The organism is Streptomyces sp. NPDC017993 (assembly GCF_044328065.1).
Taxonomy (GTDB): domain Bacteria; phylum Actinomycetota; class Actinomycetes; order Streptomycetales; family Streptomycetaceae; genus Streptomyces.
The window spans coordinates 54,483-109,721 of the sequence record NZ_JBIRGO010000025.1; the positions used below are offsets into that span (position 1 = coordinate 54,483).

The following is a 55,239-nucleotide window of genomic DNA, read 5'->3' on the forward strand; positions in this document are numbered from 1 at the left end:
TCCCGGGCCGCGGGAATCGCACCGCAAGGCCCGCCGCCCCATCGCCCTGATCGCGGCGGTGGCGCTCGCCTCCGGCCTCATCGGTGGTGGCAGCGCGGCGCTGCTCGCGGGCGCCGGCGGGAGTACGGGGAGCAGCGCCGGCACCCCGGTCGTCAACGCCGGGCAGAGCAGCGGCAGCGGCGTCTCCGCGGTGGCCAAGGCGGTCAGCCCCGCCATCGTGGAGATCAACGCGCGGACGTCCGGCGGTCAGTCGACCGGCTCGGGCGTGGTGATCACCGGCGACGGCGAGATCATCACCAACAACCATGTGGTGTCCGGGGCGGACACGGTGTCCGTCACCTTCAGCGACGGCAGCAAGAAGACCGCCGAGGTCGTGGGGACCGACCCCGACAAGGACCTGGCGCTGATCAAGGTGCGGGGTGCCAAGGGCCTGACCAAGGCCACGCTCGGCGACTCCGGGAAGGTCCAGGTCGGCGACCCGGTCGTCGCGATCGGCTCGCCCGAGGGCCTTACCGGCTCGGTGACCAGCGGCATCGTCTCCGCGCTCAACCGGGACGTCACGGTGGCGAAGGACGAGGATCAGGGCCAGGGCCAGGGGCAGGGCGGTCAGGGCGGTGGCGGCGGCTGGCCGTTCGAGTTCGGCGGGAACCAGTACAACGGCGACACCGGCTCGTCGAAGACCTCGTACAAGGCGATCCAGACCGACGCCTCGCTCAACCCGGGCAACTCCGGCGGCGCCCTCATAAACATGCAGGGCCAGATCGTCGGCATCAACTCGGCCATGTATTCGCCCAGTTCGGCGACGAGCAGCACGGCGGGCAGCGTCGGCCTCGGCTTCGCCATCCCGATCAACACCGTCAAGGCCGACCTCGACGCCCTGCGCGGCGGCGACGGCGGCAGCAGCGGCATCTGACCGCGCGACCCTTCACCGAGTACGTCCCTAGGAGGCCGACATGGCCCACAAGATCACTGTTCCGGTCCACCGTGCCCGCCGGGCGCTGGCCTCGGCCATCGCCTGGGGCGCGGGCGGCGAACACCGCAGCGCGCAGCTGCACTCCGTGCGGCACCGGTCCGGCCGCACCGGCCCGGCGGACCTGGACCTCGCACTCGCCTCGGTGCTCGCCTCGGCCGTCGCGGGCGCCGCGCGCGTGGCGGCGGTGCCCGCGGCGGACAGCCGCCCCGACGAGGTCGCCGCCAAGCCGCGCACCCGCGGACGGGCCGCGGCAACCCGGCGCCGGGCAGCCGCCCGACGGTGACCGCCCGGCGGGGCCCCGCACCGGCCGACCGGGCCCCCGCGCCGACGACGGGCCCCGCGTCGACCGCCGCGCCCCGCCCGGCACCGTGCAAGGCTGAAGGGCGTTCCGACAGTCGTCAGCCGTCCGTCATCCCACTCCCGAGGTAGTCACGCACATGAGTTCCGCCGAGCACGGTGATCAGCCCGCCCGCATCCTCATCGTCGACGACGAGCCCGCGGTCCGCGAGGCCCTGCAGCGTTCGCTCGCCTTCGAGGGCTACGGGACGGAACAGGCCGTCGACGGTCTGGACGCGGTCGAGAAGGTCGCCGTCTACGACCCCGAGCTGATCGTGCTGGACGTTCTGATGCCCCGGATGGACGGGCTGACGGCGGCCCGCCGGCTGCGGGCGAGCGGCGTGACCGTACCGATCCTGATGCTGACCGCCCGCGACACCGTCGGGGACCGAGTCACCGGCCTGGACGCCGGCGCCGACGACTACCTCGTCAAGCCCTTCGAACTCGACGAACTGCTCGCCAGGATCCGGGCGTTGCTGCGGCGCAGCTCCTATGCGACGGCGGCCGGCGCTCGCCCCGAGGAGGGCGAGGTGCTGGCCTTCGCCGATCTGCGGATGGACCTGGCGACCCGCGAGGTGACCCGGGGCGCGCGGCCGGTGGAGCTGACCCGTACCGAGTTCACGCTGCTGGAGATGTTCCTCGCCCATCCGCGGCAGGTCCTCACCCGTGAGCAGATCCTCAAGGCCGTGTGGGGATTCGACTTCGAACCCACCTCCAACTCCCTGGACGTGTACGTGATGTATCTGCGCCGCAAGACCGAGGCGGGCGGCGAGGCACGGCTGGTGCACACCGTGCGCGGCGTCGGCTACGTCCTGCGGGTGGACGGCGGTGCCGAATGATCGGCCTGGACCGCTACCGCAGACTGCCGCTGCGCTCGCGCCTGGCGATGCTCACCGCCGTCGCGGTGGCCATCGCCGTCGCCGCCTCGGCCGCCGCCTGCTGGCTGATCACCCGCGACCGGCTCACCGAACAGCTCGACACCACGCTGCGGACCGTGGACGTGAACTCCGGCTATGTGCAGGCGCTGACCGCCGCGTGCTCCGGCACCGCGCCCGACGGCATGCGTTTCCAGCCCACCCCGTACACCGTCCAGCTGGTCTCGGTCGAGGGCGAGATCTGCACCTCGCCCGAGAAGTCGCCCATTCCCGCGCAGCGGTCGGACGTGGCGGTCGCCGAGCGGCAGCTGCCCAGCTCGGTGCACACCACCAAGGCCAGGAACGGCGCGGAGATGCGGGTGTCCACCGTGCCCCACCGCGGCCCGGTCACCGACGCCAGGGGCAACCGCCTCGCGGTGTCCGTCGCCGCCCCCATGGATCAGGTGACCGACCCGCTCAACCAGCTCGCGCTGGTGCTGCTGATCGTGACGGGCGTCGGTGTGCTGGGCGCGGCGACGGCCGGCCTGTGGGTCGCCCGCGCCGGCCTGAAACCCGTCGACCGGCTCACCGAAGCGGTGGAACACGTCGCCAGGACCGAGGACTTGGCCATCCGCATCCCCGCGGAGGGTGACGACGAGATCGCCCGCCTCTCCCGCTCCTTCAACTCCATGACGGCCGCGCTGGCCGCCTCCCGCGACCTCCAGCAGCAGCTGATCGCGGACGCCGGGCACGAACTGCGGACCCCGCTGACGTCGCTGCGCACCAACATCGACCTGCTGGTCCGCAGCGAGCGCTCCGGCCGGCAGATCCCGGCCGCGGACAAGGAGGCACTGCTGTCCTCGGTGAAGGCGCAGATGGGGGAGCTGGCGGCACTGATCGGCGACCTCCAGGAACTGTCCAGGACACCGGAGGCGGGCCCCGGCAGCGCAGGAGCGATCCGGGTCGTCGCCCTGCACGAGATCGTCGGCACGGCCCTGGAGCGGGCCCGGCTGCGCGGCCCCACGCTCACCGTCACCGCGGACCTCGACCCCTGGTTCGTACGGGCCGAGCCCGCCGCCCTGGAGCGCGCGGTGGTCAACCTCCTCGACAACGCGGTGAAGTTCAGCCCGGCCGGCGAAACGGTCGTGGTCCGCCTCGCGTCCGGCGAACTGACGGTCCGCGACCACGGCCCCGGCATCCCCCAGGACGAACTGCCGCACGTCTTCGAACGCTTCTGGCGCTCACCGTCCGCCCGCAGCATGCCCGGCAGCGGCCTGGGCCTGTCGATCGTGGCCCGCACGGCAGAACAGGCGGGCGGCGGCGTCCGCCTGCGCCCCGCCGAGGGCGGCGGCACCGAGGCGGTACTGACCCTGCCGGGCGCCACGACACCCCCGCCGGAGCTGCCGACGGGGGAGGGATCCGAGTGAGACCGGCTTCGGAATCCACCGGTTCAGCGGAGCAGCGGTGACAGCGGCAAATCAAGCAGCACGTCACGCCGAATGGCGCAGCCGCCGTATCCGGTGAGGACGCAAAGGGAATCGCAGTCCGGCAAAGCATCACAAAGGATGCTTTCGTTTCCCGCTTCGGTACGGAGACCGTCGCGCGCTAAAGTGCCCGCAAGGTTTTTTTGTGGCCGGTGGCCGGTGGCCGGTGGCGGTGGCCGGTGGCCAGTCGGGTCATCAAAAAGGGCCGGCGCTCGTCGGCTTGGTGGGCACGGCCGATGAATGGCCTGATGCGCCTGAGCCCTCTTGAGCTGCCGTGCGGCATGGGTTTCTGACGGAGCAGGAGCGGCGCGCCACAGGCCCCGGCCCCTCGCCCGAAGGATCTGACGGCCTTGGGAAAGGGGCTTTCTGCCTGCCGTCGATCTCGCCGAGGAATACCGACGTGTGCCTGTCCGGCGTCGCATCCACAAAGCGCCTTCGAATGATCCGGGTGTGTTGCTGATGGGGAAGGAGACGCGATGTCGTCCAGTGCACAGAGCGTGCCGACGGCCGGTGCTGTGGAGGCCGGGGAGGTATTGAAGCGCAGTTACTCCGTCCTGCTGAAGGACGTTGCCGTACGGGCCGGCATCTTCGGCGGGCTGTTCCTGGCCGCGGCCGGGCTGCAGCAGGTGTGGGACTCCGCGCTTACCGCGGTGCTGCTCGTCCCCCCGGCGGCCGTGGGTCTCGTCCTGCTGGTCTTCAGGCTCCCTTCCACCCTCTTCGCGATGGCGCGGTGCCGGCGGGTGTTGCGCCACTATCCCCTTGAGTTCCGGCCGGGCGCCGACATGAAGAGCCGGGTACGAGGGAAATTCGGGACCGTTTTCACGCTGAGGGTCAAGGAACATCAGCCGGGGCGGTCTCCGCTGATGCGCGCTGTCGGTGCGCGACTGAGGAACAACTGGCCCGATGGCGCGGAGGACGGTGTGTGGGTCGCGGGCGATCTGCCCTTCGGCGGCGTCGTCTTCGCGCCGGGCGGCGACGCGCTCCTGCTGATCCAGCCGGCCAAGTGGGAGAAGCTGGCGCCGGAACGGGAGCAGGCCGGTGCCGACCGCAATGCGAGAGCCGCACAGGCCCGCATAGCGAAGCAGTTCTGAGGTCCGACGAAGGGTGCGCGTCCCGGCGGGGACCGCACCGCGCACCTGGCCTGTCGGGGCCAGGTGCGCGGGCTTCGGTCGGTCGTCAGCGGGGGAAGCCCGAGCCCAGTGCCGCGCCCGACTCCGGGCCGCCGAGGGCGCCGGGGCCGTAGGAGACCGCGCCGGTGGTGGTCAGGCCGGTGGGGGAGCCCAGGAGGGACCAGGCTGCGCCGGTGTCCTTGAGGGTGGTGCCGTCCTCGCCGGGGGCGCCGGTGGTCAGGTCGGCCTTGCCGTCGCCGTTCGTGTCCAGGAGGGCGAGCGCCTCGCCGTGCCGGTCGCCGGACTCGGCGACCCCCGGCACACCCGGGGTGTCCTGCGTGAACGCCTGCGAACCGGCGCCGGACAGGCCGCCCTTGCCGCCCTTGAGGAGCACGGTGCTGCCGGCGTCCTTCAACGCCCGGCCCGAGGAATCGGTGAGGTCCTCGAAGGGGACGCCGACCGCGATGTCCGCGTAGCCGTCGCCGTTGACGTCGCCGGCGCTGAGCGTGTAGCCGAACTGGTCGCCCTCCTCGCCGACGCCCGGCACACCGGCACTGTCCTGGGTGAGCGTCGTGGTGCGCGCGCCGGGGCCGCCGGCCGCGCCGTGGAGAACCTTGACGGTGCCCTTGTCGTAGGGCAGGTCCTCGACGACGCCGTTGGGCACGGGGCGGAAGACCAGGTCGCCGTAGCCGTCGTTGTCGACGTCGCCGACGGTGCCGGCCGCGGCGGCCGGCAGGGCGGAGGCCGCGCTGCTCAGGCCCTCCCCGGTGCCCCGCCACAGCTGGCTGCCCTCGGACATCTCCTCGAAGGCGTGGAAGCTGACCAGGTCGTCCTTGCCGTCGCCGGTCAGGTCGCCGGCCACCAGGTCGACGGAACCGAAGGTGCGTCCGGTGTTGATGGTCCCGGTGGAGGCCGGTTGCCCGGCGCGGGTGAACGGGCCGTAGGCGACGTGCAGTTGCGGCTCGTCGCCGTCTTCGGCGTCGGAGACCAGATCGGTGTGGCCGTCTCCGTTGAAGTCGCCGGCGGTGACGTTGCGGTCGATGCCGGGCAGCGTCGCCGCGCCTCCCTTGCCGTCGGTCGATCCCCAGAGCACGGTGACCTCGGAGTCGTAGCCGGTGTCTATGACGAGGTCGTCGCAGCCGTCGCCGTCCAGGTCGCGTGCGACCGTGCGGTACCCGAAGCCGCCGTCCTCGGTGGGTTCCCCGGGGACGCCCGCGGTGGCCTGGCTGATCACCTGGTGCTTCGCGGTGTCGGCGCCCTTCGCGGAGCCGTGGACGACGGTGACGTAGCCGGCGCCGGGCTTGCCGGCGACCGTGCCGTGCGGTGCGGTGGCAACGATGTCGGCGTAGCCGTCGTTGTTGAAGTCGGCGGTCACGGCGGTGGGGCCGGCCGCTTCGCCGTCTGCCGCGAGGGCGACGGGGCCGCTCACCGCGAGCGGGGTGGCCAGCAGAGCAGCCACCGCGATGCGGCGCGCGGCGGTGGAACGGGAGCGGTGACGCACAGGTCCTCCTGGGGCCGATGGTGACGTGTGCGCGCACGCCGCGTGCGCGCGGTCGCGCACCCACGGTCAAGCACCCGCACGCCGGTTAGGACGAAGCCTCCGTGCGCGCGGTTCTGTCGTTCACCGCCCCGTTACCTGTTCAAGTCCCCACCGAACCCCGCGCGTTCACCCCGGTGCCGCCACCAGGTGCCCGTCCCCCGATTCGTCGCCCCGCTACTTCTTCGCCGCGTCCCCGAAGGGCAGGTCCGTACCCGACAGGTCGGCGCGGATGCCGTCCCGCTCGACGCTGATGTTGCGCAGCCGCACGTCGCCGGGCGTCTTGGGCAGCTGGAAGGAGAGCGACAGCTGGTCCGCGAGCTGCGGCTTGGTCAGGGCGGTCAGCCCGCCGAGCACCTTCGGGTCGATGCCGACCTTCTCCAGCAGCCACGGGTGGTCGGCGACCACATCGACGAGGTTGACCTTCATCAGCTTGCCGATGAAGCGCGGCGACCCGGTCAGCTGGTGCAGCTTCTCCTCGCTCTGCAGCGCCTGCTGGATGTACGGACGGGGGATGCCGATCCGGTCCGCGATCGCCGGGACGGCGAGCATCGCCTTCACCTTGGCCGCTTGGCGGCTGACCTCGGCGGCGGCCTTGCGGGTCAGCCGCAGGCCCTCTTCCTTGCCGGTGCCGGGGCGGTAGACGGCGACGTCGCCGAGGTCCAGGCGCATCCGGCTGATGTCGGTGGAGATGCCGCGGTCGCCCGCGCGGTGAATGCGGGCCTCGGCCCGTACCCGCAATTCGTGCCCGGCGATCGGCAGCCGGCCGACGGCGCGCACCGCGTCGGGGCCCATTTCGCTGAATTTGACCTGGGAGGCGCCCAGCTCGCGATTCATGTCGTCGAAGGCGAGCAGCACGCTGCCGTTCATTCTGCCGATGGTGGCGCCCTTGATCGAGCTGGGCAGATCGCCGTTGATACGGACGTCGTTGGCGGTCGCCTCGAATTTCGCCAGTGAGACCCGGTCGGCCGCCAGGTCCGGAATGGCGACGCTTACCTGGTCAAGGCGCTTCCCGAAGACCTGGGTGAGGAAGGGGAAACCCTCGATATCGACTTCCGGGGTCGCTGTGAGGTGCAGCGAATCCTTCAGTTTTTCCTCGGCCTTGTTCTGCGCGTACAACAAGGCGAAACGGTCCGAAACCGTGAGGAAGGCCGTGCACGCCAGGACGGCGACCAGCAGCTTCGCGGCGAACGGGACGGCGGCGAAACGGCTGACGCCGCGCTTCCTGCGGCGGTGGTTGGGCGGCGTCCAGTTCTCGTCCTCCTCGTCCGAGCGGAGACCCAGGCCGAGCGGGTCGTCGCTGTCGTCGCGCTCGTTGAGGTAGCCGCGCGTCGGCTCGGGGTCGGCGAGGGCGGCCAGGTCCGCATAAGGATTGACGGTTTCGATCTCTCTGGTGTCGCCGCGCGGATCGTCCTGCGGGGCCGGTGCGGGCGATTCGGAATGCTGCCCGGCGGCCGGCGAGGACGACGATGAGGGTATGCGTGTGGGGGTTCGCATCCGCTTATCCCACCATGCGCGGGGCCCTTGAACGCAACTCTTACCGGAAGTAAGTGAGGTACGCGAAGGTTGTCCCGCCGACTCGGGGAAAGTTGCCCGATCGGCTTGGCGAAAATTCGCCTGGCGGCCGGGCCGCCTGAACTGCCGTCACCCTGCTCGGTGACATGAACAACGCGGTGACGCGAAAGAAGTCGCGGGATGAACAACGTGGCGGCTGAACATTCATTACGGAATGTGTCCGAGTTGTCGCCGACAGGAATGGCGTCATTGTTCCGGGGCACCCCATGATCGTCGTAACCGGAGCGACCGGCAAGAGCCGCCGGCGGCCCGAAAAAACCCGTTGATCTTTCCGAGCCGCCCGCCCTACGGTCCGCGCATGCTGCCTCGCGTGGACACGGACGACGAATGGGACGCGATCGTCCCCGACGAACAGGTGATGCGACCGGGCGTCGAGGCGCTCTGCGTGCGCCTCGGCCTGGCCGGCGCCCCGCTCGCCCGGTTTCCCGCCGGCTCCCAGCCCGTCTACGCGGTGGGCAACCGCTTCGTCCTCAAGCTCTTCCCGGCGGCCGGCGCGGACGACGGCATCGCCGAGGCCCGCGTCCTCTCCCATATCCAGGGCCGGCTGCCGGTCCCCACCCCGTACGTCCACGACGCGGGGGAGTACGACAGCGGCTGGCGCTATGTGCTGATGTCCCGGCTGCGCGGCACCGACCTGGCCGTGGCCTGGCCCCGGATTCCCGCCGCCGAGCAGGACCGCATCGCCACCGAGGCCGGTGAGACCCTCGCCGCGCTGCACTCCCTGGACCCGGCCCCGCTCACCGACGTCCTGGGCCCCGGCGACTGGGGCGCCTTCCTCGACGCGCAGCGCTCCTCGGCGGTCGCCCGGCAGGTCGACAACTCACTCGCCGAGCCCTGGCTGGAACAGATCCCCGGCTTCCTCAACTCCGTCCCGCTGCCCGCGGAACCGGCGGGCACCCTGCTGCACACCGAGTTCATGCGTCAGCATCTGACCGTCGACGAGTCCGACGACTGGCGGCTGACCGGGCTCCTCGACTTCGAGCCCGCCATGATCGGCCACCGCGGCTATGACTTCGTGGCCGTCGGCCTTTATGTCTCCCGTGGCGATCCCCGGCTGCTGGCCCGGGTCCTGCGCGCCTACGGCGAGACCTTCGACCCCCGCGAACTCCTCGCCTTCACCCTGCTGCACGTCTACAGCAACCTCCCCCGGTATCTCCGGGAGCTGCCCGCCCCGCCGGAGCCCACGCTGGAATCCCTGGCGCAGACGTGGTTCGGGACGGGCTGACGGCCGGGTTTGCCGTGGCGGCCCGCCGAGCTCAGAAGTCGACGCGGGCGCGGTCGTCCACGCGGGCCACCGACTCCTGCGCGAAGCGCTTGTTGTACGCGGCCCGGATCTGCTCGATCTTCGCGTCGTTCGGGCGGGCCCGGGACGTGGGATAGAAGAGGGTCAGCTCGTAGGAGCGCTCCCGCTCGATCGTGCCGTGCGCGTCGCGGTACTGGCCGTGGCCCTCCTGCACGGTCAGCCCTTCGGGGAATCTCGGGGTGACGAACTCGTCGACGAAGGCGCGGAACTGCCGTTCGGTGACCGCCGGACCGCCGTCCGGGCGGGCGGTGCCGAAGAACAGGCCGGTCTCCACATAGGGGTTGCCGTGCGCGAGCTGCGGCGGCTGGGCGGTGGGGGAGTGCGCGGGGGCGGCGGGGGCGGCGGCGCCGAGCAGTGCGGTGGACACCGCCAGGACGGCGAGGCGCAGGAGTGCCGGAGGCTTCGGGAGCAAGGGCTTTCCTCTCGTGGTGACTTCGGCTGGGTAACGACGAGAGGGCGGCGAGGGGATGCGGGCCGCCTGGCGGGCGCCGCTGTCCGGGTGACGCACGACGACGGCCGGTGGGCAGACCCCACCGGCCGTCGTGTGCTGTGCCGGGCCGACCGGCGGACCGGCCGAACTGTCGGCCTCGGCCGAACTGTCAGCCTCGGCCTACTGCTTCTACTTCAGGACCGTGATGCGGTCGGCCTTCGGCGGGGTGAGGGGCTTGTCCGCGGAGGAGTGGGCCGTCAGGTAGGCGGTGAAGGCGTCGAGGTCGGAGGAGCCGACGTACTTGTTCCCGCCGTCCTTGAAGGCGGTGAAGCCGTCGCCGCCCCCGGCCAGGAACTCGTTCATCGCGACCCGGTAGGTCTTGCCGGGGTCGAGGGCCGCGCCGTCCAGCTTCACCGAGTCCTTGACGACGCGGTCGGCGCCGGACTTGGTCATGTCCAGGGTGTACGTCAGGCCCTCGGAGACCTGGAGGATCTTCGGCGACGCCGCGTTCGGGCCGCTGACCTGCTGCTGGAGGCCGCTGAGCAGTTGCGCGCCGGTGAGGTCGACGACGTTCATCATGTTGGTGAACGGCTGGACGGTGAACGCCTCGCCGTAGGTGACCACGCCGTCGCCTTCCGCCCCGGACGCCTTGAAGGCGAGGTCGGAGCGGATGCCGCCCGGGTTCATCAGGGCGAGCTGGGCACCTCCCTTGTCGGCTGCCTCGGTGGCCTCCAGCTGGGCGTCGGAGATGAGGTCGCCGAGGGGCGACTCGGGGGCCCCGGCGCCGCGGCCCGCGATGTCGGCGGAGACATGGCCCACGGGGCGGCCCGCCACCGGGGCGGCGAGCTTGTTCCAGCGCGCGATCAGGGAGGTCATGTCCGCGGCCTTGGGCTGGGTGCGGTTGACGACGTGGTTGACCGCGCCGGGCGCCTTGACGCTGGTCCGCACGATGTCCTTGGTGCGGCGGTCGTAGGTCAGCGTGGTGTCCGTGAAGAGCTTGCCGTAGGAGGCGGCGGAGGTGACGGTGCGCGGCGCGCCGGACGGGTCCGGGACGGTGCAGGCGTACGCCTGGTGGGTGTGGCCGGTGACCAGCGCGTCGACCTTCGGGGTCACCTTCTCGGCGATCTCGGTGATCGGCCCGGAGATGCCGTCACCCGGGCCGGGGCTGTCGCAGCGGTAGTTGTACGAGGTGGAGGCGGGCAGGCCGCCCTCGTGGATGAGCGCGACGATCGACTTCACGCCCTGCCGGTTGAGGACCTTGGCGTACTTGTTGATCGTCTCGATCTCGTCGTGGAACTTCAGGCCCTTGATGCCGCCCGCGTTGACGATGTCCGGGGTGCCCTCCAGCGTCACACCGATGAACCCGATCTTGACGCCCTTGTGCTTCCAGACGGTGTACGGGGCGAGCAGCGGCTTGCCGGTCTTGTCGTCGGTGACATTGGCCGTCAGGTAGGGGAAGCCGGCACCCCGGAACTTCTTGCCGTCCTCGAAGCAGCCGTCCTTGGGGTGGCAGCCGCCCCGCTGAAGACGCGTCAACTCCGTGCGGCCCTCGTCGAATTCGTGGTTGCCGACGGAGGTGACGTCGAGGCCCAGCTTGTTCATGGCCTCGATGGTCGGCTCGTCGTGGAAGAGCCCGGAGAGCAGCGGGCTGGCCCCGACCATGTCGCCGGCCGCGGCCGTGACGGAGTACGGGTGGCCCTTGCGGGCCGTCCGCAGGGACTGCGCGAGGTATTCCACCCCGCCCGCCTCGACGGTCTTCTTGCTGCCGTCCGGCTGGAGCTCCTCGACGGTGCCGGAAGAGCCCTGCGGGGGTTCGAGGTTGCCGTGGAAGTCGTTGAAGGAGAGGAGCTGGACGTCGACGGTGCGGCCGGGGCGCGGCGGGCCGCCGTCCGCGCCGGCCGGCAGGGCCGTCGCGGTGACCCCGACGGCGGCGGCCAGTACGGCGGCCGCGGCCGTCAATCTGCGGACGGTACGGCGCCGTTGAGGTGTCGCTGGCATGAGATCCCCTTCGTGGACCGGACGGGCGGCCGCAGTGGCTGCCCGAGCGGTCGGCAGCATATTGTCAACGCGCGTAGCGCAACAGGGGGAAAAGGGTTACGAGCTGGTTGCCGAGAGGGCGGGCCCGCGGCCCCCGGGCGGGCACCAGGCGCCGCGGGCCCGTTCGCGGCCCGTGGGGCGGCGGGGTCGTACGCTTCACGCATGACTGACGCTGCACAGGAGACGGGCCGCAACGGCCGCAGGATTCAGGTGGCCGACGAGCTGGCGCCGGAAGAGGCCGCGGCCGTCCTCGAACTGATCGAGCAGGCCGCGCACAGGGACGGGCAGCCCGCCGTGTCCGAGCAGGGCCGGTTGCAGTTGCGCGGCGGGCCGCGGGAGGGCGTGCGGCATGTCCTGGTGTACGTGCCCGGAGACGACACGCCGGAGCTCGTCGCGTACGGACAGCTGGAGGACACCGACCCGGTGGAGGCGCCGGCCGCCGAGCTGGTCGTGCACCCCGGGCACCGCGGCCGCGGCCACGGCCGGGCGCTGGGCAGCGAGCTGCTCGGCCAGTCCGGGCGCCGGCTGCGGGTGTGGGCGCACGGCGGGCATCCGGCCGCCCGGCATCTCGCCCAGACGCTGGGCCTGACGAAGTTCCGCGAGCTGCGGCAGATGCGGCGCCCGCTGGCGGATCTGGAGCTGCCGGAGCCGGTGCTCCCGGAGGGCGTCTCGGTGCGGACCTTCCAGCCGGGCACCGACGACGCTGCCTGGCTGGAGGCGAACGCGGCGGCCTTCGCGCATCACCCCGAGCAGGGCGCGCTGACCCAGCGCGATCTGGACGACCGCAAGGGCGAGGCGTGGTTCGACCCGAAGGGATTCTTCCTCGCGGAGAAGGACGGCAGGCTGGCCGGCTTCCACTGGACCAAGGTGCACGCCGAGGAGGGCCTCGGCGAGGTCTATGTGGTCGGCGTACTGCCGGGTGCGCAGGGCGGCGGCCTGGGCAAGGCGCTGACCGCGATCGGGCTGCGGCACCTGGCCGGGCAGGGTCTGCCGACGGCGATGCTGTACGTCGACGCGGACAACGTCCCGGCCCTCACCGTCTACGAACGGCTCGGCTTCATCACGCACGAGACGGATCTGATGTACCGCTCGGAGACCTGAGCGCACGCCGGCGGTGAGGAGGGCGGGACAGGTCCTTCGCGGCCCGTCCTCCTACCCGGCCCCGCCCGCCCGTTCGGCCTCCTGCGCGCGCCATTCGCGTGCCAGGAGGGCGTAGACGACCTCGTCGGTCCATTCGCCGTCGAGGAACTCGTTCTCGCGCAGATGGCCTTCGCGGCGCATTCCCAGACGCTCCAGGAGCCGGGCCGACGCGCCGTTGCGGCCGTCCAACTCGGCCTGGACGCGGTGCAGTCCAAGGTCTTCGAAGCCGACCCGCAGCAGTGCGCGGGCGGCTTCGGTCGCATATCCGCGGCCGGCGAAGTCCGGGTTGAAGACGTAGCCGATGCCGCCCTGGCGGTGCTCGCGGTTGGTCAGGACGAAGGTGACGTCACCCACCAGCTGCCCCGTTTCGCGTACCACGACGGCGAGTTGGAGGATGTCGCCGCTGTCGCGCAGTGCCGTGCGGGCCGCCTTGGTGGTGACGGAGGCGCGCGATGCGGCCTCGTCGAAGGGGCCCCAGTAGAGATAGCGGCAGACCTCCGGGCGGCGCTGGTAGGCGTAGATCGCCTCGAAGTCGTCGGCCCGGACGGGGCGCAGATCAAGTCGCTCGGTGCGTATCGGGTAGTCGGGGCGGTACGGCAGCGGCGGCGTGAGGGGCGCGGAAGGTGTGGGCACGCGGTCAGCGTAGGCAGCCGGAGGGCCGGGTGCAGCCCGATTTTCACGTGAGCAAGTGTCGGCGCTTCCGGTACCCGGGCGCGCACGCCGGGGCGGCCGCCGGCGGGTCCGCGACGGCATCGGGGGCCGTCGGCAGGTCTGAGCCGCGCGGGCCGGGGTAGACACCCGGAGCGGGCCGCCCGGACCGCCGCACTCCGCTTCCCTCCGGGCCCGGCCTCCCCCGTGACGCCCCGGGGAGTAGCGCCCCGCTTGCCTGGCCGCCATATCCGCGTTACCGGCGATTCAATGTCGCTTGCGAGCATCACCGAATGCAGCCCGCTGTGCCGAATGTCCCGAACCCGGGGCTCCGTGTCGATCCGCCTCCGCCCGACGCGCCTGGATGGGCCGGAGCGCGGAAGAATGGGGTCATGAACCAGCAGCCCAGCGCTCAGGCCCAGGTCCAGCCCGAGGCGGCCTCCCGCAAGCCGCGGCAGGCCCCGCCGGAGGGCGGCGGCTCGTCGGCCCAGCCCTCTGTCGGCTCCATCGCCGCTCACCGGCCGCACGCCGTCGCCGCGGCGCTGCCCGAGCTGGAGCCGGACCTGGACGCGGAAATGGACGCGTACGAGGACGAGGGAGTGCCCGGCGCGGACGGCGAGGAGCTGCCCAGCGGCCGGTTCCTGGACCGGGAGCGCAGCTGGCTCGCCTTCAACGAGCGGGTGCTGGAGCTGGCGGAGGACCCGGCCACCCCCCTCCTCGAAAGGGCGAACTTCCTGGCGATCTTCGCCAGCAATCTGGACGAGTTCTTCATGGTCCGGGTGGCCGGCCTCAAGCGGCGGATAGCGACCGGCGTCGCCACCCGCTCCGCGTCCGGTCTGCAGCCCCGCGAGGTGCTGGACCTGATCTGGACGCGCTCGCGCGAACTCATGGCCCGGCACGCCGCCTGCTACCAGCAGGACATCGCCCCCGAACTGGCCGACCGGGGCATTCACCTCATCCGCTGGCCGGAGCTGACCGAGAAGGAGCAGGCCCGCCTGTTCACCCTCTTCCGTCAGCAGATCTTCCCCGTCCTCACGCCTCTCGCCGTGGACCCCGCGCACCCGTTCCCGTACATCTCCGGACTGTCGCTGAACCTCGCCGTCGTCGTCCGCAACCCGGTGAGCGGCCACGACCACTTCGCGCGGGTCAAGGTGCCGCCGCTGCTCGCCCGCTTCCTGGAGGCATCCCCGCAGCGCTACGTCCCCATCGAGGACGTCATCGCCGCGCACCTGGAAGAGCTCTTCCCCGGCATGGAAGTGCGTGCACACCACATGTTCCGGGTCACGCGCAACGAGGACCTCGAAGTCGAGGAGGACGACGCGGAGAACCTCCTCCAGGCGCTGGAGAAGGAGCTGATGCGGCGGCGTTTCGGCCCGCCGGTCCGCCTGGAGGTCGAGGAGTCCATCGACCCGGCCGTGCTGGACCTGCTCGTCCAGGAGCTGAAGGTCTCCGACGCCGAGGTGTACCCACTGCCGGGGCCGCTGGACCTCACCGGCCTGTTCGGCATAGGAGCACTGGACCGGCCCGAGCTGAAATACCCGAAGTTCGTCGCCGGGACCCACCGCGACCTCGCGGAGGTCGAATCGGCGTCCGCGCCCGACATCTTCGCCGCCCTGCGCGCCCGGGACGTCCTCCTGCACCACCCCTACGACTCGTTCTCCACCTCCGTGCAGGCGTTTCTGGAGCAGGCCGCCGCCGACCCGGACGTCCTCGCGATCAAGCAGACGCTGTACCGCACCTCCGGCGACTCGCCGATCGTGGACGCCCTGATAGACGCCGCCGAGTCCGGCAAGCAGGTCCTGGTCCTCGTCGAACTCAAGGCCCGCTTCGACGAGCAGGCCAACATCAAGTGGGCCCGCAAGCTGGAGGAGTCCGGCTGCCACGTCGTCTACGGCCTGGTCGGCCTCAAGACGCACTGCAAGCTCTCGCTGGTCGTCCGCCAGGAAGGCGAGATGCTGCGCCGCTACTCCCACGTCGGCACCGGCAACTACCACCCCAAGACGGCCCGGCTGTACGAGGACCTGGGGCTGCTGACCGCGGACCCGCAGGTCGGAGCCGACCTCTCCGACCTCTTCAACCGGCTCAGCGGCTACTCCCGGCGGGAGACCTACCGCCGGCTGCTGGTCGCCCCCAAGTCCCTGCGGGACGGCCTGATCCAGCGCATCAACGACGAGATCACGCACCACCGGGCGGGGCAGCCCGCCTTCGTGCGCGTCAAGGTCAACTCCATGGTCGACGAGGCCGTCATCGACGCGCTCTACCGCGCCTCGCAGGCCGGCGTGCCGGTCGATGTGTGGGTACGCGGCATCTGCGCGCTGCGCCCGGGCGTCACCGGCCTGAGCGAGAACATCCGCGTCCGCAGCGTGCTCGGCCGCTTCCTGGAGCACTCCCGGGTCTTCGCCTTCGGCAACGCCGGCGAGGCCGAGGTGTGGCTGGGCAGCGCCGACATGATGCACCGCAATCTGGACCGGCGGATCGAGGCGCTGGTGCGGGTGGCCGACCCGGCGCACCGTTCCTCCCTCACCAGGCTCCTGGAGACCGGGATGTCGGACGCGACGTCCTCCTGGCACCTGGGACCGGACGGCAATTGGACCCGGCACTCGGTGGACGCGGACGGCGCGCCGCTGCGGAACGTACAGGAAATGCTCATTGACGCGCGGAGGCGCCGGCGTGGCCCAGCGACATGACCAGCCGGCCGGGGGGCCGGCCGGTCTCACCGGTATCGGATACGAGCTCGGCGGGGCTCCGGGAGCCCGCGCCGCGGTGGTGGACGGGCCGGCGGGACACGGCGGCCCGTACGACCCGCACGGCCTCCACGACGGGCAGGACCCGGCGGACGAACGGCTCGGTGGCCACACGGCGGGGGAAGTGCTCGCCGGATACCTCCACCGGCAGTCCGGGGACCTGCTGCGCAGTCTGCGGCTGCACCGCGAGAGCGGCTCGGACGCGGAGGGCGCCGGCGAGGCCACCTGGCAGCTGCGCTGCGCCGCCCGCCGCATCAGCGCCACCCTGCACACCTTCCGCCCGCTGACCGAGGAGACCTGGGCCGATCAACTCCGCTCCGAACTCGGCTGGTTGTCCGGCACCCTCGCGCGCGAGGAGGCCTGCGCCGCCCGCCGCGAGCGGCTGATGACGGCCCTGGCACGGCTGACCGGGCGCGCCGAGCGGGCCGAGCGCGCCGGCCGGACGAACCGTGGGTCAGCGACGGGCCGCGGCGACCGCGGCGCCGCGTCGAAGGCCGCGGAGCCGGACCCGGAGGGCGCCCTGTCGGCCGGTGCCGCCCGCGCCGGTGCCCTGCTGGACCGCCAGCTCACCCTCGCCCGCACCCGCGCCCACTCCACCGCCCTTCAGGCGCTCGGCTCCTCCCGCTTCCACGCCCTCGCCGACTCCGTCGCGGTGCTCGCCTCCGAGGCGCCGCTGGCCCGTACGGCCGCGGACGGGCCGGCCGGCGAAGTTCTGCCGCCGCTCGCCGAGCAGGCGCACCGGCGGCTGGCGGAGGCGGTCGCGGCGCTGCCGCTGTCCCGCGCCGGCCATCCGTACAACGCCGACGCCCTGGCCGCCGACCACCGCCAGGACGCGCCCTGGCACCAAGCGCGGATGCTGGTGCGGCTGAGCCGCTACGCCCAGGAGGTGCTCGCGCCGGAGCACGCCGATCCGCGGCTGGCGGAGGCGAGCCGCGCGCTGGGGCGGCACCGGGACGCCGCGGAGGCCGCCGCCGCTGCCGCCGCCGCGGCCCGCACCCCCCGGATCACGCCGGCCACGGCGTACGCGCTCGGTGTGCTGCACGCCGACCAGCGGCACGAAGTGGAGGCCGCCCGCTTCGCCTTCGGCCGGGTGTGGCTGCCGGGCCCGGCGGGCGACCCGGGATGGGGGCGCTAGCTGCCCTCCGAAGAGCGGACCTGGCAGGCTGAAGGCCACGCGGCCACGCGGCCGCGCGTCGGCCGGCGGAGCGGAAGGGATGAGGACGTGACGGTAGCTCAGAATCCGGTACTGGCGGCGGGTTGCGTGCTCTGGCGCCGCGCGGCGTCCGAGGGCGGACTGGAGATCGGGCTGGTGCACCGTCCCAAGTACGACGACTGGTCACACCCCAAGGGCAAGCTGAAACGCGGCGAGGGCGCGCTGGCCGGGGCGGTGCGCGAGGTGGCGGAGGAGACCGGCATGGACTGCCGGCCCGGCGCCCCGCTGCCCACCGCCCACTACCTCGCGGGCGGCCGCCGCAAGCAGGTGCGTTACTGGGCGGCGGAGGCGTGCGCGGGCCGCTTCCGCCCGAACCGCGAGGTCGACCGCCTGGTGTGGCTCTCGCCGGACGAGGCCCGGGCCACTCTCACGCACGAGCGGGACCGACCGCTGGTCGACGCGCTGCTCGCCGCTCTGCACCTGGCGTGACGGCGGGCCGCGCGGGCGGCCCGCCGCGGATCAGCGCCGGCGCAGGGACGCGTCGCTGAGGGCCGGCGGCAGGTAGTAGCTGTCCGCCCGGTTGAGATCGGTGCCCGGCGGCACGATCGCGTCGATCCGGTCCAGGACGTCCGCGCTCAGCGTGATCTCGGCGCCCTCCAGCAGCCCGGTGAGCTGGTCGAGGGTGCGCGGGCCGATGATCACCGAGGTGACCGCCGGGTGGGCCCGGACGAACGCGGTCGCCAGGTGCGGCAGCGACAGGCCGGCCTCGGCGGCGACCTTCGCCAGTGCGCCGACCGCCTCCGCCTTCCGGGCGTTCTCCGGGACCGACAGATCGAACTTCTGGGTCTCAAGGCCGGCCCGCGAGCTGGCCGACAGATCCCGCCCGGACAACCAGCCCGCGCTGAGCGGGCCCCAGGTCAGCACGCCCATGCCGTAGCGCTGCGCGGTCGGCAGCACCGCGGCCTCGGCGCCGCGCGCCAGCATCGAGTACGGCGGCTGCTCGCTGCGGAAGCGGACGTGTCCGCGGCGCTCGGCCGTCCACTGTGCCTCGACGATCTGCTCGGCCGGGAAGGTCGAGGTGCCGACGGCCCGCACCTTGCCGGCCCGCACCAGGTCGGAGAGCGCGTCGAGCGTCTCGTCGATGTCGGTCGACGGGTCGGGGCGGTGCACCTGGTAGAGGTCGATGTGGTCGGTGCCCAGCCGGCGCAGGCTGTCCTCCACCGCCCGGGCGATCCACCGCCGGGAATTCCCGCCGTGGTTGGCGTCCGGCCCCATCGGGTTGAAGAACTTGGTGGCCAGCACGACGTCATCGCGCCGCCCCTTGAGCGCCTTGCCGACGATCTCCTCGGACTCACCCGCGGCGTACACATCCGCGGTGTCGACGAAGTTGATGCCGGCGTCCAGCGCGCGGTGCACGATCCGTACGCAATCGTCGTGGTCGGTGTTGCCCCAGGCGCCGAGCATCATCGTGCCCAGCGCGTACTCGCTGACCGAGATGCCGGTGCCGCCGAGGATCCTGCGCTTCATGAGCTGCTCCTTCTGCCGGACGCGTCGAGTGCGCCGGGCGCGTCGAGTGGGCCCGCGCGGGCCGAGTGGGCCGAGTGCTGAGGGGGCGGTGCGGGCGTGGCCGCGCGGCCGGTCCCTTGCCGTGGGACGGGACCTGCTTGTGCACCACCTTGCGGCCCGCCTCCGTGGCGGACCAGGCCCGTCGCAGCCTGGGTCCGGCGGAACCACCCGACCGGCGGTGCGCCGCATACTGGACGGATGCTGCATGCGGAAGTCGAGATCAGCTCATTTCTCAAGGCGCGCCGCGCGGCGCTCGACCCGGCCGAACTCGGTCTGCCGGGCGGACTCAACCGACGGCGGGTGCGGGGGCTGCGGCGCGAGGAGGTCGCCCAGATCGCCGGCATCAGCGTCGACTACTACACCCGGATCGAGCAGGGCCGGGCACACGCCATCTCCGACTCGGTGCTGGACGCGATCGCGCGGGCGCTGCGGCTGACCGACGGCGAGGTGACGTATCTGCGCAATGTCGCCGATCCGCGGCGCCGCGCGGCCGACTGCGCCGCCGCCGGCCCCCGGCAGACCGTGCGCCCGGAGATCCAGCAGCTCCTGGACACGATGGAGTCCACCGTCCCTGCCATGATCATCGGCCGCGGGATGGACATCCTGGCCTGGAACGCGCTCGGCGGCCGGGTCGCCTTCGACCTCGACGCGCTCGACCACAGCCGGCGGAACTCGGCGCTGCTGGTCTTCCTCGACCCGGCGGCGCGCACGCTGCACCCGGAGTGGGAGCGCATCGCCGAGGAGGTCGTCGGCAATCTGCGGGCCGAGAGCGGGCGCCACCCGGACGATCCGCGGCTCTGCGACGTGGTCAACGAGCTGCTCGACCGTAGCCCGGAATTCCGGCGGGCCTGGGAGGCGCAGGCCGTGCACGAGTGCCTGCGCGGCACCAAGAACATCGTTCACCCCCAGGTGGGCGAGCTGCGGGTGAACTTCGAGAGCTTCCGCCTGAGCACCGACGCCGACCAGGCCCTGGTGACCTACACCGCGCCGCGCGGCTCGGTGACGGCGGCGCGGCTGCGCCACCTGGCCGAACTGGCGACCGCCGGCCGTACCGCCACCGGCCGGACCCCCGACCGGTCAGCCCCCGACCGATCCGCTGCCGACCGAGCCACCGCGCCGGTGCCGGGTCCGGTGGCGAGGGCCGGGGCGGCGTAGGGACGTACGCGTCGGCGCCGTAGGGCAGGAAGGCAGGGGGCGGGCGTCCGCAGGCGGCGGGAGTCACAGGCAGGCGCGGCCCCGTGGCGCAGCGGCGGCCACTTGCCTCACCTCCGCGGCGCCAGGGCCTCCCACCGCACCGTGACCTCGCCCTGGCGACGGCGCCGCGGGTCGCCGGCGAGCGGCCAGTCCGCCGCCAGGCTGCGCACCGCGGCGAGCCACCGCTGGCGCGCGCCCAGCGCGCCCAGCGGGGCGGCCGCCGCCCAGGCACGGTCGAAGTCGCGCAGGAAGGCGTGCACGGGCTCGCCCGGCACATTGCGGTGGATCAGCGCCTTCGGAAGGCGTTCTGCCAGGTCGGAGGGGGTATGCAGGGAGCCGAGCCGGGTCGCGAAGGTGACCGTACGGGGCCCTTCGGGCCCCAGCGCCACCCAGACGTGCCGCCGCCCGATCTCGTCACAGGTGCCCTCGACCAGCAGCCCGCCCGGAGCCAGCCGCGCGCACAGCTGCTGCCATACGGCGGCCACCGCCTCCTCGTCGTACTGCCGCAGTACGTTCGCGGCTCGGATCAGGACCGGCGCCCGGCCGGGCTCGCCGGGCAGCGGCACCTCGAAGCCGCCGTGCACGAACTCCAGCCCCGGCCGTTCGTACTCCCGGGCGGCCTCGACCCGGGCCGGTTCGATCTCGATTCCGACGACCCGGGCCTCCGGGCGCACGGTGCGCAGCCGGCCCAGCAGTTCCACCGCGGTCCAGGGGGCGGCGCCGTACCCGAGGTCGACCGCGACGGGGTCGGCGGCGCGCCGCAGCTCGGCGCCGTGCTCCGCGGCGATCCAGCGGTCCATGCGGCGCAGCCGGTTGGGGTTGGTGGTGCCGCGGGTCACCGTCCCGACGGGGCGGGAGGGTGCGGATGCCGGGGCGGCGGAGGTGCGGCGGGCCATGCCGTTGAGCCTACGGGGGCGGTGGGCCGGGACCGGACGGCCGGAGTCGGTCACGCTTTGGCAAAGTATGAAGAGTGCGCGCCGGACGGAAATGCGGGGCTGTCTTCCCTTGTTGAGGGGGGTCGGAGGCGCGCAGCCCGCCCCGGCTAGGAGGTAGCTCGCAGTGAGCCCATACGTATCCCGGCTCCGCAGCCGTCCCCACGGCCAGTTCCCGGGCCAGTCGCGCCTGCGGCTGCCCGGCGGCGCGCGGCGGCCGCGGCGTGTCGCGATGCTCAGCGTGCACACCTCCCCGCTGCACCAGCCCGGCACCGGCGACGCCGGCGGCATGAACGTCTACATCGTCGAGCTGGCCAAGAAGCTCGCCTCGATCAACATCGAGGTGGAGATCTTCACCCGCGCCACCACCGGCACCCTCCCGCCCGCCGTCGAGCTGGCCCCCGGCGTCCTCGTCCGGCATGTCGACGCCGGACCGTACGAAGGTCTGGCGAAGGAAGAGCTGCCGGCCCAGCTGTGCGCGTTCACGCACGGCGTCATGCAGGCATGGGCGGGTCACCGCCCCGGCTACTACGACCTCGTGCACTCCCACTACTGGCTGTCCGGGCATGTCGGCTGGCTCGCCTCCGAACGCTGGGGCGTCCCCCTGGTGCACGCCATGCACACCATGGCCAAGGTCAAGAACGCCTCCCTCGCCGTCGGTGACACCCCGGAGCCCGCCGCCCGCGTCATCGGCGAGACGCAGGTGGTACGGGCCGCCGACCGCCTGATCGCGAACACCGCCGAGGAGGCCGACGAACTCGTCCGGCACTACGAAGCCGACCCGCAGAAGGTCGCCGTCGTCCACCCGGGCGTCAACCTCGACCGCTTCCGGCCCCTCGGCGGCGATGTCGCGCGGAGCAGGGCCGCGGCCCGCGACCGTCTCGGCCTGCCGCAGGACGCGGTCATCCCGCTGTTCGCCGGCCGCATCCAGCCGCTCAAGGCCCCCGACATCCTGCTGCGCGCCGCCGCCGCGCTGCTGGACGAGGACCCGTCGCTGCGGTCCCGGCTGGTAGTGCCGGTGGTCGGCGGGCCGAGCGGCAGCGGTCTGACGAAGCCCGAGGGCCTGCAGAAGCTGGCTGCCCGGCTCGGCATTGCCGACCTGGTGCAGTTCCGTCCGCCGGTCGGCCAGGAGCAGCTCGCCGACTGGTACCGCGCCGCGTCCGTACTGGTTATGCCGTCGTACAGCGAGTCGTTCGGGCTGGTCGCCATAGAGGCCCAGGCGTGCGGCACCCCGGTGATCGCGGCCGCTGTCGGCGGTCTTCCGGTGGCGGTCCGCGACGGTGTCAGCGGCTTCCTCGTCCCCGGACACGTCCCCGCCGACTACGCCCGCGCGCTCGGCCGCTTCGTCGCCGACCCGTCGCTGGCCACCCGCATGGGCACCGAGGCCGCCCGGCACGCCCAGTCCTTCGGCTGGGACACCGCGGCCGCCGCGACCGGCGAGGCGTACACCGCCGCCCTGCAGGAACACCGGCGTCACCTACGATCCCCCCATGGGTGACGTGGCTGATGTTTCTGACGGGTCCGGTGCGGCCGGTGCTTCCGACGGGCCCGGAGCGTCCGGTGCGGCCGGCGTGAATCCGGCGGGTGGGGTGGCTACCGCACACGAGGTGATCGAGCGGACCCTCGACGACGCAGATCTGGAGTGGGAGTCCCCCTCGGCGGGCAGTTACGTCGTCAAGCTGCCGGGCACCCGCAAGCTGTCGACGACCTGTTCGCTGATCGTCGGCAAGCACTCGCTGTCCGTCAACGCCTTCGTCGTCCGGCATCCGGACGAGAACCACGAGACCGTGCACCGCTGGCTGCTCGAACGCAACACCCGGCTGTACGGGGTCAGTTACGCCATCGACAAGCTCGGCGACATCTACCTCGTCGGCAAGCTGCCGCTCGCGGCCGTCACCGCCGACGAACTCGACCGCATTCTCGGCTCGGTCCTGGAGAACGCCGACGGCAGCTTCAACACCCTGCTGGAGATGGGCTTCGCGACAGCCATCCGCAAGGAATACGCCTGGCGGGTGGCGCGCGGCGAGTCCACCCGCAACCTCGACGCGTTCACGAACCTGACCGGCCGGTCGTCGGAGTAGCCGGCCGCTCGGCCGGGTGGACACGCCGGACTTCACCGGCGCCCGCTCCCGTCCGGCCCGCTGTTACGCGACGCTCTCGGCCGGCGCCGGGGCGGGCACCGGCTCCGCATCCCGCGGCGTCTTCGCCGTGGACGCGGCCACCGGTTCCGTCTGCCCCGGCACCTTCCGCAGCAGCACCCCGTAGCCGACCGCCGCCACCGTTCCCACCACCGCGCAGCCCGCCCACAGCGCGTCGGCCCCGTACCGGTCGATCACCGCGCCGCCGAGCAGCGGTGCCGCAAGCGAGGCGATCGACCAGGACAGCGCGTACATGCCCTGGTAACGGCCGCGGCCGTGCACCGGCGAGAGGCGGACCACAAGTCCCATCTGTGTCGGCGAGTTGATGATCTCGCCGAGGGTCCAGACGGCGACCGCCACCGCGTACATGGCGACGGAGCCGGCCAGAGCCGTCAGCCCGAAGCCGTAACCGGCGAGCAGCGCCGAGCCGATCAGGAGCATCGCCGGACTGCGGTGCTCGATGAAGCGGGTGACGGGGATCTGGAGGAGCACGATGAGGACGCCGTTGACCGCGATCACCAGGCCGAAGTCCGCGCTGGAGAAGCCGTCCTGACCCATCGACACCGGCATCGACACATAGGCCTGCTGGAAGAGCAGCGCCAGCAGGAGGTTCAGGCCGACTACGGTCATGAAGCGGCCGTCACGCAGCACGGTCAGCATCGAGACCCGCGCGGGCGCCGCACCGGCCGGGTCCTCGGCGCCGGCCTCCCCGCCCGCGTCCGGGCGCGATTCGGGGAGCTTCCTGAAGACCACCAGCGCGCAGGCCAGGACGAGGGTGGCCTCGCCCAGGAAGAGGGCGAGGTAGCCGTGCTGGGCGATGAGTCCGGCCGCGGCCGAGGAGATCGCGAAGCCGAGGTTGATCGCCCAGTAGTTGAGCGAGAAGGCCCGCACCCGGTCCTCGGGGGCGACGATGTCCGCCATCATCGCCTGTACCGCGGGCCGTGAGGCGTTGGACGCCATGCCGACCAGGCAGGCGACCGCCGCGATGGCCACCGGGTCCGTCATGAAGCCGAGCAGCGCCACGGACGCGGCCGTCGACAGCTGGGCGATCAGCATGGTGGGCCGCCGCCCGAGCCGGTCGGTCAGCACACCGGCCCCGATCGAGGAGACCACGCCGCCGAGCCCGTAGAGCGCGCCGACCAGGCCCGCGTACGAGGCGGAGTAGCCGCGCTCGACGGTCAGGTACAGCGCCAGAAACGTCGCGACGAAGCCGCCGAGACGGTTGATCAAGGTGCTGGTCCACAGCCACCAGAACTGCCGTGGCAGCCCGGAGACACTCTCCACGGCGGCCCGCCGCAACGCGGCCCCGCTGCCCTTACCGGCCCGGCCGGCCGAACCGCTCGCGTCGGCCGGTGGCCCTGATGTGGATGCGGACATGACATTTCCCCCGTGGAATCGTGCTCTGCGGCCGTGCGGTGATGTCGTACGGCCGCCGAAAGTGGCAGGCGGTGGTGCGGAACGCGGCGCGGGAACGCGGTGCGGCGAGCGGCGCGGGAAGCGGTGCGGGTGCGCGCGGAGCGGTTGAGCGTCGCGCGGACGCGGTGGTCTGGAGGGGTGGGAGCGCCGCGCCCGTGTGTAAGCGGTGCGAGCACGGTTCACAAGCTACTTTTGCCGGGTCTCCCGCCGCCACTCAATTGACGGCAAGCGTCAACTGTCGCCGGGTATTCCAGGTACTGGGCCCCGGCAAGGCCCTCTCCGGACTTCGATTACGCTCGACGCCATGGCCGACGCACCGTACAAGCTGATCCTCCTCCGCCACGGCGAGAGCGAGTGGAATGCGAAGAATCTGTTCACCGGCTGGGTGGACGTGAACCTCAACGAGAAGGGCGAGAAGGAGGCGGTCCGCGGCGGTGAGCTGCTCAAGGACGCCGGTCTGCTCCCCGACGTGCTGCACACCTCCCTCCAGAAGCGCGCCATCCGCACCGCGCAGCTGGCCCTGGAGTCCGCCGACCGCCACTGGATCCCCGTCCACCGCAGCTGGCGCCTGAACGAGCGCCACTACGGTGCGCTCCAGGGCAAGGACAAGGCGCAGACGCTCGCCGAGTTCGGCGAGGAGCAGTTCATGCTCTGGCGCCGCTCGTACGACACCCCGCCGCCCGAGCTGGCGGACGGCTCCGAGTTCTCCCAGAGCGACGACCCGCGCTACGCCACGATCCCCAGCGAGCTGCGCCCCCGCACGGAGTGCCTCAAGGACGTCGTCACGCGGATGCTGCCGTACTGGTACGACGACATCGTCCCGGACCTCGTCGCCGGCCGCACCGTCCTCGTCGCCGCCCACGGCAACAGCCTCCGCGCGCTGGTCAAGCACCTCGACGGCATCTCCGACGCGGACATCGCCGGCCTGAACATCCCCACCGGCATCCCGCTCGCCTACGAGCTCGACGCCGACTTCCGCCCGGTCAAGACCGGCGGCACCTACCTCGACCCGGACGCCGCCAAGGCCGCCATCGAGGCAGTGAAGAACCAGGGCAAGAAGAAGTAAGCCCACAGCAATAAGCCCCCTATCTGCGGTTTTCCCGCGTAGGGGGCTTGTCGCTGCCCTGGGGCCGTCTCTGGGCCGTCAGCAGGTCGTTCGCACAGTGGCGCGCTCCGGTTCAAGTCTGTCGCGAGGGCGAGTAAAAGCCCTGGTGAGATCGGGTCACGCGGCGGACACTGGGCTGCATGACGTTGGCGATTTGGGTCGATGCCTGGCAGATCCAGTGCCGCGGGAAGAGCTTCACACCGGGGGATGTTGTCTCGTGGAAGCTGCTGGAGGCCGATCCGGAGGACTACGCCGACGTCGTCGGTAGTGAACGTGCGGCTGAGATCGAATTCCGCGAGGAGCATCACGGCCAGGAAGAGCACGCGCCGACATGGTTGCAGGTACTGACAATCGCCGAGGTGTACTGCCGTTACGTGGCACCCCAGGCAGCACCGCCAACGTGCAATACCCGGTGCGGGGCACCACCGAATTGGTTCCGGTCAAGGAAGCCGACGGGTGGGCAGAGGCTCGGCCTGATGTCTCCATTGCGGGGTACTTGGTTACCGCCCGGCGTGCCACAGACGTGCCAGGCTGAGCGGGAGCCACGGGGAATCGGGGATGTTCCGTCGTCGGCGTCGACCTTTCTCAGGCCACTCCCTCGCAGGTCAGACGTCTAACCCCCCTAGATCACCTGGTCCTCCGAGCTGAGAGTGTGCGCCGCTCTGTCCGCGGACCCGGTGGAATCAGAGAAGGTCCCGCCAGAAGGGAGCCGTTGCCCGCGGGTTCCAGCTCTCATCAACCTCACCCCGTGCCTCGTCGAACTCCTGGTGGATGTAGTCGACCAGGTCCGACCCGTAATAGATGATGTCGGTCTGCCACATCGAGAGCACCGGATGCCCGAAGCTTCCACGGCCGGCGGGCAGGTATCGGTGTGCATACAAGGGCACCAGCACCGGCACCTCCGCCAGATGGCGCCGCGCCTTGTCCAGTGCAACCGCTCCGTCGGCTGGACGCCGGCCCCAGCCCTCGTACCAGTACCCGTTGTGCTCGATGGCGAGCAGCACACCTTCGACCGGCCAGCCGAGCTGTCGAGGCAAACTGTCCGTGTCAACGCCGCGCCACTCCGGCCACGGTTTGGACCAGGTCTGCCCGTCTTCAGGAGGAACGTTGACCGGCAGGCCGGCGGCGAGGAATGCCCGGTGATCGTCCGCGAACTCGAAGCCGTACTCGCGCTCGATGCACGCGAGCTCAGCGTCCGTCAGCCCTGGCTCAAGCGCATAGAGACCTGTCTCGGCAAGACGACGTGCGGCCTCCGCGCCCAGGTGCGCTCCCTTATTGCTGATCACCGCCGCACGTTAGCGTCGTCCGGAGCTCGTCGTCATCCGAGTTGTGTGCCGGACGGTGTGGCATGCCCGACCGTGCCGCCTGCTAGTTCTTTTGCAGGCTACGGGTTACGCCCGCAATGACGGCCGTCGTCAACCGACTGGGACGCGAGGAGTTCGAGGCACGCTTCCCCGGGCTTCTCGGCCTGCTTCTCCGGGACGACGACGCGGACTAGCCGGGCGGTACGGGTGCCGGGCCCCGCCCGCGCTGGAGCACCGAATGGGGCCCTGCGCAAAGCCGGTAAATCGCTACGACAAAGCCCCCTGCCTGCGGGTTTCCCGCGAGTAGGGGGCTTGGTAGCGCCTGGGGCAGAGGCCGGGCCGGGCAGCCCCGGCGCCGTCAGCCCTCGGTGCCTGGCGTGACCGCGGTGACCGTGAAGGTGTCACCGCACACCCGCAGGCCCTCGGTGCGCGTGGTCATCGCGTCGGTGGAGCCGGGCGCGTAGACGTGGACGATCTTCGCCGTCGGCCGGCACGGGACGTCCTTGACGCCGTCGTTGAGGGTGTGGAGGACGGCGTGCGCGCTCTGGCCCGGTGCCAGCTTCACCACCTGGCCCGCCGCTCCCTCGTGCGTCGCGGGCGCTCCGATCTGCTCGCCGTCGCCCGCGCGCAGCGAGACGCCGGGGAAGCCGCGGAGCGCGCAGGTGCTCTTGCCGGTGTTGGTGAAGACCAGCGGGTAGCGGATGTTGCCCGCCCCCGGGTCGGCGTCTCCGAGGCGCAGGCTCATGCCCTGGGCGGTGCAGCGGTCCGCGCCCAGCTGCGTCGACGCACCGGAGTCCGAGGCGGCCGGTGCGGCGCCGGACTCCTTGCCCGGGGTGTCCTGCCGCCCGGCGGTGCCGTTGTCGCTCGCCGACGAGGACGCCGCGGTCTGTGCCGAGGAGTGGGACGCCCCGCTGCTCTTCCCGTCCTGGCAAGCGGTGAGCGCGAGCGCCGCGGTGCCGATCAGCGCGGCGGCGGCGACCTGACGGCCGCGGCGGAGGGAGGTGCTGGTGAGCGACATGAGGTTCCCCTCGTTGTGTGCGTGCAGTCCTGCGGTGTACGAGGAAGAGCCTGCTGCCGCCTGCTGATGATCGGCTAACGCGTCACTAACGGGCCGGAAAGCCAAGGCGCGCGACTGCTCGCCAACGGGCCGCCCGGCCAAGCGACCAGGGGGCGACCACGCCGCGCCCGGCCCCCCGCAACGCACAGCGGCCCCGACCGGCGTTCTGCCGTTCGGGGCCGCTGCGGCGCGGTCGCGCACGCACAATCGTGCGGCGAAACCGACTCGCGCTGTGGGCGTGGTGCCGTGTTGCGCTGTACCGCCGTGTAGCGCCGTGCACCTGCTGACCTCTGCGGGCCTTCAGGGATCGCTGGGTGCTGCTGCTGCGTGGCGCGGTGGCTAGCAGCCTCCTCCGCACTGGCAGGAGCCGCCGGATTGGCAGCCGCAGCTGCAACCGGGGCCACAGCTGCAGCTGCCGAGCATCGGGAGCCGAGGGCGGCCGACGGCCGTCGGCTCGTCGCGCGGCGCCGGGTTGGGGGAGTCCGCCGTGAGTGCCATGAATTGCCTCCTAGGGGTCGCCTTGTGGCCATTGCATGCCCGGACCGAGCGGCGCGTCAACGGCGCGCGGAGGCATGGCGGCACAGCGCACGGCGGCACGAGAGGCGCTTGAGCGCCCCTCTCACGCCGTCCCGGTCACGCGCCTTCCACGGCCGTCGGCGGGGCGATCTCGTCGGCATGCTCGCCGGTCACGAGGTAGACGACCCGCTTGGCCACGGAGACCGCGTGGTCCGCGAAACGCTCGTAGTAGCGGCCCAGCAGGGTCACGTCCACGGCCGTCTCGATGCCGTGCTTCCAGCGGTCGTCCATCAGGTGCTGGAAGAGGGTCCGGTGCAGCGTGTCCATCGCGTCGTCGTCCTGCTCCAGCTGGAGTGCGAGGTCGACATCCTTGGTGATGGTGACCTGCGCGGCCTTGGCCATCAGGCGCTGCGCCAGCTGCCCCATCTCCAGGATGGTGGCGTGCAGATCGCTGGGTACGGCGGTCTGCGGGAACCGCAGCCGGGCCAGCTTCGCCACGTGCTGGGCGAGGTCGCCGGAGCGCTCCAGGTCGGCGCTCATCCGCAGTGAGGTGACGACGATCCGCAGATCGGTGGCGACCGGCTGCTGACGTGCCAGCAGGGCGATCGCGCGGGCCTCCAGCTCGCGCTGGAGGTCGTCGACCTTCTCGTCGCCGGCGATGACGTTCTCGGCCAGCTTGAGGTCCGCGTCGAGTATCGCCGTGGTGGCGCGCCCGATCGCGGAGCCGACGAGCCGGGCCATCTCGACCAGGCCCTCGCCGATCGAATCAAGCTCCTCGTGGTACGCGTCCCGCATCAGTGACCTTCTCTCGCATCGAGTGGTGGTGGTGTGGCAGGTGGAGAAGGGAAGTGAACGGCTGCCCTCTCCCACGCTCCCACGGTCTGTGCCCGCGCGAGCCGTTGTCCGAGGACCCGGTCCCCGCGGGAGCCCCCGCCCGGCGGGCCGCTGCCCGAGGAGAGGCTCCGCGGTTCGGCCCGGAGACCTCGGCTCGCGGTCCGCCCGGGGCCGTGGGCCCCGCGACTCGCCCCGCGATCCGCCGCTCCGGAGCCGGGCCCCGGGGTTCCCGGCCGCGCGCCGGTGCGGGATCGTTTCCGCACCCGCACCCTCACAGTGCGGGCGCAGCGCGACCTGCGGTCCCACCGGGAGTGAATCGCCGCCGACGTGAAGGTGAACTCTGGGCGACGCGGTCGTCTCCCCCCGAGGTGGCGCGAAAGGGTCCCGGAGCCCTCGCGAGACCGTCCGGAGCGTTCGCCGACCGTCTTCCCGGGAGTCGCCAGGTCACCCGACCGGCCCAGTAATGGCACCTGAAAAGCCATTCCGGGCCCCGCGCGGCCCTCCGGAGTGAACCAGCACCGACGCCCCGGTGAACTCTGGGCGACGGGTGTTCGAGCAGACCCTCGCACGGCTGGGGAAGTGTCCGAGCAGGCGCATAACCTGGAGTCATGAACGTGGACGCGGCCGTCGCCGCAGTGGCAGCGATCGCCGGGTTGTGTACCGGGGTCTTCGCCATGCTGGCGTTCCGATGGAGCGAGCGGGAGCAGGCCAAGCCCACCCGGTCCTCCCTGCACACCGACGCTGTCCTGCCCCCGGGCGTGGACACCGTGCTGTCGGTGCTGCGCTCGTCCGCGGTGGTCCTGGACGAGGCCGACGCCGTCGTCAAGGCCAGCTCCGCCGCGTACGCCCTCGGGCTGGTCCGCGGCGGCAAGCTCGCCGTCGAGCCGATGCTGCAGATGACCCGGGACACCCGCAGGGACGGCGAGATACGGCAGGTCGAACTGGATCTGCCCCGCCGTGGCACGGGCCGCGGAGACGCCCTCGCCGTCTCCGCCCGCGTCGCCCCGCTCGGCTCCCGCCTGGTGCTGCTGCTGGTGGAGGACCTCACCGAGGCCCGCCGCATAGAAGCGGTCCGGCGTGACTTCGTGGCCAACGTCAGCCATGAGCTGAAGACCCCCGTCGGCGCCCTGTCGCTCCTCTCCGAGGCCGTGATGGACGCCAGCGACGACCCGGAGGCGGTCAACCGCTTCGCCGGCCGGATGCAGAACGAAGCCACCCGCCTGACCAACCTCGTCCAGGAGCTCATCGACCTCTCCCGGGTCCAGAACGACGACCCGCTGGAGGACGCCGAGCCGGTCCGGGTGGACGAGCTGGTCGCCGAGGCGATGGACCGCTGCCGTCAGCAGGCCGCCACCAAACAGATCACCATGGCCAGTTCGATCGGCGGGCTCGTGGGGGCCTCCGCAGGGGGCGCCGGCCGCCCCGCCGACCTGAGCGTCTGGGGCAATCGCGGCCAGCTCGCCGCCGCGCTCGGCAACCTCGTCGAGAACGCCGTCAACTACTCCCCGTCGCGCACCCGCGTCGGGATCGCCGGCCGCCGTGTCCCCGCCCCCAGCGGCGGCGGCATCCCGGCTGCCGGCACCGGGGGATTCATCGAGATCGCGGTGACCGACCAGGGCATCGGGATATCGGAGAAGGACCGCGACCGAGTCTTCGAGCGGTTCTACCGAGTGGACCCGGCGCGCTCGCGCGCCACCGGCGGGACCGGCCTCGGCCTCGCCATCGTCAAGCACGTGGCCGCCTCGCACGGCGGGGAAGTCACGGTGTGGAGCGCTGAAGGACAGGGCTCCACCTTCACCCTGCGTCTCCCGGAAGCCGGTGCCGCACGCGACCGCGAGCGGACCACCGACCTCACTGCCACGGAGGGCCTCGACGACGAGGACCGCCCGTACGAGACCTTCAACGATCCACTTCCTGCTCACCCAGCCCCGGAGGTCCTTCCGTGACCCGAGTGCTCGTCGTCGAGGACGAGGAATCGTTCAGCGACGCACTGTCGTACATGCTCCGCAAGGAAGGTTTCGAGGTCGCCATCGCGGCTACGGGCCCCGACGGACTGGACGAGTTCGAGCGCAACGGCGCCGACCTGGTCCTGCTCGATCTGATGCTGCCGGGCCTGCCCGGCACCGAAGTCTGCCGCCAGCTGCGCGGCCGTTCCAACGTCCCGGTCATCATGGTGACCGCCAAGGACAGCGAGATCGACAAGGTGGTCGGCCTGGAAATAGGAGCCGACGACTACGTCACCAAGCCCTTCTCCTCGCGCGAGCTGGTCGCCCGCATCCGCGCGGTGCTCCGCCGCCGCGGCGAGCCGGAGGAGGTCGCTCCGCAGGCCCTGGAGGCGGGCCCGGTCCGGATGGACGTCGACCGGCACGTCGTCACGGTCTCCGGCGGCAAGGTCGACCTGCCGCTCAAGGAGTTCGACCTCCTGGAGATGCTGCTGCGCAACGCGGGCCGGGTGCTGACCCGCATGCAGCTGATCGACCGGGTCTGGGGCGCCGACTACGTGGGCGACACCAAGACCCTCGACGTCCATGTCAAGCGGCTCCGCGCCAAGATCGAACCGGACCCGGGCGCGCCGCGCTATCTCGTCACGGTCCGCGGCCTGGGCTACAAGTTCGAGCCGTAAGCCGCAGAACCGCACGCGCGATACCGCGCACCCCGGCCACAGCTCGGCAGCGCGGCGCAGGGCGGTGCTTCACCGCTCCGCGGCGCGCGGCTCCGCGTTCGCGGTGCCCGTGCCGAGCCGTGTCGGGCTCGCGCGCCGGGCCGCGACCCCGATGGCGGTATGCCGGCCCCTCCTGCCCTCCGGCCACCCGCCCGGCGGCAGCTACGCGTCAGGGGCGCCCCTCGAATCCGAGAGGCGCCCCTGACGCGTTTCGCCTTGGTGCGCGCCGGCAGGTGACCGGCTCGCGGCGTCAGTGACCGGCGTGAGCGGCCTGGGAGGCCTCGCCGGACGGGGCGGCCGAGCCGGAGGGCGACGCTGAACCGGACGGGGACGCCGAGCCCGTGGGCTCCGCGGAGCCGGACGGGGACGCCGAACCGGACGGCTCGGGCGCCTCGGTGGGGCCGTAGCTCTCGAAGTAGCTCTTCGCCGGGACGACGAACGCCGCCATCTTGATCTTGCCGCTGTTGCTGAAGCTGAAGGTCACCGGCTGGGCGTTGCCGTCCTGGACGGCCTCCCGGCCGCTGGGCAGGACGGCCTGGACGTTGCCCTGGCCGCCGATGACGACGGAGCCGCCGGCCGGCACGGTGATCCCGCCGGCGCGGCCCTTGGCGGACTTCAGCTCGGCCGAGGTGCCGGTGCCGTCGACGGTGATGGCCGTCAGCTTCTCGGTCCTGGCGCCGTTGTTGAACACGGTCGCGGTGATCACGGCCGGGCCCTTGGCGTTCAGTTCGGGCTGGGTGACCACAGAGGCGTTCTGGATCTTGATGTCTCCGACGGCGGTCGCGGCGTTGTCCGGCTTCACCTGCAGCGTCTGGGCGTCGTTCCCGGCCCCGCAGGCGGCGAGCGAGGCGATCGAAAGCGAGAGAACGGTAGCGGCGAGGACGCCGCGTCGAAGGCTGCGGCTCACGGCGGCGGCATCTCCTTGACGAGCTACGGCGGCCGAACTTCGTGCCCGGTCGCGGATGGACGGCTGGGACGGCAGTGGCGTACGCGTCATGACGACGGGTGCGTAAAGCCGCCCTAAGGGTGTGTCAGCGCCGCTAGGTTACCGAGCCGCTCCCGCGCCGCCGCACCCGACCCGCCCCCTGCGCGGCCGCACCCCGCCACGCCTCCCCGGCCGGCACTCCACCGAGCCCCCTGGCCGGCTCCTCAACGGGCTTCTCAACGGGCTTCTCAACAGCCTTCTCAACGGGCCCCGAATCGGCTGCGCGAGGGAGCGCCGTCCTTCGCCCGTCCTCCCCGCCCGGCATTCCCACCTGCCCCTGACGGACCATCATTCCCGCCGGCCATAGGGAACCCGCCACGCCCCGTGGCGACCACCGGGAAACCTGCCGAGGTCCCAGGCCGATCGCCTTCCCGTCGGCTTCCGGGCCTGGCCGAGGTTGCATTCCGCCGGCCCCTCCGGCGCATCTTTCTCATCCGCTTCCGCGCGTCGGCGCCCGATACCGATCCCGGCGCGGTTCCCGATCCCGTTCCGTTCCCGGTTGCGGCGGATGTGTGTTCACCGTTCCTCCGCGAGTCCTCCGCGGAGTCCTTCCGTGGCGTGTCCGGAGAAGGGGGATGGATATTCGACCGAAGGCCGTTCGGGTGACGGAGCCGCGTTTTGGCCGGTGAAAAGCAGTATTCGACGCGGAATGCAGGTGCCGGGCGATATTGATCAAGCCCTCGTCACCCACCGCGTGATCAATTCCGGAAACGGTCCTCCGGCGGGCCCCGCCAACCGAACGGAGTAGCGGAAGTAGCTCATACGGATCCGCGCAAAACGGGACGTTCGTCATGTCGATCATCGAGTTCGTGCGGTGTGACGGGCGTGTTTCCGGTCGCCCGCGAAGCCCCTCCGACCTGCGAATACCTGTGTCAGGCGGCCCCTCGCAGCACGTTCCGGTCGCTGTTGTCAAGCCCCGAGATGCGCCCTGACCTGCGAAAACGCCATTCAGAACGGTCCGTTCCCGTGTTAGCATGGATAGCCACGGAAGGGGTACCTGTCACATGACGTTCAAGGTTGGCGACACCGTGGTCTATCCCCATCACGGGGCCGCGCTGATCGAGGCCATCGAAACTCGCCAGATCAAAGGCGTGGACAAGACCTACTTGGTGCTGAAGGTCGCCCAGGGCGACTTGACTGTTCGTGTGCCAGCGGACAATGCGGAGTTCGTCGGCGTACGCGACGTGGTTGGTCAGGACGGGCTGGACCGGGTCTTCGAGGTGCTTCGTGCACCGTATGCCGAAGAGCCGACTAACTGGTCTCGTCGTTACAAGGCAAATCTCGAGAAGCTCGCTTCCGGTGACGTGATCAAGGTCGCCGAAGTAGTTCGCGACCTGTGGCGTCGCGAGCGTGAGCGCGGACTCTCCGCCGGTGAGAAGAGGATGCTCGCCAAGGCCCGCCAGATTCTGGTGAGCGAACTCGCTCTCGCGGAGAACACCAACGAAGACAAGGCCGAGGCTCTGCTCGACGAGGTCCTCGCGTCCTGACGACGCTGTGCATCAAGAAGTGTGCGTGAACGCCACGTGAATTGACTTTGCGTGTTGTCCGCGTGTGATTCGACGCAGCAATGCCGCGGTGCCCGAGTGACGACCCCCTTCCGATCGGGGGTCTGTTGCCGGGCGCTGCGGCATATCTGCGGTCGGTCGCCCCACCGGGCTCTTCTCTCCGCCGGCTCTTCTTCACCGGGACCTCCGCGGCCCGGTCTTCGCCGGTTGCCTCGCCACCCGCTGCTTCTGTTGCCGGTGTCTGTGTTGTCGGTGCCTGCGCCGCCGCCCAGGGCTGTCACCAGGGCACTCGCACGGTACGTATGTCCCGTGGGAGTCGCCGCGCAGCACCGCAGGCCTGAGCCCAGAGGGAAAGCCTCGTACGCCACCTCTGGTGTGCCGGGCTGGGGCAGCTGCCTCGACCGATGTCACGGAAGGGGTCCGGTCAAGGCGTCGCACCCGGCACGCTGTGGCCATACCCACCTCCCACGAGGAAACAAACCTGTCTGCGCCAATTCCGGGGTCGCCCCGGAACTCCGGAGCCTTCGATGTCTGATCCCTCCCGTCCGATCCGCACCGCCGCGGTGATTCCCGCCGCCGGCCGTGGCGTCCGGCTCGGCCCCGGCGCCCCCAAGGCGCTGCGCACGCTGGGCGGCACCCCGATGCTCGTGCACGCCGTCCGCGCGATGGCCGCCTCACGCGCCGTCTCCCTCGTCGTCGTGGTCGCGCCGCCCGACGGCGCCCTCGACGTCCGCCATCTTCTCGACGAGCACGCCTTCGGCGACCGCACCGACATCGTGGTGGTGCCCGGCGGCGAGACCCGCCAGGACTCCGTACGCCGCGGTCTCGCGGCGCTGCCGGAGGCCATCGATGTCGTGCTGGTGCACGACGCCGCGCGTCCGCTTGTTCCCGTCGACACGGTCGACACGGTGATCGCGGCCGTCCGAGCCGGGGCGCCTGCCGTCGTGCCCGCCCTGCCGCTCTCGGACACCGTCAAGCAGGTCGACCCGCAGGCCCAGGGCGCACCGGAGCCGGTGGTCGGCACGCCGGAGCGGTCCTTGCTGCGCGCCGTCCAGACGCCGCAGGGATTCGACCTGGAGACGCTGCTCAAGGCGCACGACACGTCCGTGGAGGGCGAGGGCGCCACCGACGACGCCGGGCTGGTCGAGCGTCTCGGCGCCCCGGTCGTGGTCGTGCCCGGCCACGAGGAAGCGTTCAAGGTGACCAGGCCGCTGGACCTGGTCCTGGCCGAGGCCGTACTCGCCCGGAGGAGGGCCACCGATGGCTATGTCTGAGCCGGCTGTGCCGGGCATCCCCCTCGTCGGGATCGGCACCGACGTGCACGCCTTCGAGCGGGGCCGTGAACTGTGGTGCGCCGGGCTGCTCTGGGAAGGCGAGGAGTACGGCCTGGCCGGTCACAGCGACGGCGATGTGGCCGCGCACGCCGCCTGCGACGCGCTGTTCTCGGCGGCCGGTGTCGGCGACCTCGGCGCGCACTTCGGCACCGGCCGCCCCGAGTGGTCCGGCGCCTCCGGAGTGACGCTGCTGGCCGAGGCCGCGCGGATCGTTCGTGCCGAGGGCTTCACCATCGGCAATGTCGCGGTGCAGGTCATCGGCGTACGGCCGAAGGTCGGCAAGCGCCGGGACGAGGCGCAGAAGGCGCTGTCGGCGGCGGTCGGGGCGCCGGTCTCGGTGTCCGGGACGACGACGGACGGCCTCGGGCTGACCGGCCGCGCCGAGGGCCTGGCGGCGATCGCCACCGCGCTGGTGGTCCGCACGGCCTGAGCCGTCCCAGGCAGATGCGCGCGTCCGTGCGGCGCCCGGCATTCCCCGCACCGATGTGGGAATGCCGGGCGCCGCAACGGTGTTGGTGCTTGTCGGAGAACTCGTGACCATCGGATCGACTTCGGACCTGCCCCAGGAGGCGCCCCGTGTCAGCCACACTGTCCGACGACCTCAAGAAGCTCCTCGACAGCCCGGTCTTCGTGTCCGTCGCGACGATTCAGCCGGACGGCAGCCCCCAGGTGTCCCCGGTCTGGGTGAAGCGGGACGGCGACGACCTGCTGATCTCGACGACCGTCGGGCGCCGCAAGGAGGCCAACATTCGCCGTGACCCGAGGGTGTCGGTCGTGATCCAGCCGTTCGACGCGCCGTACACCTACGCCGAGATCCGTGGCTCGGCCACCCTCAGCACCGAGGGCGGGCAGGAGCTGATCGACGAGCTCGCGCGGAAGTACACGGGGAAGGACTACGCCGAGTTCAATCCGTCGGCCGGCCAGGACGCCGCGCGCGTCGTGGTCCGGATCACGCCGCGCAAGGTAGTGGGCCGCATCTGACCGCCCCCGGCCCGTCCGCCTGGGAAAACGTGCCGGGCGGACGGCCGGGGAAACGGCCGGCGGCACCCCCGACCCGGCCGACCGTCACGCTTCTGTGTGCCGGTAACCCAAGGGGGCGCAGGGCACTGCCTCATTCCGACTACCCTGGTTCCGTGACGATTCGCCTGTACGACACCAGCGCCCGGCAGATTCGCGATTTCATCCCGCTCACGCCGGGCTGTGTCTCGATCTACCTGTGTGGTGCCACCGTGCAGGCCGCCCCGCATATCGGGCACATCCGGTCGGGACTGAACTTCGACATCATGCGCCGCTGGTTCGAGCACCGCGGCTACGACGTCACGTTCGTCCGGAACGTGACGGACATCGACGACAAGATCATCAAGAAGTCGGCCGAGCAGGGCCGCCCCTGGTGGGCGATCGGCTACGAGAACGAGGTCGCCTTCAACACGGCGTACGACGCTCTCGGCTGCCTGCGCCCGACGTACGAGCCGCGCGCCACGGGCCACGTCCCCGAGATGATCGAGATGATGCGGGGCCTGATCGAGCGCGGCCACGCCTACGCAGCCGAGGGCAACGTCTACTTCGACGTGAAGTCCTTCCCGGGCTATCTGGAGCTGACCAACCAGGAGTTGGACAACCTCCGGCAGCCGTCCGGCGAGGACGAGACCGGCAAGCGGGACCCCCGCGACTTCGCCATGTGGAAGGCCGCCAAGGAGGGGGAGCCCAGCTGGGAGACCCCGTGGGGCCGCGGCCGGCCCGGCTGGCACCTGGAGTGCTCGGCGATGGCGCACAAGTACCTGGGCAGCGCCTTCGACATCCACGGCGGCGGTGTCGACCTCGTCTTCCCGCACCACGAGAACGAGATCGCGCAGGCCAAGGCGTTCGGCGACGACTTCGCCACCTACTGGGCGCACAACGCCTGGGTCACCATGAGCGGCGAGAAGATGTCCAAGTCCCTGGGCAACTCCGTGCTGGTCTCGGAGATGGTCAAGCGCTGGCGTCCGATCGTGCTGCGGTACTACCTCGGCACCCCGCACTACCGCTCGATGATCGAGTACAGCGAGGAAGCGCTGCGCGAGGCCGAGTCCGCGTTCGCGCGGATCGAGGGCTTCGTCCAGCGCGTCGTGGAGAAGGTGGGCGTCGTCGAGCCGGCCCCCGAGGTGCCGCCGGCCTTCGCCGAGGCGATGGACGACGACCTTGGTGTCCCGCAGGCGCTGGCGATCGTGCACACCACCGTTCGCCAGGGCAATGCCGCGCTCACCGCGGACGACAAGGAGTCGGCCGTCGCCAGGCTGGCCGAGCTGCGGTCGATGCTCGGCGTGCTGGGCCTCGATCCCCTCGACGAGCGCTGGTCCGGTGGTGACGCGGACCGTGGCGCGGATCTGCACGGTGTGGTGGACTCGCTCGTCCGGCTGGTGCTCGACCAGCGGCAGGCGGCTCGTACCCGCAAGGACTACGCCACCGCCGACGCGATCCGCGACCAGCTCCAGCAGTCCGGCCTCGCGATCGAGGACACCCCGTCCGGCCCGCGCTGGTCGCTGTCCTGAGCGCCGCCGTGACCCCCCGCCGACGTCCGGATTCGCCCTTCCCGGGCGCTGCGGGCGACACTCAATCCATACGTACGTACCCACTCCACGTCGAGAGACGTCGAGAGCAGTGAAGAAACAGGTGACCCATGGCCGGCAACAGCCAGCGCAGGAACCGCCGCACGTCCAACAAGAAGGGCGCGCAGATCGGCAGTGGCGGTAAGCGGCGCCGGGGCCTGGAAGGCAAGGGTCCGACCCCGCCCGCCTCCGAGCGGAAGGGACATGCCAAGAACCGCGTGGCCAACGCCAAGGCCAAGCACGCCGCCGCGCGGCGTCCGGCCCCTCGGCGCGGCGGTGCGAAGGGCACCTCCGAGCTCGTCGTCGGCCGTAACCCGGTCTTCGAGGCGCTGCGCGACGGCGTGCCCGCGACGAACCTCTACGTCCAGCAGTTCATCGACACCGACGAGCGGGTGCGCGAGGCGCTCCAGCTCGCTGCCGAGCGCGGCAACATCAACCTGATGGAGGCGCCGCGCCCCGAGCTGGACCGGATGACCAACGGCCTCAACCACCAGGGCATGGTCCTCCAGGTCCCGCCGTACGACTACGCGCACCCCGAGGACCTGGCCGCGGCCGCCTTCGACACCGGCGATGACCCGCTGATCGTGGCGCTCGACGGCGTCACCGACCCGCGCAACCTCGGCGCCGTCGTCCGTTCCGTGTGTGCCTTCGGGGGCCACGGCGTGGTCGTGCCGGAGCGCCGCGCGGCCGGGATGACGGCCGGTGCGTGGAAGACCTCCGCGGGCACGGCCGCCCGTACGCCGGTCGCGCGTGCGACGAACCTGACGCGGACGCTGGAGGCGTACCAGAAGGCCGGCCTGACGGTCGTCGGTCTGGCGGCGGACGGCGAGATGGAGCTGCAGGACGTCGAGGCGCTGGACGGCCCGCTGGTCATCGTGGTCGGCAGCGAGGGCAAGGGCCTGTCGCGGCTGGTCGGCGAGACCTGTGACGTCCGGGTACGGATCCCGATGCCCGGCGGCGCGGAGTCGCTGAACGCCGGTGTCGCGGCCGGTGTGGTCCTGTGGGAGGCGGCGCGCCGCCGCGCCTGACACCAGCACGATCGCGTACCGGCCGTCCGCAAGACGGCCGGTACGCGCAGCAGAACAGCGGGCGACGCCCGTCCCGCACGGGGGCCGCCGAAGCGGCGGAACGCTCTCGTCGCGACCGCATCGCCCAGCCTGGGGCAAAGCATGACCCTCCGCACTTCTTGCGGAGATCCCGTGATCTTTGACGGGTCTCGGACAGATCGGGCCGGTCAAAGCAGTGTCTTAACCGCGAGTCACTCGGTTAGATGAGCGTGGACACCAGAACACCCCGCACACCTACGGGGGGACGCTCGCCGGGCTTTGATGACGAGCCGGTCCTGAGCTCGGTCAAGGTGCCGTGCGATCCCGCGCAGGTCATCGTCAACCACGCCAGCTTCCGGGTACAGCTAGCCGCCCCTGTGGTGAGCAGCAGCGCCATGGCCGACACCGCGCGTATCCCCGTGGTCCGGGGCTCGACCCCCGGAACCACCAGACGCCGGGCACCCGTGGTGTGGAGCGGCCGCACGGCCCCGGGCGGCACTGCCGGAGCCACCACCCAGCTCCTGCACGCGGTCCGCGATGCCGGCATCGGGCTCGACGGCGGCCACGGCGAGGAGATCGGCACGACCCAGGTCCTGCCCCGGGTACGCATCGACGACGCCGCCCCCGCCTCGACCGTGATCGGCCAGCGTGGCCCCACCGACTCCGAAACGGCCCCCCTGCTGCGCGGCGTACGCCCCGTGGGCAGCGCGTACGGCGACAACACCTACGGCGACGGCTCCCGCGCCGACGACGGCTACGACGAGGACCGGTTCGAGGCCCGCGAGGCGTACGACACCGGCTCCAAGCGACGCGGCACCGACACCGTCCGGCACGCGTACTACCCCGGGCGCCGGATGAACCTCGGCGTCGTCCTGCTGCCGCTGCGCGTCTTCCTCGGCCTGATCTCCGTCTACGCCGGCATGGGCAAGCTCTGCGACCCCGTGTACTTCGACGGCGGCGAGCGCGGTTCGATGGTCAAGTGGCTCCAGTCGCTGGACCCCTGGGCGCTCGCCGTGCCGCTCCGGGACTTCGCCGTCTCGCACCCCGTCGGCGCCGGCCTGACCGTCGCCTTCCTTCAGGTCGTCGTCGGCGTGCTGACCATGTGCGGTCTGTGGCAGCGGCTCGCCGCGTCGTTCGGCGCGCTGCTCTCCGCGGCCCTGCTGATGACCGTCAGCTGGCGCACGGTCCCCGCCTACGATGCCCCCGACATCATCTACCTCGCCGCGTGGAGCCCGCTGATCATCGCGGGCGCCCCGGTCTACTCCATGGACGCGCGACTGGCCGGCGAGGCCTGGCGGCGGCTCGGCCCGCGCGTCGAGGTCGCCGACCTGCGCCGCCGTGTGCTGCGCCGCGGCGCGGTGATGACCGCGGTGGTGGCCGGCCTGACGCTGCTCATCGGTTCGCTGCTCGGCGGCGCCGTACGGTCCGCGACGGTCGCGCCCGTGCCGCGGCCCGGTGAGCCCGCGATCAACAACCTCCCCGGTTCGCCGCTGCCGCGTCCGTACAAGAAGGCCACCAGGCCCGGCCAGGGCCAGGCCGGCAACGGCACCCCGCAGCGCCGGGTCAGGCCCTCCGCGGACGCCTCCCGCAAGGCGGGCCAGGCAGGCAGGCCCTCCGCATCGACCCCGGGTGCGGCCCCGTCCGGCAGTGCCAGCGGCAACGCCCAGCCCGGCGCGACCACCAGTGGCCCGCCGCAGCGGACCACGCCGACCCGGGCACCGGCGCCGTCCCAGGCGCCGACCACCTCGGGCGGCACCGGCGGCGGAACGACCGGTGGCAGCACCGGAGGCTCCGGCGACTCCGGCGGCCGCGGCAGCACCCTCGGCGGCCTCCTGGGCTGACGCCGCACCCCGCGCCCTTACGGGCGTCGCGCACCTGCCCCCGATCGCCCCCTCTGCGTCTCGACCACGAGCCGTAGGGGAGGGGCGGTCGGGGGCAGAAGTGTGTGTGGGGGGGGGTGTGTCGGTGGTCCGGGCGCCGGTGCGGGGGATGAGGCCGGACGTTGGTGGCCGGCCAGACGTATGCGCCGGTGGCCGGTGGAGGCTACGGGCTGCGGTGTGGGTGGCTGCTCACGCGCTCGGCGGGAGACCGGGCGGCTGCGGCCGTGGCTCCCGGGGGCGCTGCGTACGCATGCCCTGTGGGCGGGGCGGAAGGCGTGTGAGCGGCGACCAGGCGGCCCGGGGCCAGGTGTCGCACTGGGCGGGCGTCCGGCTGGCCCTGGAGGGCGTGTGGGGCCTGGCGGCGGTGTGGCCGCCCCGGAGGCGTCGGCAGGCTCGGGCGGGGGCACCCCCGGGCCTCCAGGCCGCCAGAGGGCGGCTCAACGCCCTTGCGCGGCCAGTTCCTTGGCGGCCTCGGTGAGGTCCTTGGCGGTGTCGATGGCACGCCAGTAGGCGCCTTGCGGGAGCGGATAGCCGGCCAGCCGGCGTTGGCGGGCGAGGCGCGGGAAGGTGGTCCGCTCGTGGTCGCCGCGGGTGGGCAGCAGATCCGTGAAGGCGGCGGAGAACACGTAGACGCCCGCATTGATGAGATACGGCGAGGGGGGCGACTCGACGAAGTCCAGAACGTGTCCGAACGCGTCGGTCTCCACGGCGCCCCAGGGGATGCGTGGACGCGCCAGCGCGAGAGTGGCTTCCGCGTCGCGCTCGTGGTGGAAGGCGGCCATCTCGCGGAGCGGGAAGCGGGTCCAGATGTCGCCGTTGGTGGCGTACCAGGGCTCGTCGGGGCGGGGGAGGGAGGCGGCCGCGTACTTGAGTCCGCCGCCGCGGCCCAGCGGTTCGTTCTCCACAACGGTCGTGACCCGCAACGGCAGTTGAGCCTGCGAGAGCCACTCCTGGAGCACCTCGGCGAGGTGGCCGCAGGAGACCACGGCGTCCGTGACGCCTTCCTCGGCCAGCCAGTTCAGCTGATGGCCGATGATCGGGGTTCCGGTTCCGGGAATCTCGACCATCGGCTTGGGTCGGTCGTCGGTGTACGGGCGGAGACGAGAGCCCTGGCCTCCGGCCAGGACCACGGCTTGCGTGGGGTACGGATGCGGGGCGCCTGTCATGGTTCGCACCCTATGCGGTGCGCGCTGCGGTCACTGCGTGGTGCGGAGGGCGGTTACTGGGACGTGGCGACGCCCGTGGCGAAGGACGTGTCGCAGACCGGCCGGGAGAAGGCCTGGGCGCGGTGTGCGGCGCCGTACTTGGCGACCGCGGCGCGGCCGAGGGCGCGGGCGATGGACGCGCAGTGCTTGGCCAGCGAGGGCCGTGCGGTGGTCGCCTTCTGGAGGTGGGTCAGGGCGACGCCGGGATCCTTCTCCTGGAGTTCGACGAGGAGACGCTTGCGGAGGACGTCCTGGGGGGCTCGGGGGCCGGCCTTGGTGGAGGCCTTTCCGGAGGACGCGGTCAGCACCTGCGACTCGGTGGCCGTCGACGCCCACGGAACGCGGGTGACCGCGAGTGTTCCGGAGAGGACGAGAACGACGGGGAGGACAAGGGCGAGAGTTCGGCCGATACGGCGGGCTGCGGAGTTCACGGACGTGATGGTAGCGAGGAGTGATGATTTGGCGACATTTGGTCACCTTATCGAGGGACGGATGGCTCGTCGGTGCGGTTATTGAGTTGACGTACCGGCGAGAAAAGTCGCGTCTGGGGGTTTTGCCGGGGGTTTTGTCGACACGCGGGCGAGGGCGGGACCGGGGCCCGGGGGACGTAGGGGGAACGCGCGCGGACCGAGGCCCGGGGACTTACGGGAAACGCGCGGCGGCGCCGGGTCCGTGAACCCGGCGCCGCCGCTCTTCCCGCTTTCCGGTGGGCGCTGCGGCCCGCTCCGCTCAGTCGGTGAGGCGCTCGCCCGACGACGTCGAGAAGACGTGCGTCTCGCCCGGCCGCGGCACGACGTGCAGCCGCGCGCCCTTGTCCGGCACCTCGCGGCCATTAACCCGCACCACCAGGTCCTTGACCTCGCCGCCGACCTCGGCCGTCCCGTAGACATAGCCGTCGGCGCCGAGCTCCTCGACGACGTTGACCGTGACGGCCAGGCCCGCCGGGGCGTCCGCGCTCTCCTTGGACAGCGACTTCGCGGCGGCACCGTTCCGCTCGACGATCTCGAAGTGCTCCGGGCGGACGCCGACCGTGACCGTGGTGTCGCCCTTGTCGGCGGCCGCGGTCAGCGCCTCACGGTTGACCGGGACGACGCTGTTGCCGAACTTCACGCCGCCGTCGGTGATCGGCACCTCGACGAGGTTCATCGCGGGGGAGCCGATGAAACCGGCGACGAAGAGGTTCGCCGGGCGGTCGTACATGTTGCGGGGCGAGTCGATCTGCTGGAGCAGGCCGTCCTTGAGAACCGCGACACGGTCGCCCATCGTCATGGCCTCGACCTGGTCGTGGGTGACGTAGACCGTCGTGATCCCCAGGCGGCGCTGCAGGCCGGCGATCTGCGTACGGGTCTGCACGCGGAGCTTGGCGTCCAGGTTGGACAGCGGCTCGTCCATGAGGAAGACCTGCGGCTCCCGGACGATCGCACGGCCCATCGCGACGCGCTGGCGCTGACCACCGGAGAGCGCCTTCGGCTTCCGCCCCAGGTACTCCGTGAGGTCGAGGATCTTCGCCGCGTCCTCCACCTTCTGCCGGATCTCGGCCTTCGGCACGCCGGCGATCTTGAGCGCGAAGCCCATGTTGTCGGCGACCGTCATGTGCGGGTAGAGCGCGTAGTTCTGGAACACCATGGCGATGTCCCGGTCCTTGGGCGGAAGGTGGGTGACGTCGCGGTCCCCGATGCGGATGACGCCGCCGTCGACGTCCTCCAGCCCCGCGAGCATGCGCAACGAGGTGGACTTGCCGCAGCCGGACGGCCCGACGAGGACGAGGAACTCGCCGTCCTCGATGGAGATGTCGAGCTTGTCGACGGCGGGCTTCTCGGAACCCGGGTAGACGCGGGTTGCCTGGTCATACGTGACCGTAGCCATGGTGATGTGTCCCTTCACCGGCAGGAACGTGCCGGACGATCCGAGTAAAAGGAGTGATGTGGTCCACTGCTGTGGACTTCGGCGTGACGCTACCGTCGCCATGGGCTGGTGTCAGTAGCCTTACGGTCACGAAAACCCGGGGACCGGCATCCGGCGCGCCTGGGTACACTTCTTCACGCACGCCTCCTTAGCTCAGCTGGCCAGAGCACCGCTCTTGTAAAGCGAAGGTCGTCGGTTCGAATCCGACAGGGGGCTCTGAGTGTGACCAGGGAAGAAGCCCCGGGCCGGATGCGGCCTGGGGCTTCTGACATCTACGGGTGACATCAACGGGGTCGGTCAGTCGAGGTACGAGCCGCCGTTTCAGGAGCCGGTCCATGTGACTGATCGCTTCCCGCTGCGTGTCCTGGGCGACGTGGGTGTAGACGTCCATGGTCAGGCTGATCTGGCTGTGGCCGAGGATCTCCATCAGGACGCGCGGCGCCACGCCGGCCGCGGTCAGCAGGGTGGCACAGCCGTGCCGGGCGTCGTGGAGACGGATCGGGCGGAGGCCGGCCGAGGCGGTGAGCCGGGAGAAGGAGCGATTCAGGTTCCGCGGCTCGATCGGGCGGCCGGATCGGGTGGTGAAGACGAGCCCGGAGGGGTCCAGCTCGGTGCCCCGCTTCTCTGCCTCGTGGGCCTGGTGGAGGCGGTGCCAGCGGAGAGCGGCCAGGCAGATCAGGGGCAGCGGTACGGGAGGGATCTTCCCGGTCTTGGTGGTGTCCTGGTACAGCTCGCCGCCGATGCGCTGCACCTGATTGCTGATGCGGATGACGCGGCCGTCCAGGTTCACGTCCGACCAACGGAGCCCGAGGACCTCACCACGGCGGAGCCCCATCGCGATGCCGAGGACGAAGGCCGCGTAGAGCGGATCGCGGCGGGCCTCTTCGAGACCATGAGACCCGGGGTGCCCAACAAGTCGGGATCGATCCAAGGACCGAGGAGCCGCACGCGCGCGGGGGCGCCGGCCGGTCGCCGTCGCGCCGCCTCCATGCCTCTGCAACCGGCCGCGCACCGTCGCCCGCCCGGCGCCACCACTCAGCGGCCAAAACCCAGCACTGGGCCATCAGGTACAGGGGATTGCCGCACAGCAGGCCACAGACGCTTTGTGTTACCGAAGAGGCCGGATCGCGGCGGCGGTTCCCCGCGGGCTACCTCGCCGCCGTGGCCGTTGCCCCGTGGCTGGGGTGGTCGGCTCCACGACTCTAGCCAGCCACTTTGGGGCCGAGCCTCGAGGATCATGGCCCCAACGTCGTGTTTTACCGGGCAGGTCCGCAGATTGCCCGACTCGCCATGAGCTTACGGGGTCATGATCACTCGCCCCAATGCAGCTCCCGGCCAAAGTCGCTCCGCCGACCTTTGTCATCCGCTAGTGTTCCGGACACTGCTAAGTCCGGCCTCTTGGCGAATTCACGGGACAAAAGGCTCTATCAAGCCGCAGGGTAACCAGGCCGAGCCTGACTGAGCTAGGTAGCCCCTGTCACGCCGTACGAGGTGTTGAGTTGCCATGCAAGCACATGCGCGGATCCTTGAGCTTGCGCTACTGTTCAAGTCGACATAATTCGGGACGAGGTATGGGGGTTGGGGATGTCTGAGGCGATTTCGAGCCATGAGCTGATTCCGATTAAGAGCCAGACAAAGACCATACAGAATTGTTTCCAACAGTGCCTGTATGAGGTTCCAAACTTTCAGCGGCCATACAGCTGGTCGCAGGAGCAGCTCACCGATTTTTGGGACGATGTCATCTTGGCGAAGGGTGATTTTTTCTTCGGGTCCACAGTAACGTGGGTCAGCGAGAAGAGGGATCTCTTCAACGACACGTACGCAATCATCGACGGCCAACAGAGGCTGACCACGAGCGCAATCCTTCTATCCGTTGTTCGTGACGCATTGAGTGATGTGGCTACTAAATACTTTGACGTCGATGATTTCGACACTGATGTAGCTAAAAGTCAGGCGGTTGCTACTCAGAAGTACCTAATGGCCAAAGACGATGATGGCAAGAGTCACCCTGTTTTGCGGCGGCCCGAGAATATGTTCTACGAAGTGATCCAAAATCCGACTGCCATTCCATCTGGGTCAGTATGGAATGGAAGCGCTAAGCGGATCGGAGAGGCGCGAGCCTTCTTTGAGGCGAAGGTTCTCGCTGCCGTCAAGGATTTGACGCCGAATAGGCAGGTCGAGCGCCTTAAGTCCATTCGGTCAAACGCTTTGAAGGCGCGTGTAATCCAGGTTGAGTTGGCTTCTGAGGAAGACGGCTTTCTGGTCTTTGAGACGTTGAATACGCGCGGAGCAGACTTGCGGCTGTCAGACCTCGTTAAGAACCTTCTGATCCGCGGAGGCGCTGCAGACACCAAAGATCGACAAGCGGTCGCCGATCGTTGGGACCGACTGATCAACCGCGTTCAGGCGGATCGTATGAGTGCGGATGTCGTCGACAGATTCATTTGGCAGTCCTGGAACTCGCGACGTGAGGCGGTGAAGGAGCCTGAACTGTTCAAGGAGATTAGTCGCATCGTGGGTACCAGTCCAGCCGCGCACCTCTCCTATCTGCAGGAACTTGAACGAGATGCGGAGACCTATGAGTGGTTAGAGGCTGAGCATGTGCAGGTCCAGCCGAAAGCTGCTGGTGTACGCAATGCTTTCGCGGTATCGGAATTTGTTGATAGTGTTCGTGCACTTGCGATTTTCAATGTCTCCGTAGCCAACTCGACGGTCCTTGCTGTGGCTCGCAAGTTCCGGGAAACAAGATTGATCAAACAGGCGCAAATCGTTGAAGTTTTGAGGCTCGTTGAATCTTTCCATTTTCAATATACTGCACTAACGAATAGTGGGTCGACTGGTGGTACGCGAGGTCGGTATAATCGCTTTGCCGTTCGCTTGGAGGGTGCTAAGTCTGTCGGTGACGTGGCGTTGGCCATCAAGGACTTGGAAGAAAAGCTTCGTGCAAGTCTGCCCGATCACGCGAGAGCTCATCAAGCATTTTGCTCTTTGTTCTATGCGCCCTCGCTTCAGCTAACTCAGGCGCAGAAACTTCGATCTCGCAAGATTTTCATCGCTTATGTCCTGATGTCGTTCGCAAAGTTGCAAGACTTGCTGCCGGCAGGGCAGAATCTCGCGACGTGGTCTATTGAGCATATAAAGCCGCAATCAAAGGCTTCGGCGAATTATCGCAACCCGGTCTACTCGATAGGCAATCTCACGCTGCTCACCGCTCGACTTAACAGCTCCCTTGGGGACGCTCCGTTGTCGTCCAAGATCGAGGACTTCAAGAAGGGGAGAGCGTATTTCGATCCGCAACTCGCTATGTGGGAAGCGAGCGCCACGGATTTCCCGTCTGATGCACAAATTGAGGCGAGGACGCGTTTCCTGGCAGACGACGCGTTGGATCGAGTTTGGAAGCTATAGGCGCAGGAGGTAATCTAAGTCGGCATTGGTTTGTCATCACCGCCTCGGGCGTCAAGCGCGTGGCGGCCATGCCTGTAAGTGCGAGCGAGTGGCGACGCTCATTCCTGAAGGGCAAGTCGCTTGCTTACGAATCCTGCATTCACGTACAAGTCGAGGGTGTCGGACATGACAATGGCGCTCATCGCCTCCCGATAACCTTCCGGCCTGTACTTCCGTAGGGTCACAGCGTCATCCGCCGTACGGATCACTTCCCAAAGGATCTCACGCCCCGCCGGTAGATCAGGGTTCGTAAGGTGCTGGTGTAGTGGTGGGAATAGGTCACGCTGGGTTTGCTTCATGGGGTGCGCCCAAGCTTCAGCCCTAGCGGCCAATTCCATGACTTCAATGAGAAATGACGCCATCCCTCGTCCATAGCCCTACCTCCTGCTGAAAAACGGAACGATGGCCCTGTGGTCACCGAAGATCACCTCACTCAGAGAATCACTTCCGTTCTGGCTGTACTCGCTGGACTATCGCGACCAGGAGCGTCTTGATCCGAAAGTGGGCCGTGGACCATCTGTGGACGAACCATGTCTTGTCGGTCATAAAATGCTTGTGACCTGCGCATACGCCGGGGACCGAAGCGCCCTCCGGAGCCCTGTGCGCTCCAAGCCGCTCCGCCAGGTCGGTCTGTTCGGCATACTCAGGCGCCTGGACCGCGAGCGCAGGGGGTGGGCGATGTACGGCCGGAGTGGTGAGGCATGGGATCAGTTGGCCAGTGCCGGCTTGAAGTTCCTCGTTGAGCGGGCACAGCTCCGCAAGGTCACGACCTACACGGAGATGAACTCTGTGCTGACCCGGCGGACCGGACTTCCTGGCTTCGACTTCGAGCAGGCGGACGAACGGGCGGCGATGGGCCACCTGCTTGGACTGATAGTGGAGCGGGACTACCCTCAGAGCAGGCTCATGATCTCCGCCTTGGTCCACTACCTCGGCGCGAACGACGCCGGGCCTGGTTTCTACACACTCGCGCAGCAGCTCAACCTGCTTTCCAAGGGCTCCTCCGCAACGGCGAAACTTGAGTTCTGGATTGGGCAGGTCAACTCACTGCACGAGCTTCACCGTTCGTAGCTGCCGGGAGGAAGCGGGCTCTCATGTCCCTTGAGCGCCTGGACGAGGCGGTCAAGGAGGAACTGGAGCCGTCGAGGGGTCCTGACGCCCCGGCGGCGTCCCGGCACCTGACACTCACAGATGACATCAACAGCCGTGGATGGCAGCGGTCGAGGGCGGCTTGGCGTGGCATGACCAGCCGGTTGGTTCCAGGTGTGAGAGGGGTACCCGAGCGAACTCCTAAAGCGGTTCTACCCCCTGATCGGTCAATGCGTGGAGCCGGGTGGGTTCGCAGTTGACTTGAAGCTGGGAGGGCATGTCGCCCGTGGGAAGCGGAAATAGACGTGCAAGCAGGGTGTGAGTCAGGTGCCGTCGGCCGGGTCTCCCCAGTGCCAGGGCAGGGCTGGAGGGAGCCAAGCCTCTGAGTTGCCGCGTTCGAGTACTGGTGCGGGAACATGATCAGGACGAGAGGCTCCGTCAACGACGGCCTCTAGCGAGAATTGTACGTAGCGCATGTAGTTTCGTACGTCTCTTATCTGTCGCTCCCGATGCTCGCGGCCTATGCCGCGCCAGCCCACGTCGTAGGCGAGCTTCACCAGCGTTCGGTAGCGGTCCCGGACGTGCATGTCGCTGATCAAAAAGAGGTCAGTGTGCATGCCCCGACGGATTGTTTCCATGGCTGAAGCGCACTGCTCGCGCGCATGAGAGCTCAGGGTGGGCTGGTCCGCCCCTATGTCCGGCAGCGACGGTAACCAGTCGTAGAGGTCAGCCAGCCGCTCAAGTAACTGACGTGCAGCATCGGCGGAACGTTGACGCTCCCTCTCGGAGCTGGCGAGTCTCGCAGCTTCGGCTTGCTGAGAGGTGGCCAGCTCGCCTTGGGACCCAATTGTCTTAATGGTCTGCCAGCGCGCGACCAGGACAGTTATTGCGCCACCCACCAGTGTTCCCAGTAAGGAACTGACGGCTTGGCCTGCGAGATCACTCCAACCACTCACTCGGCACATCCTGGACGAGTGGGCCAACTTGCTCAAGGGGGCGGCGCCATGGTGATCGGCGTGCAGGGAGCCCTTGGGCCGTGCTAGTCCGGCCACGATGACAGAGGGGCACGGGAGTTGACCGGACCCACCACGCTCTGACCTGGGTCGTCGTAGACGATCTGCCACACTGGACGGACCTTGCCTGCACCCGGAGACTTCAGCTCGTCGTACTGACTCGATGGCTGACATCAAGGGCGCCCGACAGCACCAGTTTTGAGCAGCCCGTTCAGCGTTGCTCCCCTGGTGGGCATAGTTGACTCTGCCCGGGGCTCTGCCCACTGGGAGTCACAATGATCCCAGGCGAGCCCGCTCCATGAGATCGATGACGTAGTGGACCAGGTCGACCGGTGCGGTGGTAGCTGCGAAGATCCTGCGGTCAACGCCCCTCTCGGGGTTGAACCTCCCTGTGTAGATCAGCACAGGCACATCAAGGTGGTACTGCTCCAGTAAGCGAAGCATCTTGATCCCTGCTTGCCGGTCGCCACTACGGTCAATGTCGCTGATGATGACGTCGTATGGCCTACGGCGAAAGAGAGGCGTGGCCTCCTTGGTAGATAAGGCAATATCAATGTGCATGCCAGCTGTCCGGAAGAGCTCCACGAGCGGCGCATTACCCTCGGGGCGATCATCGACCCACAGCATCTTGCCCCCTTGGAGCACATCTGCGGCATGTTCCAGGCGGCCCAGGGCTGTGCGCCTGGCTGTCGCAGAGACCGAGGCCTGACTCTCGTCTTGAGCTCGGTCAAGTAGTTCGCCAGCGAGCTCAACCTCGACCCCCAGGGCTCGCACCGCAGTTAATCGTGGGACCAGTCGCTGCATGATCGTTCCTCGTAAGGTGAAGTACACAAGGCTGGCGAAGGCCACCCAGAGAACGGCGGGGAGCGTGCCTATGAGCTTGAGCCAAAGGGTGTCGGACATCTCAACATCATCAGAGTCAACGGGTGAGTCGCGCAGCCACTTCGGCGAAACTCCAGCCGACGTCTACGGCTAACGTCAGCGTCGGCGCACAGCCGCATCCGTGAGGGGGCCCAGCGCCTCGGTTGGAGACCCAGACGTGTGGGGCAGGAGGCGACTATCGAACTCCTTGCAGCGGGTGTTCAGTGCGGTGCCACCGCCGCCCGATCGAACGGTAGGGGACCCCATACTCAGTCTGGGGTCCCCTACCGTTCGGTGTGTCGCTGTTAGCCGAAGGCCGCCGCTGGAAGCTGGGGCCCTCATCGCCTCCGTCGTTCGTCCGTCATTTCCAGTTGCACCGCTTCGGTGTTGTCAGCCAGGGGGACAGGAAGCCGCTGCCCTCGGTACTCAAGTAGCAGGGGTTGCCCTCGGGCCCTGACCATGGGAGGAGCCGCAGCTCGTTGTTGGTTCGAATCCGACAGGGGGCTCTTAGCTTCACCAGGGAAGAAGCCCCGGGCCGGTGATGGCCTGGGGCTTCCGGCGTTTCTGGGGGGCTTCGACGGCGTCGGCGGTCGGGCAGGAGTGATCCGCCGCTCGGCTGCAGGTTCATGCGGCTCATCGCTTCACGTTGTGTGTCCTGCGCCACCTACGTGTAGACGGTCATGCGGAGGGCGTCGGGGCAGATTCACCACCGCCTGCCCGTCAGTCGGCCGCAGGCCGGCGGTCGCGGTGTCGGTGGAGGGTTCCGATGGCAAGGTCGCCGGCCAGGAAGGCGAGCAGGGGGATGCCCAGCAGGGGGATGAAGTAGCAGGTTGCTGCTGAGAGGAGGAGTGAGGGGGCGAGTATGTGCGGTGGGATGCGGCGCCATGCTCCGCGGGCAGGGGGGCGGCCTGCGCTGCGACGGTCGGTTCGGGTCGGGCGGCGTAGCCACCACATCCGGTAGCCCCAGGCGATCACGCAGATCAGCGCGATCATCAGGACGGCCAGGGCGATCTGGTTGGCGAGGCCGAACAGCAGGCCCATGTGGGCGTCGATTCCCCATCGGCTCAACTTGGCGGCCAGCGGCCAGTCCTGGAACCGCACCACCTCCGTCACCGAGCCGGTCGCCCCGTCGACGGCCGCCGCATCCTGCTTCTCGGGCCAGGTGGTGCGGATCTGCTTCACCGCGTAGGCGGCGCCGGGCTTCGCCGGGTACGTGATCTCGACCGGGTCGGAGAGCCCTTCGCCGCGGGCTGCCGTCAGCACTCGGTCGACTCCGACGTCCGCCCGGGGCATCGAGTGGGAGCCGTGGTCCATGGCTCCTTGGTGATGTGCCGATGCCTCGCCGGACACGGCCGGGGTCTCCCAGGACAGCGCCGCCCGCAGGTCGGTGACGTTCTGTCCGGCGTACTGCGACCACGTCAGGCCGGTGGCGGAGAGGAAGAAGAAGCCCAGGGCGGCCCAGATGCCGACCGCGCCGTGCCAGGACAGGGTTCGGCGGCGGCCGGTGGCGGCTCGCTCGGGCAGCAGTGTCCGCCGCAAGCGGCTCGCCTGGCGGCGGCGGCCGATCCACAGGGCGACTCCGCCGGCCGTCACCACCCACAGCCAGCTGGCGGCGAGTTCGCTGTAGAGCCGTCCGGCGTCCCCGAGCAGGAGGCTGCCGTGCAGTTGGTCGATCCAGGTGCGCAGGGGCAACGCTCCGGAACTGCCGTAGCTGTCCAGGGCGCCGCGCACCCTGCTGGTGTAGGGATCGACGAACACCGCCAGCCGGTGGCTCTCCTCCAGGCCGGGTACATCGAGCAGCACGCGGGTCGTGGCATCCGGTTCGGCGCCCGGACGGACGGCGTTGACCGTGCCCTCCGGGTGCGCGGAGCGTGCCGCAGCGACCTGCTGGGTCAACGGCAGCCGGTGGTCGCCGACGGGTACGCGCAGCTCGTGTGCGTAGACGATCTTCTCCGCCTGGAACGAACCCGCGTACAGCAGGCCCGTCACAGCCGCTATGAGGAGAAACGGCGCGATGAGGATGCCCGCGTAGAAGTGCAGGCGGAGCAGCAGGGGGCGCAGCGCCGCCCACCCGCCCGGTGAGGGAGTGGCGGGTTGAGGCCCGTGGGAGGGGTTCGCTTCTGCGCCATCCGGGGCGCCGTCCGGGGCGCCCCCCGGGGCCTCGTCCAGGGTGCGATCCGCCGCGTCGTCCTGGGCGAGCCCGACCGTGTCGCTGTTGCTCGGCATCCTTCTCCTCTGAGGCGTGGGCCGGCATCCACCCAGCCATCACCTCAGTCGTCGGCGGGAGGGGCGAACGAGTTCCAGGCGAGTGGTGTGACCCACGTCACGCCTAGGTGGTCGTCCGGTGATGCGGTGCCCGCGCCAGGGCTCGACGAATTCGCTCAAGGATTGAGCACCTTCCGCACTCCGGGGTCGGGAGGAGAGGGCGGGGTGCAAGCTGGGCCCGACATGGAATCCGGATGCGTTCTCAGGGGCTTACGGGCCGTGGCGTTCGCCACCGTCTGCGTGCTGCTCACGGCGCTCGGGCACGTGCGGTCGTCCGGTGCGCCCCTGCCGTGGCACGTAGTGGTCGCGGCTGTCGCGAGTGCTGCCGCCGGCGCGTGGTGCTTCGCCAGGCGTGAGCGCGGGGCGGTCGTGGTGGGGTTGCTGACGGCCGGCACCCAGGCGGTGCTCCACACGGCGTTCGCTTTCGGACAGGTGGCCTTCTGCGGTGGGGCCGGTCGCGCCCCGATGCACGGCATGCCTCGGTCCCCGCACGAGGAGATGCAGGGCGGCGGGCACTCGATGGTCGCGGTGCACATGGTGGTCGCGGCGTTGAGCGCCTGGTGGATGTGGGGCGGGGAGCAGGCGGTCTTCCGGGTCGTGCGGACCGTTTCCCTCTTCCTCTTCCGGCGGCTTCTCCCTGCGAAACGCCCCGTACTTCCGGCAGTTCGGCACGCCGCCCGGGTGCCGGAGCAGCGGCCGCGCCGGGTCATGCGTGAGTGGCTGCTGGCCCATGTGGTGTCGCTGCGTGGTCCTCCGCAGGCTCCGGCTGTCCGCTGACATCAGCTGATACCGGGTTGCGGCCGTCGCCGAGTGGCAGTTGCGGCGGCCGTGCCCGGACCCGGCCCTGCCGGTCCGTCCGTAGTCACGGCGACCGGATCACGCGAAGGACTCCAGATGATGACGCCTGTCCGGACGTTGGCATCCCAGGTGCCCACGGTCGATCTCGTTCCAACCATCCGTCCCGCTACGCCGCACAACGGCCACGTATCAAGCGTCAGGTCGACCGGTATCGGTCGAGGGCCTGTTGGCGCATCCCGCGCGCCTCAGCCGTTCCAGCAGATCGCCGGCGCGCCCACTCCCCGGCTCCGCCACGTCCTGAAAAAGGGAGCGCAGCCGTCGGGCCTGGCGGTCCCAATGGCTGCACTCGACGCACCCCGCGAGGTGTTCGCGGACCGCTTGATCGGTGATGCCCTCCGGCAGGCACTCGCCGTCGAGGCGCGCGGAGAGTGCGGTGCGGGATACGGAGCAGTGCATCGGCCCATTCTCTCCGAGTCGCACGGTGACCGGCGAGGGGAGGACGCGCATGCGTGAGGCCGAGGATGCTCTGGTGACCCGGTGGGCGCTGGCGGCCCGCACGGGCGATGAGGAGGCGGTGGAGAATTTCGTGCGGGGCACCCGGCGTCATGTGCTGCGCTACGTGACGTACTTGAGCCGCGATGCCCAGGCCGCGGACGACTTGGTGCAGGACACCTATCTGCGGGCCCTGCGCAGCCTGCCAGGGTTCGAGGGCCGGTCCTCGGCGCGTACCTGGCTGCTGACCATCGCCCGGCGTACGGTCGCCGACCGGGTCCGCGCCAACAACGCGAGGCCGCGGGTCGCCGGGCTCGCCGACTGGCAGGTCGCGGCGGAGCAGGTGCAGCGTGAGACCGGTCCGGGTTTCGACGAGGGTGTCGCCCTGACCGATCTGCTCTCCGCCCTCGATCCTTCTCGGCGGGAAGCGTTCGTGCTCACCCAGCTGCTCGGGCTGCCGTATGCGGAGGCGGCCGCTGTCGTCGGCTGTCCTGTGGGCACGGTCCGTTCCAGGGTCGCTCGGGCCCGGGAGACGCTCGTCGCGCTGCTCGACGCCGCTGACGGGGATCCGGCGTGCGGGGACTCCGCGGAGACCGTGATGCCCCGTGCCCTGGGGCGGTCGTTGAAGGCGTCCGGTTCGGTGGCGTGACTCCGTAGGGGGCGAGGGGAGGGGGAGGGGTGGTGGGGGGGGGGGGGGGGGCCCCCCCCCCCCCCCCCACCACCCCCCCCCCCCCCCCCCCGAAACCCCCCCCCCCCCCCCCCCCCCCCCCCCCCACCACCCCCCC

At 70.3% G+C, this 55,239-nt stretch carries 47 protein-coding genes, 2 tRNA genes and 1 pseudogene (1 of these 50 cut by a window edge); 30 read left to right on the plus strand and 20 right to left on the minus strand.

Annotation, left to right across the window (positions count from 1 at the left end; all coding sequences use genetic code 11):
- The 5 genes from ACH4FH_RS33420 to ACH4FH_RS33440 all read left to right on the plus strand — a co-directional run.
- Positions 1–913 carry the 3' portion of a S1C family serine protease gene (locus ACH4FH_RS33420; RefSeq protein WP_398559695.1) on the plus strand. Its footprint begins 320 nt before the window's first position, so only the last 913 of its 1,233 coding nucleotides appear in the window; its start codon lies beyond the left edge, outside the window; its stop codon occupies positions 911–913.
- Between the two features lie 40 nt (positions 914–953).
- A complete protein-coding gene (locus ACH4FH_RS33425; protein WP_398559696.1) occupies positions 954–1,256 on the plus strand; it encodes a hypothetical protein in 303 nt (100 codons plus the stop codon).
- A 154-nt stretch (positions 1,257–1,410) separates the two neighbouring features.
- On the plus strand, positions 1,411–2,148 hold the full coding sequence (locus ACH4FH_RS33430) for a response regulator transcription factor (RefSeq protein WP_398559697.1): 738 nt from the start codon (positions 1,411–1,413) through the stop codon (positions 2,146–2,148).
- Entirely contained in the window at positions 2,145–3,590 is a 1,446-nt protein-coding gene (locus ACH4FH_RS33435) for a sensor histidine kinase (protein ID WP_398559698.1), read from the plus strand. The genes ACH4FH_RS33430 and ACH4FH_RS33435 overlap by 4 nt, the downstream gene beginning before the upstream one ends.
- 533 nt (positions 3,591–4,123) lie before the next feature.
- The gene (locus tag ACH4FH_RS33440; protein ID WP_398559699.1) at positions 4,124–4,738 is read left to right on the plus strand and encodes a hypothetical protein; all 615 of its coding nucleotides are present in this window, start codon (positions 4,124–4,126) and stop codon (positions 4,736–4,738) included.
- An 85-nt stretch (positions 4,739–4,823) separates the two neighbouring features.
- Here the strand turns inward: ACH4FH_RS33440 and ACH4FH_RS33445 are convergent, their stop codons facing one another.
- Together ACH4FH_RS33445 and ACH4FH_RS33450 are read right to left on the minus strand one after the other, a co-directional pair.
- The gene (locus tag ACH4FH_RS33445; protein ID WP_398559700.1) at positions 4,824–6,257 is read right to left on the minus strand and encodes an FG-GAP-like repeat-containing protein; all 1,434 of its coding nucleotides are present in this window, start codon (positions 6,255–6,257) and stop codon (positions 4,824–4,826) included.
- Between the two features lie 213 nt (positions 6,258–6,470).
- Entirely contained in the window at positions 6,471–7,790 is a 1,320-nt protein-coding gene (locus tag ACH4FH_RS33450; RefSeq protein WP_398559701.1) for a DUF2993 domain-containing protein, read from the minus strand.
- 376 nt (positions 7,791–8,166) lie between these two features.
- Between ACH4FH_RS33450 and ACH4FH_RS33455 the strand changes: the two genes are divergently transcribed.
- Positions 8,167–9,093: an aminoglycoside phosphotransferase family protein gene (locus ACH4FH_RS33455; protein ID WP_398559702.1), complete on the plus strand. Its 927-nt coding sequence runs from the start codon at positions 8,167–8,169 to the stop codon at positions 9,091–9,093.
- A gap of 31 nt (positions 9,094–9,124) precedes the next feature.
- On the opposite strand, the gene ACH4FH_RS33460 is transcribed toward ACH4FH_RS33455, so the two are convergent.
- Positions 9,125–9,583 (minus strand): DUF3574 domain-containing protein, encoded by a 459-nt coding sequence (locus tag ACH4FH_RS33460; protein WP_398559703.1) that lies wholly within the window; start codon positions 9,581–9,583, stop codon positions 9,125–9,127.
- A gap of 207 nt (positions 9,584–9,790) precedes the next feature.
- Positions 9,791–11,599 carry a bifunctional metallophosphatase/5'-nucleotidase gene (locus tag ACH4FH_RS33465; RefSeq protein ID WP_398559704.1) on the minus strand — a complete coding sequence of 603 codons (1,809 nt, stop codon included), beginning with the start codon at positions 11,597–11,599 and terminating at the stop codon, positions 9,791–9,793.
- 201 nt (positions 11,600–11,800) lie between these two features.
- Between ACH4FH_RS33465 and mshD the strand changes: the two genes are divergently transcribed.
- Complete coding sequence (gene mshD, locus ACH4FH_RS33470; RefSeq protein ID WP_398559705.1) at positions 11,801–12,739, plus strand: mycothiol synthase; 939 nt, start codon at positions 11,801–11,803, stop codon at positions 12,737–12,739.
- Positions 12,740–12,790: 51 nt separating this feature from the next.
- Here mshD and ACH4FH_RS33475 read toward each other — a convergent pair whose 3' ends face one another.
- A complete protein-coding gene (locus ACH4FH_RS33475; RefSeq protein WP_398559706.1) occupies positions 12,791–13,411 on the minus strand; it encodes a GNAT family N-acetyltransferase in 621 nt (206 codons plus the stop codon).
- A gap of 407 nt (positions 13,412–13,818) precedes the next feature.
- On the opposite strand from ACH4FH_RS33475, the gene ACH4FH_RS33480 reads away from it, so the two are divergent.
- The 3 genes from ACH4FH_RS33480 to ACH4FH_RS33490 all read left to right on the plus strand — a co-directional run bounded on the left by ACH4FH_RS33480 (position 13,819) and on the right by ACH4FH_RS33490 (position 17,812).
- Positions 13,819–16,113, plus strand: coding sequence for an RNA degradosome polyphosphate kinase (locus tag ACH4FH_RS33480; protein WP_398559707.1), 2,295 nt, complete (start codon positions 13,819–13,821; stop codon positions 16,111–16,113).
- Entirely contained in the window at positions 16,076–17,305 is a 1,230-nt protein-coding gene (locus tag ACH4FH_RS33485) for a CHAD domain-containing protein (protein ID WP_398559708.1), read from the plus strand. Before ACH4FH_RS33480 ends, ACH4FH_RS33485 begins: the two co-directional genes overlap by 38 nt.
- Before the next feature lie 87 nt (positions 17,306–17,392).
- The gene (locus tag ACH4FH_RS33490) at positions 17,393–17,812 is read left to right on the plus strand and encodes an NUDIX hydrolase (protein WP_398559709.1); all 420 of its coding nucleotides are present in this window, start codon (positions 17,393–17,395) and stop codon (positions 17,810–17,812) included.
- A 30-nt stretch (positions 17,813–17,842) separates the two neighbouring features.
- Here the strand turns inward: ACH4FH_RS33490 and ACH4FH_RS33495 are convergent, their stop codons facing one another.
- Complete coding sequence (locus tag ACH4FH_RS33495) at positions 17,843–18,850, minus strand: aldo/keto reductase (RefSeq protein WP_398559710.1); 1,008 nt, start codon at positions 18,848–18,850, stop codon at positions 17,843–17,845.
- 237 nt (positions 18,851–19,087) lie between these two features.
- Here ACH4FH_RS33495 and ACH4FH_RS33500 point away from each other — a divergent pair, with 237 nt between their 5' ends.
- Positions 19,088–20,044, plus strand: coding sequence for a helix-turn-helix domain-containing protein (locus tag ACH4FH_RS33500; protein ID WP_398559711.1), 957 nt, complete (start codon positions 19,088–19,090; stop codon positions 20,042–20,044).
- Positions 20,045–20,151: 107 nt separating this feature from the next.
- Here ACH4FH_RS33500 and ACH4FH_RS33505 read toward each other — a convergent pair whose 3' ends face one another.
- Positions 20,152–20,979 (minus strand): class I SAM-dependent methyltransferase, encoded by an 828-nt coding sequence (locus ACH4FH_RS33505; RefSeq protein WP_398559712.1) that lies wholly within the window; start codon positions 20,977–20,979, stop codon positions 20,152–20,154.
- 163 nt (positions 20,980–21,142) lie between these two features.
- On the opposite strand from ACH4FH_RS33505, the gene mshA reads away from it, so the two are divergent.
- Positions 21,143–22,513, plus strand: coding sequence for a D-inositol-3-phosphate glycosyltransferase (gene mshA, locus ACH4FH_RS33510; RefSeq protein ID WP_398559713.1), 1,371 nt, complete (start codon positions 21,143–21,145; stop codon positions 22,511–22,513).
- On the plus strand, positions 22,506–23,096 hold the full coding sequence (locus ACH4FH_RS33515; protein WP_398559714.1) for a YbjN domain-containing protein: 591 nt from the start codon (positions 22,506–22,508) through the stop codon (positions 23,094–23,096). Before mshA ends, ACH4FH_RS33515 begins: the two co-directional genes overlap by 8 nt.
- A gap of 63 nt (positions 23,097–23,159) precedes the next feature.
- On the opposite strand, the gene ACH4FH_RS33520 is transcribed toward ACH4FH_RS33515, so the two are convergent.
- Positions 23,160–24,530, minus strand: coding sequence for an MDR family MFS transporter (locus tag ACH4FH_RS33520; RefSeq protein WP_398559715.1), 1,371 nt, complete (start codon positions 24,528–24,530; stop codon positions 23,160–23,162).
- Positions 24,531–24,873: 343 nt separating this feature from the next.
- Here ACH4FH_RS33520 and ACH4FH_RS33525 point away from each other — a divergent pair, with 343 nt between their 5' ends.
- Together ACH4FH_RS33525 and ACH4FH_RS33530 are read left to right on the plus strand one after the other, a co-directional pair.
- The gene (locus ACH4FH_RS33525) at positions 24,874–25,635 is read left to right on the plus strand and encodes a phosphoglyceromutase (protein WP_398559716.1); all 762 of its coding nucleotides are present in this window, start codon (positions 24,874–24,876) and stop codon (positions 25,633–25,635) included.
- Between the two features lie 179 nt (positions 25,636–25,814).
- Positions 25,815–26,291, plus strand: coding sequence for a DUF6578 domain-containing protein (locus ACH4FH_RS33530; RefSeq protein WP_398559717.1), 477 nt, complete (start codon positions 25,815–25,817; stop codon positions 26,289–26,291).
- A 66-nt stretch (positions 26,292–26,357) separates the two neighbouring features.
- Here ACH4FH_RS33530 and ACH4FH_RS33535 read toward each other — a convergent pair whose 3' ends face one another.
- The 3 genes from ACH4FH_RS33535 to phoU form a co-directional block, all read right to left on the minus strand.
- Complete coding sequence (locus ACH4FH_RS33535; protein ID WP_398559718.1) at positions 26,358–26,960, minus strand: hypothetical protein; 603 nt, start codon at positions 26,958–26,960, stop codon at positions 26,358–26,360.
- A gap of 376 nt (positions 26,961–27,336) precedes the next feature.
- On the minus strand, positions 27,337–27,996 hold the full coding sequence (locus tag ACH4FH_RS33540) for a DUF4232 domain-containing protein (RefSeq protein WP_398559719.1): 660 nt from the start codon (positions 27,994–27,996) through the stop codon (positions 27,337–27,339).
- Positions 27,997–28,668: 672 nt separating this feature from the next.
- Positions 28,669–29,346, minus strand: a complete 678-nt coding sequence (phoU, locus tag ACH4FH_RS33545) for a phosphate signaling complex protein PhoU (protein ID WP_398559720.1) — start codon at positions 29,344–29,346, stop codon at positions 28,669–28,671.
- Positions 29,347–29,993: 647 nt separating this feature from the next.
- Here phoU and ACH4FH_RS33550 point away from each other — a divergent pair.
- Positions 29,994–31,331, plus strand: coding sequence for a sensor histidine kinase (locus ACH4FH_RS33550; RefSeq protein WP_398559721.1), 1,338 nt, complete (start codon positions 29,994–29,996; stop codon positions 31,329–31,331).
- Positions 31,328–32,008, plus strand: a complete 681-nt coding sequence (locus ACH4FH_RS33555) for a response regulator transcription factor (protein WP_030063828.1) — start codon at positions 31,328–31,330, stop codon at positions 32,006–32,008. The genes ACH4FH_RS33550 and ACH4FH_RS33555 overlap by 4 nt, the downstream gene beginning before the upstream one ends.
- 289 nt (positions 32,009–32,297) lie before the next feature.
- Here ACH4FH_RS33555 and ACH4FH_RS33560 read toward each other — a convergent pair whose 3' ends face one another.
- Positions 32,298–32,954, minus strand: coding sequence for a DUF461 domain-containing protein (locus tag ACH4FH_RS33560; RefSeq protein ID WP_398559722.1), 657 nt, complete (start codon positions 32,952–32,954; stop codon positions 32,298–32,300).
- Between the two features lie 1,082 nt (positions 32,955–34,036).
- Here ACH4FH_RS33560 and ACH4FH_RS33565 point away from each other — a divergent pair.
- From ACH4FH_RS33565 to ACH4FH_RS33595, 7 genes are all read left to right on the plus strand, one after another.
- Positions 34,037–34,519 carry a CarD family transcriptional regulator gene (locus tag ACH4FH_RS33565; RefSeq protein ID WP_003953493.1) on the plus strand — a complete coding sequence of 161 codons (483 nt, stop codon included), beginning with the start codon at positions 34,037–34,039 and terminating at the stop codon, positions 34,517–34,519.
- Between the two features lie 545 nt (positions 34,520–35,064).
- Positions 35,065–35,811 (plus strand): 2-C-methyl-D-erythritol 4-phosphate cytidylyltransferase, encoded by a 747-nt coding sequence (gene ispD, locus ACH4FH_RS33570; protein ID WP_398559723.1) that lies wholly within the window; start codon positions 35,065–35,067, stop codon positions 35,809–35,811.
- On the plus strand, positions 35,798–36,301 hold the full coding sequence (gene ispF, locus ACH4FH_RS33575) for a 2-C-methyl-D-erythritol 2,4-cyclodiphosphate synthase (protein WP_398559724.1): 504 nt from the start codon (positions 35,798–35,800) through the stop codon (positions 36,299–36,301). Before ispD ends, ispF begins: the two co-directional genes overlap by 14 nt.
- A gap of 146 nt (positions 36,302–36,447) precedes the next feature.
- Complete coding sequence (locus tag ACH4FH_RS33580) at positions 36,448–36,852, plus strand: PPOX class F420-dependent oxidoreductase (protein ID WP_398559725.1); 405 nt, start codon at positions 36,448–36,450, stop codon at positions 36,850–36,852.
- Positions 36,853–37,004: 152 nt separating this feature from the next.
- Positions 37,005–38,399, plus strand: coding sequence for a cysteine--tRNA ligase (gene cysS / locus ACH4FH_RS33585; RefSeq protein WP_398559726.1), 1,395 nt, complete (start codon positions 37,005–37,007; stop codon positions 38,397–38,399).
- 128 nt (positions 38,400–38,527) lie between these two features.
- On the plus strand, positions 38,528–39,484 hold the full coding sequence (rlmB, locus tag ACH4FH_RS33590; protein WP_398559727.1) for a 23S rRNA (guanosine(2251)-2'-O)-methyltransferase RlmB: 957 nt from the start codon (positions 38,528–38,530) through the stop codon (positions 39,482–39,484).
- A gap of 242 nt (positions 39,485–39,726) precedes the next feature.
- The gene (locus tag ACH4FH_RS33595) at positions 39,727–41,343 is read left to right on the plus strand and encodes a DoxX family membrane protein (protein ID WP_398559728.1); all 1,617 of its coding nucleotides are present in this window, start codon (positions 39,727–39,729) and stop codon (positions 41,341–41,343) included.
- 476 nt (positions 41,344–41,819) lie between these two features.
- Here the strand turns inward: ACH4FH_RS33595 and ACH4FH_RS33600 are convergent, their stop codons facing one another.
- The 3 genes from ACH4FH_RS33600 to ACH4FH_RS33610 all read right to left on the minus strand — a co-directional run bounded on the left by ACH4FH_RS33600 (position 41,820) and on the right by ACH4FH_RS33610 (position 44,453).
- A complete protein-coding gene (locus tag ACH4FH_RS33600; protein WP_398559729.1) occupies positions 41,820–42,548 on the minus strand; it encodes an NDP-sugar synthase in 729 nt (242 codons plus the stop codon).
- Between the two features lie 53 nt (positions 42,549–42,601).
- Complete coding sequence (locus tag ACH4FH_RS33605; RefSeq protein WP_398559730.1) at positions 42,602–43,018, minus strand: hypothetical protein; 417 nt, start codon at positions 43,016–43,018, stop codon at positions 42,602–42,604.
- 298 nt (positions 43,019–43,316) lie between these two features.
- Positions 43,317–44,453 carry an ABC transporter ATP-binding protein gene (locus ACH4FH_RS33610; protein ID WP_398559731.1) on the minus strand — a complete coding sequence of 379 codons (1,137 nt, stop codon included), beginning with the start codon at positions 44,451–44,453 and terminating at the stop codon, positions 43,317–43,319.
- 181 nt (positions 44,454–44,634) lie between these two features.
- Here ACH4FH_RS33610 and ACH4FH_RS33615 point away from each other — a divergent pair.
- Positions 44,635–44,708, plus strand: a tRNA-Thr gene (locus tag ACH4FH_RS33615).
- 97 nt (positions 44,709–44,805) lie between these two features.
- Here ACH4FH_RS33615 and ACH4FH_RS33620 read toward each other — a convergent pair.
- A pseudogene (locus tag ACH4FH_RS33620) lies at positions 44,806–45,381 on the minus strand (tyrosine-type recombinase/integrase); the annotation flags it as partial.
- Positions 45,382–46,076: 695 nt separating this feature from the next.
- Between ACH4FH_RS33620 and ACH4FH_RS33625 the strand changes: the two are divergent.
- Together ACH4FH_RS33625 and ACH4FH_RS33630 are read left to right on the plus strand one after the other, a co-directional pair.
- Entirely contained in the window at positions 46,077–47,897 is a 1,821-nt protein-coding gene (locus ACH4FH_RS33625; protein ID WP_398559732.1) for a DUF262 domain-containing protein, read from the plus strand.
- 639 nt (positions 47,898–48,536) lie between these two features.
- Complete coding sequence (locus tag ACH4FH_RS33630; protein ID WP_398559733.1) at positions 48,537–49,007, plus strand: hypothetical protein; 471 nt, start codon at positions 48,537–48,539, stop codon at positions 49,005–49,007.
- Between the two features lie 341 nt (positions 49,008–49,348).
- Here the strand turns inward: ACH4FH_RS33630 and ACH4FH_RS33635 are convergent, their stop codons facing one another.
- A complete protein-coding gene (locus ACH4FH_RS33635; protein ID WP_398559734.1) occupies positions 49,349–49,642 on the minus strand; it encodes a hypothetical protein in 294 nt (97 codons plus the stop codon).
- A 666-nt stretch (positions 49,643–50,308) separates the two neighbouring features.
- The gene (locus ACH4FH_RS33640; protein ID WP_398559735.1) at positions 50,309–50,941 is read right to left on the minus strand and encodes a response regulator; all 633 of its coding nucleotides are present in this window, start codon (positions 50,939–50,941) and stop codon (positions 50,309–50,311) included.
- Between the two features lie 373 nt (positions 50,942–51,314).
- On the opposite strand from ACH4FH_RS33640, the gene ACH4FH_RS33645 reads away from it, so the two are divergent.
- Positions 51,315–51,405 (plus strand) — tRNA-OTHER (locus tag ACH4FH_RS33645).
- Positions 51,406–51,619: 214 nt separating this feature from the next.
- Here the strand turns inward: ACH4FH_RS33645 and ACH4FH_RS33650 are convergent.
- Positions 51,620–53,125: a PepSY-associated TM helix domain-containing protein gene (locus ACH4FH_RS33650; protein WP_398559736.1), complete on the minus strand. Its 1,506-nt coding sequence runs from the start codon at positions 53,123–53,125 to the stop codon at positions 51,620–51,622.
- Between the two features lie 258 nt (positions 53,126–53,383).
- On the opposite strand from ACH4FH_RS33650, the gene ACH4FH_RS33655 reads away from it, so the two are divergent.
- Complete coding sequence (locus ACH4FH_RS33655) at positions 53,384–53,941, plus strand: PE-PGRS family protein (protein ID WP_398559737.1); 558 nt, start codon at positions 53,384–53,386, stop codon at positions 53,939–53,941.
- Between the two features lie 210 nt (positions 53,942–54,151).
- Here the strand turns inward: ACH4FH_RS33655 and ACH4FH_RS33660 are convergent, their stop codons facing one another.
- Positions 54,152–54,469, minus strand: coding sequence for a zf-HC2 domain-containing protein (locus tag ACH4FH_RS33660; RefSeq protein WP_398559738.1), 318 nt, complete (start codon positions 54,467–54,469; stop codon positions 54,152–54,154).
- Here ACH4FH_RS33660 and ACH4FH_RS33665 point away from each other — a divergent pair.
- Positions 54,468–55,103 carry a sigma-70 family RNA polymerase sigma factor gene (locus tag ACH4FH_RS33665; RefSeq protein ID WP_398559739.1) on the plus strand — a complete coding sequence of 212 codons (636 nt, stop codon included), beginning with the start codon at positions 54,468–54,470 and terminating at the stop codon, positions 55,101–55,103. The two genes, ACH4FH_RS33660 and ACH4FH_RS33665, sit on opposite strands and share 2 nt — an antisense overlap.
- The last annotated feature ends 136 nt before the right edge of the window (positions 55,104–55,239 follow it).

Coding starts and splice junctions, on each gene's coding strand:
- ACH4FH_RS33425 (WP_398559696.1), top strand. CDS start 954: ATGGCCCACAAGATCACTGTTCCGGTCCACCGTGCCCGCCGGGCGCTG.
- ACH4FH_RS33430 (WP_398559697.1), top strand. CDS start 1,411: ATGAGTTCCGCCGAGCACGGTGATCAGCCCGCCCGCATCCTCATCGTC.
- ACH4FH_RS33435 (WP_398559698.1), top strand. CDS start 2,145: ATGATCGGCCTGGACCGCTACCGCAGACTGCCGCTGCGCTCGCGCCTG.
- ACH4FH_RS33440 (WP_398559699.1), top strand. CDS start 4,124: ATGTCGTCCAGTGCACAGAGCGTGCCGACGGCCGGTGCTGTGGAGGCC.
- ACH4FH_RS33450 (WP_398559701.1), bottom strand. CDS start 7,790: ATGCGAACCCCCACACGCATACCCTCATCGTCGTCCTCGCCGGCCGCC.
- ACH4FH_RS33455 (WP_398559702.1), top strand. CDS start 8,167: ATGCTGCCTCGCGTGGACACGGACGACGAATGGGACGCGATCGTCCCC.
- ACH4FH_RS33465 (WP_398559704.1), bottom strand. CDS start 11,599: ATGCCAGCGACACCTCAACGGCGCCGTACCGTCCGCAGATTGACGGCC.
- mshD (WP_398559705.1), top strand. CDS start 11,801: ATGACTGACGCTGCACAGGAGACGGGCCGCAACGGCCGCAGGATTCAG.
- ACH4FH_RS33480 (WP_398559707.1), top strand. CDS start 13,819: ATGAACCAGCAGCCCAGCGCTCAGGCCCAGGTCCAGCCCGAGGCGGCC.
- ACH4FH_RS33495 (WP_398559710.1), bottom strand. CDS start 18,850: ATGAAGCGCAGGATCCTCGGCGGCACCGGCATCTCGGTCAGCGAGTAC.
- ACH4FH_RS33500 (WP_398559711.1), top strand. CDS start 19,088: ATGCTGCATGCGGAAGTCGAGATCAGCTCATTTCTCAAGGCGCGCCGC.
- ACH4FH_RS33505 (WP_398559712.1), bottom strand. CDS start 20,979: ATGGCCCGCCGCACCTCCGCCGCCCCGGCATCCGCACCCTCCCGCCCC.
- ACH4FH_RS33515 (WP_398559714.1), top strand. CDS start 22,506: ATGGGTGACGTGGCTGATGTTTCTGACGGGTCCGGTGCGGCCGGTGCT.
- ACH4FH_RS33520 (WP_398559715.1), bottom strand. CDS start 24,530: ATGTCCGCATCCACATCAGGGCCACCGGCCGACGCGAGCGGTTCGGCC.
- ACH4FH_RS33525 (WP_398559716.1), top strand. CDS start 24,874: ATGGCCGACGCACCGTACAAGCTGATCCTCCTCCGCCACGGCGAGAGC.
- ACH4FH_RS33530 (WP_398559717.1), top strand. CDS start 25,815: ATGACGTTGGCGATTTGGGTCGATGCCTGGCAGATCCAGTGCCGCGGG.
- ACH4FH_RS33540 (WP_398559719.1), bottom strand. CDS start 27,996: ATGTCGCTCACCAGCACCTCCCTCCGCCGCGGCCGTCAGGTCGCCGCC.
- phoU (WP_398559720.1), bottom strand. CDS start 29,346: ATGCGGGACGCGTACCACGAGGAGCTTGATTCGATCGGCGAGGGCCTG.
- ACH4FH_RS33550 (WP_398559721.1), top strand. CDS start 29,994: ATGAACGTGGACGCGGCCGTCGCCGCAGTGGCAGCGATCGCCGGGTTG.
- ACH4FH_RS33565 (WP_003953493.1), top strand. CDS start 34,037: ATGACGTTCAAGGTTGGCGACACCGTGGTCTATCCCCATCACGGGGCC.
- ispD (WP_398559723.1), top strand. CDS start 35,065: ATGTCTGATCCCTCCCGTCCGATCCGCACCGCCGCGGTGATTCCCGCC.
- ispF (WP_398559724.1), top strand. CDS start 35,798: ATGGCTATGTCTGAGCCGGCTGTGCCGGGCATCCCCCTCGTCGGGATC.
- rlmB (WP_398559727.1), top strand. CDS start 38,528: ATGGCCGGCAACAGCCAGCGCAGGAACCGCCGCACGTCCAACAAGAAG.
- ACH4FH_RS33595 (WP_398559728.1), top strand. CDS start 39,727: ATGAGCGTGGACACCAGAACACCCCGCACACCTACGGGGGGACGCTCG.
- ACH4FH_RS33600 (WP_398559729.1), bottom strand. CDS start 42,548: ATGACAGGCGCCCCGCATCCGTACCCCACGCAAGCCGTGGTCCTGGCC.
- ACH4FH_RS33610 (WP_398559731.1), bottom strand. CDS start 44,453: ATGGCTACGGTCACGTATGACCAGGCAACCCGCGTCTACCCGGGTTCC.
- ACH4FH_RS33625 (WP_398559732.1), top strand. CDS start 46,077: ATGTCTGAGGCGATTTCGAGCCATGAGCTGATTCCGATTAAGAGCCAG.
- ACH4FH_RS33635 (WP_398559734.1), bottom strand. CDS start 49,642: ATGCACACTGACCTCTTTTTGATCAGCGACATGCACGTCCGGGACCGC.
- ACH4FH_RS33640 (WP_398559735.1), bottom strand. CDS start 50,941: ATGTCCGACACCCTTTGGCTCAAGCTCATAGGCACGCTCCCCGCCGTT.
- ACH4FH_RS33650 (WP_398559736.1), bottom strand. CDS start 53,125: ATGCCGAGCAACAGCGACACGGTCGGGCTCGCCCAGGACGACGCGGCG.
- ACH4FH_RS33665 (WP_398559739.1), top strand. CDS start 54,468: ATGCGTGAGGCCGAGGATGCTCTGGTGACCCGGTGGGCGCTGGCGGCC.
- ACH4FH_RS33660 (WP_398559738.1), bottom strand. CDS start 54,469: ATGCGCGTCCTCCCCTCGCCGGTCACCGTGCGACTCGGAGAGAATGGG.